The sequence below is a fragment of the Phyllobacterium bourgognense genome (assembly GCF_003337575.1).
Lineage (GTDB): Bacteria > Pseudomonadota > Alphaproteobacteria > Rhizobiales > Rhizobiaceae > Phyllobacterium > Phyllobacterium bourgognense.
In genome coordinates this window covers 1-43,594 of the sequence record NZ_QPJM01000025.1, presented here as the reverse complement: position 1 = coordinate 43,594, position 43,594 = coordinate 1, and the positions used below count along the sequence as shown (strand labels likewise).

Annotated in this window: 42 protein-coding genes and 1 tRNA gene; 25 read left to right on the top strand and 18 right to left on the bottom strand. The window is 55.0% G+C overall.

From position 1 onward, the window contains the following. Positions 1–248: 248 nt before the first annotated feature. Positions 249–1,682: an aldehyde dehydrogenase family protein gene (locus tag C7476_RS25265; RefSeq protein WP_114432693.1), complete on the bottom strand. Its 1,434-nt coding sequence runs from the start codon at positions 1,680–1,682 to the stop codon at positions 249–251. Positions 1,683–1,845: 163 nt separating this feature from the next. Here C7476_RS25265 and C7476_RS25260 point away from each other — a divergent pair, with 163 nt between their 5' ends. Together C7476_RS25260 and C7476_RS25255 are read left to right on the top strand one after the other, a co-directional pair. After that, complete coding sequence (locus C7476_RS25260; protein ID WP_114432692.1) at positions 1,846–2,613, top strand: SDR family oxidoreductase; 768 nt, start codon at positions 1,846–1,848, stop codon at positions 2,611–2,613. Continuing rightward, complete coding sequence (locus C7476_RS25255; protein WP_114432691.1) at positions 2,610–3,110, top strand: gluconokinase; 501 nt, start codon at positions 2,610–2,612, stop codon at positions 3,108–3,110. The genes C7476_RS25260 and C7476_RS25255 overlap by 4 nt, the downstream gene beginning before the upstream one ends. Before the next feature lie 3 nt (positions 3,111–3,113). Here the strand turns inward: C7476_RS25255 and C7476_RS25250 are convergent, their stop codons facing one another. From C7476_RS25250 to C7476_RS25225, 6 genes are all read right to left on the bottom strand, one after another. Further along, positions 3,114–3,878, bottom strand: coding sequence for a class II aldolase/adducin family protein (locus tag C7476_RS25250; protein WP_181872602.1), 765 nt, complete (start codon positions 3,876–3,878; stop codon positions 3,114–3,116). A gap of 34 nt (positions 3,879–3,912) precedes the next feature. After that, complete coding sequence (locus tag C7476_RS25245) at positions 3,913–4,719, bottom strand: ABC transporter permease (protein WP_114432689.1); 807 nt, start codon at positions 4,717–4,719, stop codon at positions 3,913–3,915. Then, the gene (locus C7476_RS25240) at positions 4,716–5,567 is read right to left on the bottom strand and encodes an ABC transporter ATP-binding protein (RefSeq protein WP_114432688.1); all 852 of its coding nucleotides are present in this window, start codon (positions 5,565–5,567) and stop codon (positions 4,716–4,718) included. The genes C7476_RS25245 and C7476_RS25240 overlap by 4 nt, the downstream gene beginning before the upstream one ends. 8 nt (positions 5,568–5,575) lie before the next feature. Next, on the bottom strand, positions 5,576–6,622 hold the full coding sequence (locus tag C7476_RS25235; protein WP_181872601.1) for an ABC transporter substrate-binding protein: 1,047 nt from the start codon (positions 6,620–6,622) through the stop codon (positions 5,576–5,578). A gap of 40 nt (positions 6,623–6,662) precedes the next feature. Further along, positions 6,663–7,706, bottom strand: coding sequence for an ABC transporter substrate-binding protein (locus tag C7476_RS25230; RefSeq protein WP_210207821.1), 1,044 nt, complete (start codon positions 7,704–7,706; stop codon positions 6,663–6,665). A gap of 135 nt (positions 7,707–7,841) precedes the next feature. Next, a complete protein-coding gene (locus C7476_RS25225; protein WP_114432685.1) occupies positions 7,842–8,855 on the bottom strand; it encodes an amidohydrolase family protein in 1,014 nt (337 codons plus the stop codon). Between the two features lie 107 nt (positions 8,856–8,962). On the opposite strand from C7476_RS25225, the gene C7476_RS25220 reads away from it, so the two are divergent. Next, positions 8,963–9,895, top strand: coding sequence for a LysR family transcriptional regulator (locus C7476_RS25220; protein WP_114432684.1), 933 nt, complete (start codon positions 8,963–8,965; stop codon positions 9,893–9,895). A gap of 59 nt (positions 9,896–9,954) precedes the next feature. Here the strand turns inward: C7476_RS25220 and C7476_RS25215 are convergent, their stop codons facing one another. Further along, on the bottom strand, positions 9,955–10,944 hold the full coding sequence (locus C7476_RS25215; RefSeq protein WP_114432683.1) for an ABC transporter substrate-binding protein: 990 nt from the start codon (positions 10,942–10,944) through the stop codon (positions 9,955–9,957). A 262-nt stretch (positions 10,945–11,206) separates the two neighbouring features. Here C7476_RS25215 and C7476_RS25210 point away from each other — a divergent pair, with 262 nt between their 5' ends. Both C7476_RS25210 and C7476_RS25205 read left to right on the top strand, forming a co-directional pair. Next, complete coding sequence (locus tag C7476_RS25210; protein WP_114432682.1) at positions 11,207–12,820, top strand: FAD-dependent monooxygenase; 1,614 nt, start codon at positions 11,207–11,209, stop codon at positions 12,818–12,820. A 96-nt stretch (positions 12,821–12,916) separates the two neighbouring features. Next, positions 12,917–13,666: an IclR family transcriptional regulator gene (locus tag C7476_RS25205; protein WP_147274736.1), complete on the top strand. Its 750-nt coding sequence runs from the start codon at positions 12,917–12,919 to the stop codon at positions 13,664–13,666. Between the two features lie 41 nt (positions 13,667–13,707). On the opposite strand, the gene C7476_RS25200 is transcribed toward C7476_RS25205, so the two are convergent. Genes C7476_RS25200 through C7476_RS25190 form a run of 3 tightly spaced genes read right to left on the bottom strand, consistent with a single transcriptional unit; the run spans position 13,708 to position 17,623 of the window. Further along, positions 13,708–14,805 carry an ABC transporter ATP-binding protein gene (locus C7476_RS25200; protein ID WP_114432680.1) on the bottom strand — a complete coding sequence of 366 codons (1,098 nt, stop codon included), beginning with the start codon at positions 14,803–14,805 and terminating at the stop codon, positions 13,708–13,710. An 18-nt stretch (positions 14,806–14,823) separates the two neighbouring features. Further along, positions 14,824–16,575 (bottom strand): ABC transporter permease, encoded by a 1,752-nt coding sequence (locus C7476_RS25195; RefSeq protein WP_114432679.1) that lies wholly within the window; start codon positions 16,573–16,575, stop codon positions 14,824–14,826. Positions 16,576–16,630: 55 nt separating this feature from the next. Continuing rightward, positions 16,631–17,623 (bottom strand): substrate-binding domain-containing protein, encoded by a 993-nt coding sequence (locus C7476_RS25190; RefSeq protein WP_114432678.1) that lies wholly within the window; start codon positions 17,621–17,623, stop codon positions 16,631–16,633. Between the two features lie 290 nt (positions 17,624–17,913). On the opposite strand from C7476_RS25190, the gene C7476_RS25185 reads away from it, so the two are divergent. Continuing rightward, entirely contained in the window at positions 17,914–18,966 is a 1,053-nt protein-coding gene (locus tag C7476_RS25185; protein ID WP_210207820.1) for an ABC transporter substrate-binding protein, read from the top strand. An 18-nt stretch (positions 18,967–18,984) separates the two neighbouring features. On the opposite strand, the gene C7476_RS25180 is transcribed toward C7476_RS25185, so the two are convergent. The 5 genes from C7476_RS25180 to C7476_RS25165 all read right to left on the bottom strand — a co-directional run bounded on the left by C7476_RS25180 (position 18,985) and on the right by C7476_RS25165 (position 22,507). After that, entirely contained in the window at positions 18,985–19,941 is a 957-nt protein-coding gene (locus C7476_RS25180) for a LysR family transcriptional regulator (protein ID WP_281032746.1), read from the bottom strand. Positions 19,942–19,970: 29 nt separating this feature from the next. Continuing rightward, positions 19,971–20,669, bottom strand: coding sequence for a class II aldolase/adducin family protein (locus C7476_RS25175; RefSeq protein ID WP_114432675.1), 699 nt, complete (start codon positions 20,667–20,669; stop codon positions 19,971–19,973). Positions 20,670–20,754: 85 nt separating this feature from the next. Then, a complete protein-coding gene (locus C7476_RS28575; RefSeq protein ID WP_210207819.1) occupies positions 20,755–21,003 on the bottom strand; it encodes a 2Fe-2S iron-sulfur cluster-binding protein in 249 nt (82 codons plus the stop codon). Further along, positions 20,973–21,701, bottom strand: coding sequence for a ferredoxin reductase (locus tag C7476_RS25170; protein ID WP_210207818.1), 729 nt, complete (start codon positions 21,699–21,701; stop codon positions 20,973–20,975). Before C7476_RS25170 ends, C7476_RS28575 begins: the two co-directional genes overlap by 31 nt. Before the next feature lie 62 nt (positions 21,702–21,763). Further along, a complete protein-coding gene (locus C7476_RS25165; RefSeq protein ID WP_114432674.1) occupies positions 21,764–22,507 on the bottom strand; it encodes an IclR family transcriptional regulator in 744 nt (247 codons plus the stop codon). A 177-nt stretch (positions 22,508–22,684) separates the two neighbouring features. On the opposite strand from C7476_RS25165, the gene C7476_RS25160 reads away from it, so the two are divergent. From C7476_RS25160 to C7476_RS25125, 8 genes are all read left to right on the top strand, one after another. Next, positions 22,685–24,031, top strand: coding sequence for a Rieske 2Fe-2S domain-containing protein (locus C7476_RS25160; RefSeq protein WP_114432694.1), 1,347 nt, complete (start codon positions 22,685–22,687; stop codon positions 24,029–24,031). A 69-nt stretch (positions 24,032–24,100) separates the two neighbouring features. After that, positions 24,101–24,313: a hypothetical protein gene (locus C7476_RS25155; RefSeq protein ID WP_114432673.1), complete on the top strand. Its 213-nt coding sequence runs from the start codon at positions 24,101–24,103 to the stop codon at positions 24,311–24,313. A gap of 72 nt (positions 24,314–24,385) precedes the next feature. Next, positions 24,386–25,393, top strand: coding sequence for an aldo/keto reductase (locus tag C7476_RS25150; protein ID WP_114432672.1), 1,008 nt, complete (start codon positions 24,386–24,388; stop codon positions 25,391–25,393). A gap of 259 nt (positions 25,394–25,652) precedes the next feature. Then, entirely contained in the window at positions 25,653–26,798 is a 1,146-nt protein-coding gene (locus C7476_RS25145; protein WP_114432671.1) for a TRAP transporter substrate-binding protein, read from the top strand. A gap of 47 nt (positions 26,799–26,845) precedes the next feature. Next, entirely contained in the window at positions 26,846–27,556 is a 711-nt protein-coding gene (locus C7476_RS25140) for a TRAP transporter small permease subunit (protein ID WP_181872603.1), read from the top strand. Further along, on the top strand, positions 27,553–29,298 hold the full coding sequence (locus C7476_RS25135) for a TRAP transporter large permease (RefSeq protein WP_114432669.1): 1,746 nt from the start codon (positions 27,553–27,555) through the stop codon (positions 29,296–29,298). Before C7476_RS25140 ends, C7476_RS25135 begins: the two co-directional genes overlap by 4 nt. Positions 29,299–29,467: 169 nt before the next feature. Beyond that, positions 29,468–30,718 carry a PQQ-dependent sugar dehydrogenase gene (locus C7476_RS25130; RefSeq protein ID WP_114432668.1) on the top strand — a complete coding sequence of 417 codons (1,251 nt, stop codon included), beginning with the start codon at positions 29,468–29,470 and terminating at the stop codon, positions 30,716–30,718. A 37-nt stretch (positions 30,719–30,755) separates the two neighbouring features. After that, a complete protein-coding gene (locus C7476_RS25125) occupies positions 30,756–31,070 on the top strand; it encodes a c-type cytochrome (protein WP_342633361.1) in 315 nt (104 codons plus the stop codon). A gap of 152 nt (positions 31,071–31,222) precedes the next feature. Here the strand turns inward: C7476_RS25125 and C7476_RS25120 are convergent, their stop codons facing one another. Beyond that, entirely contained in the window at positions 31,223–33,097 is a 1,875-nt protein-coding gene (locus tag C7476_RS25120; protein WP_114432666.1) for a TPR end-of-group domain-containing protein, read from the bottom strand. Positions 33,098–33,335: 238 nt separating this feature from the next. Between C7476_RS25120 and C7476_RS25115 the strand changes: the two genes are divergently transcribed. From C7476_RS25115 to C7476_RS25075, 11 genes are all read left to right on the top strand, one after another. Next, positions 33,336–33,707: a nuclear transport factor 2 family protein gene (locus C7476_RS25115; protein WP_114432665.1), complete on the top strand. Its 372-nt coding sequence runs from the start codon at positions 33,336–33,338 to the stop codon at positions 33,705–33,707. A gap of 138 nt (positions 33,708–33,845) precedes the next feature. Continuing rightward, entirely contained in the window at positions 33,846–34,049 is a 204-nt protein-coding gene (locus C7476_RS28950; protein ID WP_114432664.1) for a hypothetical protein, read from the top strand. Between the two features lie 55 nt (positions 34,050–34,104). Further along, positions 34,105–34,278, top strand: a complete 174-nt coding sequence (locus C7476_RS28400) for a hypothetical protein (protein WP_181872600.1) — start codon at positions 34,105–34,107, stop codon at positions 34,276–34,278. 112 nt (positions 34,279–34,390) lie between these two features. Further along, positions 34,391–34,666: a hypothetical protein gene (locus C7476_RS27945; protein ID WP_147274735.1), complete on the top strand. Its 276-nt coding sequence runs from the start codon at positions 34,391–34,393 to the stop codon at positions 34,664–34,666. Positions 34,667–34,818: 152 nt separating this feature from the next. Continuing rightward, positions 34,819–35,553 carry a hypothetical protein gene (locus C7476_RS25105; protein ID WP_114432663.1) on the top strand — a complete coding sequence of 245 codons (735 nt, stop codon included), beginning with the start codon at positions 34,819–34,821 and terminating at the stop codon, positions 35,551–35,553. A 412-nt stretch (positions 35,554–35,965) separates the two neighbouring features. After that, positions 35,966–36,697, top strand: a complete 732-nt coding sequence (locus C7476_RS25100) for a FadR/GntR family transcriptional regulator (RefSeq protein ID WP_114432662.1) — start codon at positions 35,966–35,968, stop codon at positions 36,695–36,697. 83 nt (positions 36,698–36,780) lie between these two features. After that, a complete protein-coding gene (gene kdgD / locus C7476_RS25095; RefSeq protein ID WP_114432661.1) occupies positions 36,781–37,686 on the top strand; it encodes a 5-dehydro-4-deoxyglucarate dehydratase in 906 nt (301 codons plus the stop codon). A 76-nt stretch (positions 37,687–37,762) separates the two neighbouring features. Beyond that, on the top strand, positions 37,763–39,274 hold the full coding sequence (locus C7476_RS25090; protein WP_114432660.1) for an ABC transporter substrate-binding protein: 1,512 nt from the start codon (positions 37,763–37,765) through the stop codon (positions 39,272–39,274). Between the two features lie 70 nt (positions 39,275–39,344). After that, positions 39,345–40,259, top strand: coding sequence for an ABC transporter permease (locus tag C7476_RS25085; protein WP_114432659.1), 915 nt, complete (start codon positions 39,345–39,347; stop codon positions 40,257–40,259). A gap of 3 nt (positions 40,260–40,262) precedes the next feature. Further along, positions 40,263–41,186 carry an ABC transporter permease gene (locus C7476_RS25080; protein ID WP_114432658.1) on the top strand — a complete coding sequence of 308 codons (924 nt, stop codon included), beginning with the start codon at positions 40,263–40,265 and terminating at the stop codon, positions 41,184–41,186. Continuing rightward, entirely contained in the window at positions 41,183–42,826 is a 1,644-nt protein-coding gene (locus C7476_RS25075; protein WP_114432657.1) for an ABC transporter ATP-binding protein, read from the top strand. The genes C7476_RS25080 and C7476_RS25075 overlap by 4 nt, the downstream gene beginning before the upstream one ends. Before the next feature lie 336 nt (positions 42,827–43,162). Here the strand turns inward: C7476_RS25075 and C7476_RS25070 are convergent. Continuing rightward, positions 43,163–43,239, bottom strand: a tRNA-Met gene (locus C7476_RS25070). Positions 43,240–43,594: the final 355 nt, after the last annotated feature.

Below are 43,594 nucleotides of genomic sequence, written 5' to 3'. Positions count from 1 at the left end.
CCTAAGGGCAACTTATGGGCGCATTCGGCAACCGCCAGCGGCGCCCCGCCCTCGTTGTGCCGGTATATAGACCCCACCCTATAAAACTGTCAACACACCAAATCACAAAAATTCCAAACTTCACAAATCGAACAACACATCCTGGGGATAAACCTTGAGGATGAGCGATTAGGTTCAAGAAAAATGGGCGCCTGCCCACGCAACGCCCATAAAAATAAAATTGTCGTAAATCGAAATCGAAGGCTTGTTTACGCGAGTGTGTAGGCCGTCTTTACGATCGTATAGAACTCCGCAGCATATTTGCCCTGCTCCCGGGGACCATAGCTTGATCCCTTGCGTCCGCCAAAGGGCACGTGGAAATCAACGCCCGCTGTCGGAAGATTCACCATGACCATTCCAGCTTCGGCATTCCGCTTGAAATGCGTTGCATATTTCAGACTGGTAGTGGCAATACCGGAAGAAAGACCGAATGGCGTGTCATTGGCGGTGTGTAGCGCTTCTTCGTAGTTCTTGACGCGGATCACACTGGCCACAGGCCCGAAAATCTCCTCGCGCGAAATACGCATCTGGTTGGTAGCTTCGGTAAAGAGCGCCGGCTGCAGATAGAAACCGGGATTATCGCGGGTCAACCGCTCGCCGCCAAAGGCGAGCTTCGCACCCTCTTTCTGACCAATGGCGATATAGTCCTCATCCTGCTTGAGCTGGCTTGCATCGACAACGGGGCCAATATGCGTGCCCGCCTTCAAGGCATCATCGACTACGACGCTCTTCAGGCGTTCGGTTATCGCCGCAACGAATCGGTCATGAATGCCCTCGGTAACTATGATGCGTGACGAGGCCGTGCACCGTTGGCCTGTCGAGAAGAAGCCGCTGTTGACCGCCGCTTCCACAGCAACAGTCAAATCGGCATCATCCAGAACTACAAACGGATTCTTGCCACCCATTTCCAGCTGGAACTTGCGCATGTGTTCCACTGACGCCGCAGCAACCCTCTTGCCCGTACCCACCGATCCGGTGAACGTAATGGCGTTGACGTCCGCGCTATCGAGAATCGTCTGACCAACGACCGAACCTTTGCCCATCACGAGGTTGAGAACGCCCTTCGGCAATCCAGCGCGATGGAGGATATCGACGATTGCCCAGGAACAGCCAGGCACGAGTTCAGCCGGCTTGAAAACCACTGTGTTGCCATAGGCGAGTGCCGGAGCGATCTTCCATGCCGGGATCGCAATTGGAAAATTCCATGGGGTGATGATGCCCACCACACCCACCGGCTCGCGTGTTATTTCGACGCCGATGTTCGGGCGGGCGCTCGGAAGAACTTCACCGGCAAGCCGTAGGACCTCCCCCGCGAAGAAATCGAATATCTGGGCCGCGCGGAGCGTCTCGCCGATGCCTTCCGGCAAGGTCTTGCCTTCCTCGCGTGACAGCAGTCTGCCTAGCTCATCCTTGCGGGCTGTGATCTCGTCAGCTGTCTTGCGGAGAATGGCGTGGCGTTCGAGGATGCCGGAGCGCGACCATGCGGGGAAGGCCGCTTTTGCAGCTGCGATTGCGCTCAGAGTATCTTCGGCTGTAGCGCGTGCGTATTGACCCACAACGTCATTGGTGTTCGACGGATTGATATTGGGAATGGCGTCGCCACCGGCCCATTCGCCGTTGATCAGATTCTGGTGCAATGTCATGATTTTTCTCTCGCTCTGTTTGGCCGAACCAATACCATAGGACTAGAGTGATTCAACGCGAAATTCCCGCCTCTCGCTTTTTTGATATCCGCAAACAAGCTCGAACGGATCAAGTTTGCCCATAAAATGATGCCGATCAATCGAACTTCAGGTAAAGAATATAATGTCCTATCCACTATTTAGCCTCGAAGGGCGACTGGCTCTGATCACCGGGTCAAGCCAAGGCATCGGTCTTGCACTCGCCAAAGGATTGGCCGCGCATGGGGCTGCGGTGGTAATAAATGGTCGGGACGGGGCAAAAGTGGACGCGGCGGTCGCCGAGTTAAGAGAGGACGGCTACACCGTACATGGTTCTGACTTCGACGTCACTGATCTGCAAGCGGTCAAGGCGGGTGTCGACAAAATCGAGGCCGAAATCGGTGCGATTGAGATTCTTTTCAATAATGCAGGGATGCAGTTTAGAGCACCGCTTGAAGACTTCCCTGAGGACAAATGGCAGCAATTACTGCAGACCAATATCTCAAGCGTCTTTTATACGGGCCAAAGCGTCGCAAAGCATATGATCAAGCGCGGACGAGGCAAGATCATCAACATTGCTTCGGTGCAAAGCGAACTCGCCCGTCCCTCGATCGCTCCCTATACTGCAACGAAAGGTGCCGTCCGCAACCTCACCCGTGGCATGTGCACCGACTGGGCAAAGTACGGTCTGCAAGTCAATGCGATCGCACCCGGCTATTTCAAGACACCGCTCAATCAGGCGTTGGTCGACAATCCCGACTTTTCATCCTGGCTGGAGAAGCGCACTCCAGCAGGACGTTGGGGCAATGTCGAGGAACTGGTGGGCGCGGCTGTATTCCTCGCCAGTGACGCTTCTACGTTCGTCAATGGCCAAATTATCCACATCGACGGCGGAATTACAGCGTCGCTATGATCCGGCTTGTTGTCATGGGAGTCAGCGGTTCCGGCAAATCCTCCGTCGGACGGTCCATAGCGGCAGGTCTGGAGTTGCCATTCGTTGAGGGTGATACGCTTCATCCTCCAGTCAATGTAGAGAAAATGGCATCGGGCATTCCGCTCACCGACGAAGACCGCTGGCCATGGCTCGACAAGATCGGCGCTGAATTGGCGGAAGCCCAAAAAGGTGTCGTTGTTTCCTGTTCTGCCCTGAAAAAATCCTATCGAGACCGGTTAAGGCAGGAAGCAGGCGGGCCACTCGGCTTCATCTTTCTCGACGGAAGTTTAGAGGTTTTGCGTGATCATATGAGCAAGCGAACGGGGCACTTCATGCCCCTGTCCATGCTTGATAGCCAACTCGCAACGCTCGAACCGCCAACCGGAGAGCCATTTGTGTTGCGACAGAACGTTGAGCATCCAGTCGATGAGATCGTATCAGCGAGCGTCGATTGGGTGGGAACACAACCTTGGTAACAATCAACCACGCGGATCAGTGCGTGAAAAGCCCTCGCCGAACTCCCGGCTGCCCGGGACATAGGGGCGACCCACGCGATTGCACCAGTTCTCCCAACCGCGCTCAAATGTGTAGCCTGCCCTTCCGCGCTTGATTGCTGCAATCTCGCCCACCGAGAGATATTCCACATCGCCCATGGCCATGGCCTTCATCTGCATGTCCGCGTTGAGTTCCATATAAACGGAGGTGAACACGACCTCGCGAAGGGAACGGGCCGCCACGGTGCTGCCGTGCCCTCTCATCAGTGTCACGGTCCGATCGCCGAGACAGGCTGCAAGATCGCGCCCCATTGCGAGGTCGGTCACCAGAAGATTGGTGCAATCGCCGAACCTGGTTCGAATATCCCATGTTGGAATGTCATCGCCGATGGGCGCGCACATATGCATGAGCGGACGAAGCTTTTTGCTTGTCACGGTAAAGGGTATAACGCTGGGACTGTGGTTATGCACAACGGCATTGATCTCCGGCCTGGCTTCATAGATGCCTGCGTGAATAAAGCGCTCGGAATATGGTTTGCCGGGTTCGGTTCCGACGCTCTGGCCTTCAAGCGTGAATTCCATGATGTCCGCAGCTTCGACGATTGCAGGGGCTCGCGCTCGCGACAGGAAAAAGCGTTCGGGATTTTCAGGATTCCGAATGCTCACATGACCAAACGAATCCAATACATTCTCATTTGCAAGGATATGATTGGCCGTGACCAGTTCCTCGATAAGGGCGTGCCGATCCATGATCTTTCCTTCTTCCATGCTGTGGGCGGGCGACTTAGCGCTTCCAGGGGACGAGACGTTTTTCGATCTCGTTAAGCACCAATGTCAAAACGAAACCGATGATCGCGATCACGAAGAGACCGACATACATCTGTTCGACGGAGAACGTTTCCCAGGCTGCCCAGATCATGTAGCCGAGGCCGCTTTTTGCACCCATCATTTCTGCGATTGCAATCAGAACCAAGCCCATGCCAACGCCGAGCTTTATCCCGGTCATGATCACTGGCAGCGCTCCTGGTAGAGCGATTGTCCGGAAGGTGTCCCAACGGCTGGCTTTGAAATTGCGTCCGACATCCAGATAAATCTTGTTGATCTCGCGCACACCGGCCGTTGCATTGATCGCGACGGGGAAGAACACACCTACGGCTACCATGAATATCTTGGAGCCCTCTCCCAGCCCAAAGATCAACAGCGCCAGGGGCAAAATGGAGCTTTTCGGAATTGGATAAGTGGCGGAAATCAACGGGTCGAAGATAGCCCGCACCGGCCGGCTGAGCCCCATGATTATCCCGAGAATGAGCGCGGGGATACCACCCACCAGAAAGCCGATAAACAGCCGTTGCAGGCTGGCAGCAGTGTGTTGCCAGAGCTCGCCGGTACTGCTCAGCGTGACAAGCGTTTCAAAGATGCTCGAGGGCGCTGGAAAGAACCGCGTGTCGATCAAGCCTGTTCGCGCTGCTATCTCCCATACTAGCAGGAGAAGAACTGGCGACGCTACGCTGATGACGCGATCACGGGTGTTTTCGCTGAGTTTCCAGGATCGGGTCGGGCGGACCGTATCTGCTTCGATATGAGCGCTCATTTTCGCACTCCTTTTGCTTCATCGAGTTCGCGTGCCCGTTGAACTTCTTCACGCAGGCTCGACCATATCTGATGCACCAGTTTGCCAAATTCGGGATTCTGTTGAAGTTCCAGAACATCACGCGGACGCGCGAGCGAGACTGGAACCACCGTTTTGACGCGTCCGGGTTGCGCGGTCATAACCATGATGCGGTCGCCAAGCTTCACCGCCTCATCCACATCATGCGTGATGAAAAGAACGGTCTTTTTGTTCTCCTCCCAGATACGCAGCAATTCTTCCTGAAGCAGCAATTTGTTCTGCGCGTCCAAAGCCGAAAATGGCTCGTCCATGAGCAATATCTCAGGATCGTTGGCGAAGGCACGGGCAATCGAGACACGCTGTTTCATCCCGCCTGAAAGTTGATGCGGATAGGCGTCCGCAAATTTCAACAAGCCAGTCCGGTCCAGATAGTGGCCAACCACTTCCTTGATCTGGGCTTGCGGCGCCCGGCGCATCTTCAATCCGTAGGCGGCATTGTCCCACACGGTCATCCACGGAAAGATCGAGTCGCCCTGGAAAACCATCGAGTTGACTGGCCGCTGCGATCCTGCCTCGACACTTACGTCGATGCTGCCGTCGGTTGGTGCTTCCAGACCCGCGAGGATGCGCAACAAAGTTGTCTTTCCGCAGCCCGATGGGCCGACGATCATAAAGAATTCTCCGCGAGCAATATCGATGGTGACATTGTCTACGGCCGTGAAAGACCCGAACCTTTTACTCAGGCCTTTGATCCGGATTGCAGGCCGTTCTTGAGACTCCGTTGCAACATCGTCTCGCACAGTCGCTTTCTTGGCCAATGCTTGAATCATCCTTATTCCTACCCTGGGTTCTTTTGCGCTGATCCGAGTTCCTTGAGTGCCTCTTCGACGAATGAATTGTCGATGATCTTGTCAGGGGTAACGCCCCCTTTGATCAGGCCTTGATCTTTGAAGAACTGCCAATCCTTCTGGATGCTCTCGCTATTGACCCGGCCATCGATGTTCACAGCGGGAAGTTTGATACTCCGCAAGAGCTTTTCATCCTTCGTGCCGGAGTACTTCATGATCAAGGCTACGATCTCATCGGACCCCGGGCCATCGAGGCGCCCCTCAGGACCGAAAGCGCTTCGGAAATCACGAATCGCCCGGATATACGCCTTGGCAAACCGCACACCGACATCCTTGCGCGTGCTGGCAAAGTTTTCGCTGAACATCAGCTCGCCGATTTGGGCATTGGGATAATATGTGTCGGTCGGGGCCAGCAAGACGCCGAGATTCTGGTTCAGCATCGGAGTGAGATAAGGCTCGGTCGCTATCACGGCATCCACCGCCTTGCTTGCCAATGCGGCCGCTTGCTGGGGGAAAGGCAGATACACGACTTCCACGTCCCTATACGCCAGGCCAGCACTCTTCATTGCTTCGTTGAGGATGGACTCAGTGCTGCTGCCGCGGGCGACGATAGCGATTTTCCGTCCCTTCAGATCAGCGATCGACGTGACCTCGGTGCCCGCAAGATCTTTTCGCACGACGATGCCATGGAAGCCGAAACCAGGGGCGACCGATGTACGATCCGCAATGATCCGGATCGCTATGTCACGTTCGATGGCATTGAACAGTCCTGCCGATACCGCCCCGCCGGCGACATCGATCTGCCCGGTGCCGAGCGGAGCGATGGCTTTGGCTGCAGAGTCGAAGAAGGTATAGGCCGGTTCGATGCCCTCCTCTTCGAAATATCCCTTGCCCTGCGCAACATTCAGAATGAATTCGCCGGTCGAGGCAACGGTCCCTACTTTGACGACGTCCGCACCCCAGGCTGCGCCAGCCGACAAGAAAATCATCAGCAATGAGCAAACGAGCAAGCTAGTGCGGTTAACTTTTTCAGTCATTTTGAAACCTCCCATCTCCTAATGTCGCGCGAACTCGATCTCAGTGAGCCGCCTTGTACGGACCAAGTTCGCTGGCAGCCTCATTGACGAAGCTTAGATCGACCACTTGATCGACTTGGACATTGCCGTTGATCTGTTTTTGCTCCTTGAAGAAGGTCCAATCCTTCTTCAGGCTATCGACATTGACAGACCCATTCGGATCGACGGCATGGGCCGTCATTTTCCGGATAACGGCAGGATCTTTGACGGTGGAATACTTCGCCATGATGGCCACAACGTCTTCACCGTTCTTGCCTGCGATTTTACCGTTGGCCAACGCGTCATTGTAGTAGCGAATAGCTTGGACGTAAGCCTTCATGAAGCGCTTGGCGACGTCTGGTTTACCCTCTGCGAAGGCCTGACCGTAAAGAATAACCGCAGTTTGAGCGTTCGGATAAAACGTATCATTGCTCGTCAACTGTACGGCTGTCCCAGCGGCTAGAATTGCCGATACAGTAGGCTCGGTTGTTATGCTCGCATCGATAGCGCCGTTTTGATAAGCGACGAACTGTTGAGGGAACCCCAGATAAACCTTGTCCACGTCGCCATATCCGAGGCCGGCACTTTTCAGTCCTTCGTTCAAAACGGATGCATCACTGCTGGCCTGCGCAACGGTTGCAACTTTGCGACCCTTGAGATCGGCGATCGTTTTGACAGACCCGTCATCAACGAGCGCTTTGCGTACGAGGAACGATTGAAAGCCGAAACCGGGTGCATTGCGTGCCTTGTCCGCGACTATCTTCAGACCGACGCCGCGCTCGATGGCGTTGTAGAGACCCGAGGACGCCGCTCCACCACCGACATCGAGCTGCCCCGCACCCAAAGGTGCGATCATCTTTGCCGCGGAATCGAAAGCCACAAAATTTGGAGTGATATCCTCTTCCTTGAAGAAACCCTTGGCGTCAGCAATAAACAGCGCAATGTCGCTGCTCGCATTCGTAAGGCCGATGGATACGCTGTCGGCTGCAAATGACTGGGAGGAACTGGTCATCAGGCCGCCGGCCAGTGCCAGCGAATAGAAGATACGCATCCGTGATCTCAACACCGGTCTCCTCCTGTCTGCAATTAACCTTCTGCCTCGCTACCAGCGAAGGCGGGTTATGGTTGTGGCCAGCTTAGAGACGCCGGTAGATGGCCACAAATAGAGTTTTTGGTAGGGTCGTATAAGTGAAACTTATATCTAGCCCTTGAGACCAAATAGCGCCTCAGCATTGCGGAAGCAGATTTTCTCCATATCCTCCTTGCTGAGATCCAGCGAATTGAGAATCCGCAGCGTATCGCGGATATAGCCCGGCCCCTTTTCGGGATCGAAGGGCGAATCCGAGGCGAAGAGCACGCGGTCGCTTCCATAAAATTCCAAGCCGCACAGCGTCGCCGCCTTGGAGCCGAAAACGGCGGTATCGGCGTAGAAGTCCTTGAAATAGTCAAGGGGACGTTTCTTCAGACGTTTGAGCACAAGGGTAAGATCCTCATCGCTCGTCCGCTTGCCAAGCTGGTCCCAACCGGGTCCAACGCGGCCTTCAAAAAATGGCACCATCGCTCCCATGTGATGGGCTACGACCTTGAGCTCGGGCAGACGGTCCATGAAGCCGGAAAATACCAGACGAGCCATCGCGGCACTGGTCTCGTAAGGCCAGCCAAATGTCCACCAGATCTCATATTTCGACTTGGTCTCTGTCGCATAGTCGGGCATGGAAGCGTTGCGCGAAGGATGCAGCAATACGGGTTTGCCGTGCTTCGCGCAAACTTCGAAAATCTGGAAGAAACGTTCTTCGTCGAGTGGCGCGCCGTTGACGTTGGAATGTATCTGCACACCGTTCGCGCCGAGTTCCGTAAACGACCGCTCTGCTTCGCGGGCCGCAGCCTCCGGCGTGTCCATCGGCAATGCAGCGACAAAGCCTGCGAAGCGATCAGGGTATTTGCTGACGAGTTCGGCTTGGCCGTCATTGCCAATCCGCGCCAGGTCCAATGCCGTCTGGCCATCGCCCATCGCTTCCAGCGGCGGCATTCCGAGTGAAATGATCTGCGTATAATTTTCGAATTCGTCCATTACCCGGAAACGCGTATCGAGATCATAGATGCATGGGACGCCTTGCATCCGCTTGCCGATGTCCTTGCCAGCGCCCTCAAGGGACTGAATGCGCTCCCAAAGAGCTTTCGGGAAGAAATGATTGAACGCGTCGATGTATTGCATAGGAAACTCCTCGATATGGTGGAGTCACACTAGAAACTCTGTTGGTTAGGGACTAATACCGTTTGCTTAAGCGTGTTATAAGTAACGCTTATAGCGCAGGAAATGGCATGAACCTTCGTCAGCTTCGGTACTTTATTACAGTCGCACGCCTTGGCAGTTTCACTGCGGCGGCCCGAATTCTCAACGTGTCTCAACCTGCACTCGGATATCAGTTAAAGCTCCTGGAGGACGAGCTCGGCGTGATCTTGCTCAAACGGCACTCTCGTGGCGTGCGTACTACGGAAGCAGGGCGCACTCTGATTGAGACGGGGACCAGGGCACTGGAGGCCTTCGCGGAAGCAGAGCGCTCGGTCGCGCATTTTGGCAAGCCCAACAGCAAGCGCATCTCATTGGGTGTTGCACCAACACCCGGCCGTGCGCTGCTGCCCAAACTGTTGCCGCTGGCGACAGGAGCCGGAGATGTTCTGCACATTGTTGTTCAGCAGGGAATGAGCGACGAGCTCATCGATGCCATGACACGGGAGGAACTGGATGCGGCGCTGTGCTACGACCCGCCGGATTTACCGCATATTCGCGTCGTTCCTCTCTATAAGGAATACCTCTATCTTGTCGGCTCGAACGGCGTGGCATCCAACACGGACAACACCGTGCCATTCGACAGGCTGTCGGAGTTTCCCTTGGTGCTTGACGGAAAGGTCCGACCGATCAGACGGCTGATTGATGAGATCGCCACAAGCCGGCAGACCAAGCTGGACCTGATCGAGGTGGAACCTGCCAATGTGAAGCGCGAAATCATCATGCATCACGGCCGCAGCACCATCGTGCCATACGGCCTGTTTCTGGATGAGATCCGTGAACAGCGTGTCACGGCGCGCCGCATCACGGACCCTCAACTGGAGCGGACCGTCGCACTGGTCCTTCATCAATCATTGTCTGCGAACACAGCTCACTTGCTTGAGGCGCTTATCCGCCCGCTTGTTATGCGAATTATTGAGGGCGGCGAACTCGGCTGGCGAAATCCAGACCTACCGCTAATATAAATCGCATATTATGAGAATATTCTGGACCAGGAGCGATGTTTAACGGGGCGTCGACCCTATTAGACCCGATATTTCTCGCCGCGCTTTCGGCCTTGCCCGACATCGAGGAACAATTCCTCCAAGCGGATCTCACGGTCGATCAAACCTTGCTGATGAGCATAGCCAATAACGGTTTCGAGATTGTGCCGGTTGCGCTCGCCGAGGCCATAAGCCCAAGGATCGTCACCAAGAATGTCAATCTGCTCCTCCCAAGCCTCGCGATACCATGCCAGAGGGACAACACGCGGATTTTCCATCCTCTGCATGGCAAGTCGCTTGGCCTCGTTGAAGGCCTGAAACAGGTTGATTGGCACCCAAGGGTGACGCTCGACAATTTCTGGTCGTATTCCCATGACATGCATGATCGGGAAAATACTGGTTCTTTTGTAATACGAGATCTCGTCCTGCTTGTAGTCAGAGAAGAGACGCCCTACCCGCGGATCCTTCTCAACGATGGCGTCTATCAGATCCGGATGCAGCAATGCATCGATTTCACCATCAAGTAGCATTTTTTCGACGGATTTATCATCAGGCAGGCGGGTCAACTTCAAGCCTGCGGGCGGTGTGAAATCAACATCCTCGTCGAGTTCAGCAAACCATTCGATCGATTGGTGAGGCACACCATATTCGCTCTCAAGAATGCCGCGCAGCCACAACGTCGCCGTTACCAGATAATTCTTGACCCCCACACGCCTGCCGATCAGGTCCTTCGGTTCGCGAATGCCGCTCTTGCTGTTGACGAAGATAAAGCCGTGCCTGAAACGACGATGGAGGAAGACCGGAATTGCATTGAACGGCAGATTGCGGCCGCGGGCGGTGATGTAAGATGAAAGGGAAACCTCTGCGACATCGAATTCGCCATTTCGGAGAAAGCGCCAGTGGCGCGTCGTCGAATCCATTTCCGTCAATATCGTCAGTTCTATGCCATCTGGCTTGACCTGACCTTCCCGCAACGCCCTGACGATCTCATAGTCACCACATGCCAGGGTCAACTCGACCTTTTTTGTCACTCTTTATCCTCCGCAACTGCGTTTGTATCACCCGCTCCAAGCAGGTGTCATCCATGAATCAATTCAGTCAAAGGCGGGTCGCACGCTTTGCAACATGAAATTTTATCCCACATTACGAGATTTTTGTAAATTAGCGATTGACGGGAAATTCCACCTGACGATAAAAAGCATGGTGAGCAGCGTGACGATGTCGTTGGCAGCTTACCCGTTCAATTCTCGCCGGCGCTCGCGAACGTTCCGGCGATAACATGAGTGACCTGACATGACAGATACAGATGTCCTTATCGTTGGCGCCGGCCCGGTCGGCCTTACCTTGGCCATCGACCTCGGCCAGCGCGGCGTGAAATGCACGCTTATCGAGCAAAAGGAAGCACCTCAGTTTCTGCCGAAAATGGAACGATGCAACGCGCGGACGATGGAAATTTTTCGCAGGATGGGCCTCTCGCAAAAGATACGAGCAGCGGGTCTGGACGCTGATGTACCCATGGACGTGTTTATCGTTCTCGCGATGGACAAGCCTCCGCTGCTGCAACTGCCTTATCCATCTGTCGCGGAGTCACTTGAGCAGATAGAGAAAAGTCCGGATGCCAGCTTGCCGCTCGAAGCCTATCAGCTCATCTCACAATACACGCTCGAACCTCTGCTGAAATCCGTAGCCGAAACGCTCCCGTCAGTGACTGTGCGCTATGGATGCGAATTCATATCCTGCGAGCAGGACGATGAAGGTGTGACGGCAAAAACTGTCGATTTGAGCGGCAACATCGAGCAGATACGCGCGAAATACCTCGTCGGCTGTGACGGAGGAACCAGCCCGGTGCGCAAGCAGCTTGGAATCAAGCTGCGCGGCGAAGGCAATCTCCTGCACTTGCGCCAGGCACTCTATTATAGCGAAGATCTATATGATCGCATTCCAATCGCCGGCGGTCCGGGGAAAGGCCGTCATTATCACGTCGCCGACGGACAGGCGACCTTCCTTATCATGCAGGATTCCACCAAGCACTGGACGTTGCATGCCGTTGTCGAACGCGATGAAGACATGGCGCAGCAGTTCGAAAAGGCAGTCGGTGTGCCGGTCAACTACGAAATGCTTTACGTCGGCCAGTGGAAACAAAACCTCCTGCTCGCGGATCGCTATGGTGCGGGGAGGATATTCCTCGCTGGCGACTCTGCTCATCTCGTCATTCCTACAGGGGGCCTTGGCATGAACACCGGTGTCGGTGATGCTGTCGATCTAAGTTGGAAACTCGCGGCGACCCTGCAGGGCTGGGGCGGCCCCAACCTGCTCCGTTCTTACGAAATCGAACGCCGGCAGATCGGTGACCGGAACGTCGGCGCATCGCGCTACGCATCGCAAGGACGCCGTAAATGGCGCTCGCAATACCGCCCGGACATTACCGACGATACGCCGGAAGGCCAGCACACACGTGATAGCCTGACCCGCGTCGCCGATGTCGAACAGCGCAAGACCAATGAAATGATCGGGGCTGAACTCGGATACCGCTATGTCGGTTCGCCCGTCATATGGGATGAGCCCGGTGGGCCTGAGCATCTCTTCCGCGAGTACAACCCCACCACGTGGCCGGGAGCCCGCTTGCCGCACATCTGGATCAATGAAGGTGACGCAGTTCAGGATCGCATCGGCCGAGGCTATACACTTCTGCGGCTCGGCGGATCCTCGGCAGAAACAAGCGCCCTGCAGCAGAACTTCAAATCGCTCGGCGCACCGTTTGAAATCCTCGATATAACGGCCGGCAAAGCCCGTGACATCTATGGATATGATCTCATTCTGGTAAGGCCAGACATGCATGTCGTGTGGCGTGGCAATCGCCTACCAGACGATATTGCAGGCTTGGCGGCCTTGGCGACAGGACATTGACATCAATTTGATGGAGTTGTGTTCCCTTTAACCCCGGTCTAAATCTCGGCTGTTGGTGAGCCACAAGGTTGATTCCACTGCATCAAGGAGAAGTCTTTGCAGAGTCACGAGCGTATGCTGGGAATTCTCGATCTCTTCGACAGCGACGAGAATTATGTGGCGCTGACTTTCGATGAAATACACGCTCGCGTCGGCTATACGCGCTCCACGCTCTATCGTTATCTGAAAGCGTTGACCGACGCCGGCCTCCTCTCTTCCCTGCCCGGTCTTGGCTATGTGCTCGGCTCGCGCATCATTGAACTCGACTACAAGATCAGGTCGGGCGATCCGCTGATCCGTGCCGCACGTCCGGTCATGGAAGAGATTGCCAGCCAGTTTTCCGGTATTGCCCTGCTATGCCGGAAGTACCGTGAACATGTCCTGTGTATCCATCAGGAACGCGGCACTGAAACTTTGCAGAGTAACTACGATCGAGGACGCGTCCGCCCGCTGCTTCTCGGCGCCGCCTCAGTTGCGATTCTTGCCTATATTCCAGCGTATCAGCTAAGTAGGCTCTACAATCGAATTCCGGAGGAATTTGATGCGGCGGGCTTTGGCAAATCGCTTGCTGAAGTCAAAGCAAACCTGAAAGTGCATCGCCAGCAGGGTTGGGTTGTCACGACTGGGGAAGTTACACCGGGAGTAGCTGGTATTGCGGCCCCCGTCTTCGATGGTGAGCATGACGTTCTCGGCAGTCTCAGCCTCACGGTGCGCGAGTCCCAGATGACGCCGGACAAGGTGCAGCGGATAGCCGAACAAGTCGTGCTGTGCGCCCGTATAATTTCAAACGCTGTAGCACAAAATTAGAAGGCGGTCGCGCTGTCGCGACGACTGCCTTTGCCATATCCTCAAGCTGCGAGAACCGTACACTTCTCAGGATCTATCGCAATATGTATCTGTTCTCCCACCAGCGTGCGAACCGAAGGGTGGGCCCGCGCCAGAAGCTGTGTTTCGTTCACGTCGATCTTGAAATCCTGGCATTCACCGAGAAACACCTTGGCTCTCACGGTACCGACAAACAGCGAGTTCGACGATGGTGCGGGGGCGGTGTCGGACAGATGTACATCCTCCGGCCGTATCGACAATGATACATTGGCGCCGATCGAAATTCCGGGTTGCGCATTAACGTTAAGCTGGCCAATTCGGGTGTCTACGACCAGCCGGTCGTCCGCACCGCCGCGTACAGTACCCTCGACAAAATTAGTGGTGCCGATGAAATCAGCGACAAAGGTATTTGCCGGGCGCTCGTAAATATCGCGCGGCGATCCAATCTGGACGATCTTGCCTTCATTCATGACGGCAATTTCGTGGGAAAGCGCCAGTGCTTCGCTCTGATCGTGCGTAACGTAGATCGTGGTTAGACCAAGCTCGCGCTGCATCTTCTTCAGCTCGAACCGCATTTTGTCGCGTAGCTTAGCATCGAGATTCGACAGAGGCTCATCGAGTAGCAGCAATCTTGGTTCCATGACGAGTGCGCGTGCCAGTGCAAGCCGCTGTTGCTGGCCACCTGACAATCGTGTGGCCTCGCGCTCCTCGACATGATCGAGAGAGACCGCGGCCAATACTTTCATGACCTTGTCGCGGATATCCTTGCTGGAGAGGCGCTTTTTCTGCACCTGCAACGGAAAAGCCGCATTCTGGAAGACCGTCATATGCGGCCAGATGGCATAGGACTGAAAGACCATGCCGAATTGCCGATGGTTCGGTGCTACGAAGATATTGCCGGCCGAGGAGTAGACCACCGTATCATGGGCCTTGATGACACCCTTTGAAGGACGCTCAAGCCCCGCAATTGACCGCAAGGTCGTGGTCTTGCCGCAACCACTCGGTCCAAGCAGAGTAAAGAGCCGCCCGGTCGGAACAGAGAAATTTATATTGCTGGCGGCAAGTACGGGCTTGGCGCCCGGCGCCTGATAGGTCGTGCTGAGATTTTCAACTGATAACATGGTTTCCTCCCAATTATATCAAACGTCCTTGACGCCGAAGCGCTTCGACAGTGTTTGCACGACCATCAGGAAGCCAAAGAGCGCGGTAATCATCATGACGCCGAAGGCCGACAGCTCGATATACTGGCCGTTCTGCCAGAACTCCCAGATCATAATCGAGATGACTTCATTGCCTGGGCTGTAGAGCAGGATCGAGCTGGACAATTCGCGCACCGATACGACAATGATGTATATCCAGCCCGCCATCAGGCCCGGCTTCAACAGCGGAAGAACGATCCGCCGGAAGATCGTAAACCACGAGGCGCCGCTCATGGCTGCGGATTCTTCCAGTTCCTTGTGAATCTGGATCATTGAGGTGCTGTTATAGCGCATGCCATAAGGCAGGAACTTGATGACGTAAGCCATCAGCATGATCCACAACGTGCCATAGATGCCGATGTCGAAGTTGAGATAAAAGATCATCAGCGAAAGACCGAGGACGATACCGGGAAACACCAGCGGCAATGATGCCAGCATGTCGAGTACCCAGCGACCGGGGATCTTTGTCTTGATGGTGATCCAGCAGATGACCGAGGTCAAAAGCATCACGACCGTAGCACCGCCGATAGCAAGCTTCGCGCTATTCCAGACCACGCCGTAGAAGCCGGGATACGCCAGCACCTCGCCATAGGCGGCAAAGGAAAGGTTGTGCAATGCCGCCCATGATGGCGCCGCATAGTATTTTTGCAGCGAGGCCCACAGAAGCACCAGAAATGGCAGAGCGACCACAAAGATGCAGTAGAGAATGAAAATGCCGGCTGTGGCGTAACGCCAGCGGCCAATATCCGACACACGTGGCCGAAACCCCTTGCCGGTGACGGTGGAAAACCTCGAACCTTGGCTGGACAGTCGCGATTGATAATAGATGCCAAGCGAGGTGATCAGCAACAGCGCCATCGCATACGCGGAAGCAAGACCGATATCGCTTGGATAGCTATGGACTGCGTCATAGATCGCGGACGTATAAACGCGCAGTCCGACAGGTAAACCAAGTAGCGCCGGTACTTCGAACGACTCGATGCCCCTGACAAACAGAATGAGAAACGCCGCAAGGATTGCCGGCCAGGCCAATTTGAGTGTGATCTTGAAAGCCACCTGTATGACGGAAGCACCGCTCATCAAGGCAGACTCTTCAAGCGACGGATCCATCGATCTGAATGCGGCCGTGACCAGAAGAAAAGCGATCGGCGCATAATGCAGGCCATCAACCCATATCATGCCCGTCAGCGAATAGATGTTGAACAGCGGTGTCGCGAGGCCAAACCAGTCTCTGAATATCTGATTGAAGATCCCGATCTGCGGGCTTGCGAGCATAATCCAGGAAACGGTGAACAGAATGCCGGGAATAATCAGAGGAACAATCGACATTGCGAAGAACAGGGATTTGAACGGCGTATTGGTACGCTCATTGACCCAGGCAAAAAATGTTCCGAGTACGAGCGCGAATGCAGCCGTTCCGAATGCGAACTTCAACGAGTTGAACATAAGTCCGAGTGAATCGGTCGTGCCGAATGCCGTGGCATAATTCTCAAGCGTAAAAACGGCAGGAACCTGGGCGGTCGACGTCGACGCGAAACTCTGCCAGATCAAGAAACCAAGTGGAATGAGCGCGAGCCAGGCAACAACGCTAATGCATAATCCGATGACCACCCATTTCATGTCGAATGAACGGCCCCAGCCTTGCACAAGCGAGGTATGAACGGTGCTACCGTCGGGTGTCGTTACTGCCATTGGTTCCTCCCTGTTGTGCGGTCGCTTGGCACGACTCTTCTTTTTACGATTTAGATCAAATCACGAAAGCCTCGAGCGTTTCAGGCGCGAACAATTCCTCGGCCTTTAATTGACGGCGCGAAAGGCCTTGTTCGTATGAATATCTGAGGAAGACGTCCAAGGTCTTCTTGTTCTTATCGAAGCCATTGGGCCAGAAATCTGCACCCATCTCGCTCTCAGTCTCTTCGTAGTGAGCAACGGCCCAAGGTAACATTGTCTTTAGAGCCGCCGTTTCCTGAAGATCGCGATAGGTCTTTTGTTGAGATGCATTGAGCGCTTTGAAGATGGATTGGGCAACCCAGCGGTTCTTTTCATATACCTCACGTCGGATCACAAAGGTGTGCATGATCGGGAAAATTCCGGTACGGGAAAAGTACTCGCGTTCGACACTGACATAATTGTCGAAGAGACGCTTCACGGTTCCGTTTTTCCCCTCAAAGGTTGAGGGCTTCCGAGCCGTATAAAGTGCATCGATCTCACCGTCTCGAAGCATGGCCGCAAGAGTCTGCCCCGGGCCGATCGGTTCGACCTTGATATTATCCGGCAGCGAGAGTTTCAGCTTTTCAGTGCGATTGGGCGATTCCTCGCCGCCCGTCCGATAGGTGACGCTATCCACCGGCACACCGAATTCGTCAGAGAGTATGCCCCGGATCCAGGCTGGCGCCGTCATCTGATATTCCGGGCAGCCTACGCGTTTCCCGATGAGATCCCTCGGTTCGCGAATATTGGAATTGGCGTTGACGTAGATCGACGAGTGCCGAAAAAATCGCGACGGAAAGAAGGGTATGGCAATAAACGGCCGCTCCTCCTTGAACAGCGAAACCACGTAGGAGGAAAGTGACATCTCGGCGACATCAAACTCCTTGTACCGGAGCATACGAAAGAAGGTTTCCTCGACGGGGAGGCTAAGGCAAGTCAGATCGATACCATCGGGACGGATCGACCCGTCCATCACACTGCGTGTACGATCGTAATCCCAACAGCCCATCGTCAAACGCAGATTGCTCATGCCAGTTCCTACCGTGTTTCCTGTTGCTCACGTCGACGTTGCGACCGGTCCGCTTTTTAGCTGGCGTAGATCAACACACTCTCTCTATCCAAGAGTTTTTTCATGGGAGAGCTCGCAGCTTTTTGATGTTCAAGCTGCCGTCTGTCGCGTGTACAGTCAGGAAGACTGGCAGGTAAATATTCGCCTTGAGCGAGACCGCCCTGAAAATTCAGTCATAAAATTCAAGCTGCCGACTATCCAGTGGAGGAGCCGGTTGGTCAGCTTGCGGGGAAAATTTGGAGGAGGAAACCATGAATTTACAACGCCGCCTATTGATGCTCGCGGGCGCTGCAGCCTTCGCGCTTTCGGCATTTGGCGTGCCAGTCTTTGCAGCCGACAATGCCTTGCTCGTTTCCAAGGACGCTGGCCGCGGGGACAAACTCGTCGAAGCCGCAAAAGCAGAAGGTACGCTGACGCTTTATACGTCAATTGCGCAGAACGATCTGCAGCCACTGATCAGCCCTTTCGAGGAGAAATATGGCATCAAGGTCGTTCCTTGGCGTGCGAGCGGCGACACGGTGTTGCAGCGTGTCATCCAGGAGCAGAGGGCCGGCCGCAATACAGTTGATTCAGTCCACATCAGCGTACCCGAAATGGAAGCACTGCACCGTGAGGGTATGTTTCAGCCAGTCGAATCTCCCTATTTTGCCGATCTGCTGCCAGGGACGGTACCTGAGCACAAGGAGTGGGTGAGCACGCTTTTGTCGGTGTTCGTACAAGGCTACAATACCAACCTCGTCAAGAAGGAAGAACTTCCAAAAACTTATGAAGATCTTCTCGACCCGAAGTGGAAGGGGAAGCTCGGCTTCGAAGTGGAAGACATCGACTGGTTCACGACGGTCGTTCAGAATATGGGCGAAGAAAAGGGCTTGAAATATTTTCGCGATCTTGTTGCCGGCAACGGCTTGTCAATTCGCAAGGGTCACTCTCTGTTGAACACACTCGTCGCAGCGGGCGAAGTGCCGATAGGACTTACGCTCTATAACTATATGCCTGAACAGGCAAAGAAAGACGGAGCTCCCATCGACTGGTTTGCACTTGAACCCGCGATCGCACGTGCCAACGGAATCGGAGTCATCAAGACCGCTCCTCACCCCAACGCTGCAGCACTTTTCGAAGAATATATGTTGACGGAAGGTCAGCCGATCCTGAAGCAATTGAACTACGTCCCAACCTCAACGAAAGTCGAATCACCTTTGAAAGGCATTGCGCTCAAGATTGCTGATCCGGTGGAGAAACTCGACAACTCAAAGAAATGGGAACCGCTTTACCAGAAAATCGTCGTCCGCGGAGAGGCAGACTGATGAATTGGCCGCTTTCGACTATTCGAGGGCGGCCGAAGATTGCCCCGCACTGCCGCAACGGCCAATAACCGTGGCGTGTGGCCCTATGCGATCAGCGAGCGTATCGACCAGCATGTCGATAAAATCGCGCAACGTGCCTTCTTGCTGAATCGCCATACGATTTGGTGATTCAGCAAGATAAAGCGTCCGGACCAACTCCGGTCCTTCGATGGTGTGTGCCTCGATCACACCTCTTGCGATTTCTTCGGCAGCGACGCCATATGGAACGATACTCGTCGCGACGCCCCGTTCAACCAGCGTTTTTATCGTCTCGAGCGACTGAATGGTGAAGCGCACATTGACGGGTACCGTTGATACCTTCGCTGCCCTGTGAACGGCTCGCCAAACATTGTCACGGTCGCTCGGAAGCGCCAAGTTCGAGGCCACGGCGTCTCTGAATTGCACTCCTCCTCGTGGGAAAGCGCTGCCGGGCGCAGTGATGAAAAACAGATCTTCCTTCATCAGGGCCGTCCGCATCGAGGTGATGCTTTCGGTGACGTCGTAGGCCAAAGCCAGATCGATCTCGTCCCGAAGCAGGAGATCGACAAGTACGAAGCTCAGTTCCTCGACAAGTCTTACCGATACGCCCGGGAGTTCAGACATGGCGGAGACGAGGAAATCAGCTCCGACAAGCCGCATGATGCTAGGTGTGACGCCAATAGAGATATTTTCGAGGGCGGCCATGCGAAACGCGGACACGTCCCTTTTGGCTTCTTCCACCAGGCGCATGATTGCAACGCCGCGATCGAACAGCAGGCGACCCGCTTCGGTCGTGGTTATCCCACGTGAATGGCGCACAAGAAGTTCAACGCCGAGCATGGTCTCGAGATTGCGGATCTGCAGACCAAGCGCGGTTTGAGAGACATTCAGGCGTTCAGCAGCTTTCGTCATATTGCCGGTTTCAACCGACTTGATGAAATTACTGAGCTGTTTCAGATTGATAGCGTCACCTCATCCAAATTTCTCTAAGCTGCCAAGCCGCGCTTTGCCTTTCGCGCGAGATAGTCGAAATTTACAATATATTGCTCGTGCCGGTCCAGAGTGCGGCACAATCTCTCGACATCGTCTTTGTCGAATTCTACGAGATCTCCTCCCAGAGACTGCAAAATGACCTGATCCTCACATGCGTTCTCAAGCATTATCGTACGAACGACAGCCTCTTCAATAGAATTTCCGGCCACTGCGACGCCATGGCCCCGCATCAGCACCGCCTTGTAGTTCCCCAGGGCCTGGGCGACACCCCGGCCGGCCTCCTGACTTCGTATCAAATTTATCGTGTCTTCATAGTAGCCGACACCGTCAAAGCTCGCACTTGGCTGCGAGCACGCCCGCCATGGTCTGCGCGTCGAGGACAAGGCAACGGCATATTTAGGATGTGCGTGAACGACCGAATTGAGATCGGGCCGGATTTTGAAGATCTCCGAATGGATAAATACTTCGCTATGCCGCTTCCCACCACCGCCGATTTTCTCACCCTCCAGATTGCAAATAACGATGTTTTCCATCGTTATCTCCTCAAACCCCAAGCTATGAGGCTTCATGAAGAATATCGAAGGATCGGACGGATCGCGCACGGAGACATGACCACGTGTGAAATCACCGAGGTTGTGCGCGTCAAGGATGAGGCCTGCCTCAATCAATCGTTGCTTCAGGTGGTCCACCATTTAATATGCTCCGTTCAAGTTGTGTACGAATTCCGGGCCGTTAGCCGGTTGCCAGCGGCAGGTATGTTGTTCAGCTGATGGAAGCCTAGAGGGCGAGGGTCAGCCGCGGTGTCTTGGAGCCGGAGCAACAGATCATCATGCCGCCTTCAGCTTTTTCCTCATCCGAGAGAAACATGTCGCGATGATCGGGCTCGCCCTCGACTACCTGCACTTGGCAAGCACCGCAGATGCCTTGCTCGCACGAAAAATCCACATCCAACCCGGCATCGCGCAGCACCTCAAGGATCGATTTTCCCTCAGGAATCACAAATTCGCGGCCCGATTTCTCGAGCATGACGACAAAGCCCCCCTCGCGCGAGACTTCTTCGACAGGAGCAAACCGCTCCAAATGAACATGGCCGGGATCACGTCTCTTGTATTCGCCTCAAATGCGTCCAGCATAGGCGCCGGGCCACAACAATAGAAATGCGAATTGGCAGGTGCGTGATCGATGAGGGCGCCCAGATCAAGAAAGTTTCCTGCTTCGACATCGATATGGATACGTGCCTCGGACAGTTTTTCGAGTTTCTCCAGAAAAGCAACATCGCGTCGGTCCCGGCACGCATAATGCAATTCAAAACTGCGGCCGAGTTCCTTCAGTCGCTCTGCCATGCACCAGATGGGGGTAATACCGATTCCCCCAGCGATGAGGACAGTATGTTCAGCGGTTTCCACCAATGGAAAATTGTTGCGGGGAACGCCAACCGTTAGAACCGATCCAACTTTTACCGAATCATGAAGGCAAGCTGAGCCACCACGGCCGGCGGCATCCCGTTTGACTCCAATCGTATAGCGATTGTCCGTACCCGAATGTACGAGCGAATAGGGTCGGATCATGCCATTCGGCAGATAAATGTCGATATGCGCTCCGGGTCCGGCCGCAGGGATAGCCTCGCCAGCGATAGGCTCGAACTCATAGAGGTTTGTCTCATGCGCCAGGTACTGAATCCCGGTCAGACGCATTGTGATCGTTTTGGTGGGAACGGCTTCCAATTTCTTCTCCCTTATCCCGACGGTGGTCCTCCCACTCCCGTCGTTGGCGGCCAGTTGCAGCCTCAGCCGTCAGACCGTCGCAGATTGATTTCATCAAGACGCGGCAGGCGCGGTTTAAGCGCCTCTGCAGATTCTTTCAGTAACTTGCGTGCCGAGTTGATCCGCTCGTCGGAGAAGCGGCTTATCAGGCCAGACACGGACAGGGATCCTATCAATTCGCCATGCCGGTTGACGATCGGCACTGCGACTGCGGCGAGATCCTCATCGCGTCCGCCCTTCGATACGATTGAACCGGTTTCCCGCAGTTCAACCGCTGGTTTGGAATCCGCCACAGTGCCGTACCAGGTCAAAAGCACGCCAGCGGCGCCTTGATCGAGTGGATGCCTGGTTCCCTCTTCCAGGTGATGCCGCGTGCTGCGTGGAGAATTCTCCCTGTAGAGACAGACACGTTCATCGCCGTCACGCACGTAAAACGAAGCGGTTTCCTGAGTGATCGTGGTCAGATGACGCAGCACCGGCCTGATAAGCGCTTCAAGCGTGAATTTCGAGCGGCTTAGTTCGCCGAGCCGGCGCAATTCGGGGCCAAGCAAATAACGCCCATCAGCGCCTTTATCCAGGAAACCCGTATGCAGAAGCGAAGCTGCCAACCGCAGAATCGTACTCTTGTACAGACCCGAACGCTGGGAAAGCACCGACAACGTCAGGGCCTCTCCCGGCTCTTCAAAACATTGCAGCAGCGCGATAGCCCGTTCGACTGCTTCAACGCGCGCTCTACCAACGTCCACTTCATCGCTCGATCCATCCATGACAATCACCCTAACATTCCAACGGCATTCTGTCCAGCAGAACATGATCCGCTTGACAGAACATTTATAATGATTACAAACTAGAGGCGAGAGGGTCGAACGTGGGCCGTCGTCCGGCATGCGAATTTCATGGCCCTGATTCGTGCTCTCGGGCTGCCGCAAACTTGGGAGAAGAAAATGCTCACGAAAGAACAGAACGAACGCTTGACCAGCGTTGGTCCCGGAACGCCAGGCGGCGAACTGATGCGGCGCTATTGGCTGCCGATCGCGCCTTTTGCTGAACTCCTGGAAAATCCGGTCAAGAAAGTACGCATTCTTGGCGAAGACCTCACACTGTATAAGGACAAGAGCGGCAATCTGGGTTTGATCGGCGATCGCTGCCTGCATCGCAATGTCGATATGAAGTTCGGCATTCCGGACGAGTGCGGATTGCGCTGTCCCTACCATGGCTGGCTTTACAACGAGACTGGCAACTGCGTCGAACGGCCAATGGAGGGCGCTCCGCAAGCCGAGATCAAACAGAAGCTCAAGGGTTACCCGGTGCGGGAACTTGGTGGCCTGGTCTTCGCTTATATGGGTCCGCTTCCGGCCCCGGACCTGCCCCGATGGGATCTGCTGGTATGGCCTAATGCCATTCGCCAGATTGGCATAAACATTATCGACTGCAACTGGCTACAGTGCCAGGAAAATACCGGCGATCCGACCCATAGCGCCTGGGCGCACGGTCACATGTTCGAATATGTACTTGAAAAGAAAGGGCAACTTGAGGACCGCAGCTCCGACAATATGCATACGCTGCATCAGCGCAAACGTGTGGGCGTCGGGATCAAAGAGATCTATGCCAATCAAACCGAGCATGGCTTCCGCAAAGGCATCCGCTATTCCAAGGCGCTTGGCGCGGATTCCGACAAAGATCAGGAGCACTCCACTGTCATTTTCCCGTTCTACACGCAGACGGGCAAGACCGGGGCGACGCGCAGCGAATATCAGATCCGCGTGCCTATCGATGACACGCACACCTATCACATCTGCTATCAGGCCTATTCAGCTCCGCCCGGAGTCGAGGCTCCCAAACAGGATGTCGTGCCATATTATATTCCGCCGACGCATGACGAGAAGGGTGAACCCATCCTCGACTACGTTCTCGCCCAGGATGCAATCGTCTGGGTTGCGCAAGGCCCTATAGCGGATCGCACCACGGAACTGCTTGGCCGTACCGACATTCCGATTGTGGTATTGCGCCGTCAGCTCGACGAGCAGATCAAACGCGTTGAACAAGGGTTGGAGCCGATGAACTTGTTCTGGAAGAGCCCGGATATGATTCACCCTACCGGCTCGCCACCCGACTATTCCAAGCCCGAGACGCTGATCAAACACGGCTTCCGCAGGTACTACCACAAGGGCTTTGCCAATGACGACGCCGACCGCTACGGTCCGTTGATTGAAACGGTCAAGGATCTGCATCGCAAGATCGAGGAATACGACATCAAGCGTGCCGGGCAAGCGGCGACCGAACACGCCTAGGCTATCGCGCCCGCGCCGCCAGACTTTAAAGATTGGCGGCGCGGCTTTTCGAGCTGGAGCAGGATTGAAATGCCAATTACACGCGAAGCCATCGAGGCTGTCCTCAAGGATCTGATCGATCAGGTACCGACGATGTCCGTCAGGTCGGTCACCTTGACGCCGTCGATGCCAGTCGAGGGACAAAACGTAGTTGCGCGCATCGATGTCTCGAAAAGCCGCCATGTCCTGTGCGAGATTACGCCCGGTGGCAGCCTCCAGTCGGCACGGGTCATAGAGAGCTGAACCTTCCGCAATAAAAGAATCCTAGACGGCTGTCGGGTCCCACCGGCTGTCGATGCATATCTGGAGTAACACATGAAACAGCGCCGCGTCGGATCGACCGATCTGGTCATATCCGAAATCGGTTTTGGTTGTGGCGGCAATGCCGGTCTCATGGTGAGTGGCGAATATGCCGAGCAATTGCGCGTTATTGCGCAAGCCCTGGAATGTGGCATCAACTACTTCGACAATGCGCCTGACTATGGCACTGGTGCGGCCGAAGACAATCTCGGTCGCGTCCTGAGAGAACTCGGTGCTGATCCCGTTATCAATACCAAGGTCGAGATCCGTGCCGAGAACCTTGATGATATAGCTGGACATATCGAAAGGTCCGTCGAAGAAAGTTTGCGGCGGCTCAAACGCGATACAATCGATATCGTGCAGATTCATAATGGACCTGTCGCAGCACGACCCGACATGGAAGGTAAATACTACGCCACGCTTTGGGCTGAAGACTATCATCGGCAAGGCGGCGTACTGGAAGGCGTCGACGCCATTCTCCGGCGGGGCAAGGCGCGTCATGCGGGTTTCGTGTGTCGCGGCAACGATATCGATGAGGTGCGTCAACTCCTTGATACCGGCCTCTTCCACATGATTAATGTACCATACACATTGTTAAACCCTAGCGCCGGCTATCCCCAATCGAGCCACATCGACGTCAAACCCGATTACGGCAACGTTATCAATGTCGCCAAGGCTGCCGGTTGCGGGGTTGCGGTCTTTAGCCCGCTTGCCGGCGGCGTTCTGACCGAGGCAATACTGTGCGGGCAACAAACGCATCCGCTTGCACGCACGAAGAATATCGAAACGCTGGAGGCAAAGGGCGTTTTGCACGAGGCGCGGGAATTTCAGGCGCTAGCTGCACGCGAAAATATCGAACTGGTTGAACTCGCTTACAGGTTCATCCTGAGCAATGCGTCCGTGACGACCCTCTTAGGTGGAATTACCGCAGCAGATCAGCTGGCGGCGGCGGTTACAGCTTCGATCGCGGGACCCTTGCCGCAAAATCTTCTTACAGACATCGAAACCATCTGGCATCGCTGACTCTGCTCTTAGCGTCCGATCATTCGCATCTTGTGGATAGCTAACCCTACCTTCCGGAATCATAATCTTGCGGACACAGACGGACTTTTGACAATGACACGGAATGACGCCGGACAGTCCAGCGATACCAATCCCTAGTATCCATCGCCAACCTTTTGAAATATTGCTTTGTACATCATTGAGTGGACTTTGCTTGTACGGTCATTGAGTAGTAGTGTGTGGCAGAGGTACATAAGCCTCGTGCTTTCGGGAGGAGCAAATGACCAAATCAAGAAATCGAACATGGGATAAAACGTCGCGTCGCAAGTTCCTGAGTGGAGCAGCGGTGGCGGGCGCGGCGATGGTTGCTGCGCCGAGCGTCGTCAAGGCGCAGGGGCCGGTCAACATGCGCTGGCAAAGCACATGGCCCTCCAAGGACATCTTTCACGAGTTTGCAGTCGATTTCGCCAAGAAGATCAATGACATGACAGGCGGAGATCTCAAGATCGAGGTGCTGCCGGCAGGCGCCGTCGTGCCTGCGTTTGGCCTGCTTGATGCGGTGTCACAAGGCACGCTTGACGGTGGCCACGGCGTACTTGTCTACCATTACGGCAAGCAAACAGCGTTGGCACTGTGGGGATCAGGCCCTGGTTTCGCCATGGATGCCAACATGCTGCTCGCGTGGCACAAATATGGCGGCGGGAAGGAGCTTCTCGCAAAGCTCTATGACTCCATAGGCGCCAATGTTGTTTCCTTCCCGTATGGGCCGATGCCGACACAGCCGCTTGGCTGGTTCAAAAATCCGGTCGCGAAGGTCGAAGATATCAATGGCTTGAAGTTCCGTACCGTTGGCATCTCCATTGATGTCTTCACTGGTCTTGGCGCAGCGGTCAACGCGCTCCCGGGCGGCGAAATCGTCTCGGCATTGGACCGCGGATTGCTTGATGCGGCCGAATTCAACAATGCCTCGTCTGACCGTGTACTTGGTTTTCCTGACGTCTCCAAGATCTGCATGCTGCAGAGCTATCACCAGAATGCGGAGCAGTTTGAAATCCTGTTCAACAAGACGAAATATGACGCATTGCCTGAACAAATGAAGGCCATAATCGGCAACGCGACCGAAGCTGCCTCGCAGGACATGCACTGGAAGGCGATCGATCGCTATTCGAAAGATTATCGTGAGATGCAGACGGCAGACAAGGTCAAATTCTACAAGACACCAGACGTGATCCTTAAGAAGCAACTGGAGGTCTATGACGAGGTCGTGAAGAAAAAGGCCGGCGAAAACCCGCTTTTCAAGGAAATCCTCATATCGCAGATCGCTTTTGCCGAGCGGGCAACGCGATGGGAACAGGACACGGTCGTCAGTCGCCGGATGGCATTCGATCACTATTTTGGAGAGAACGCAGCGGCTAAGAAGATCTGACGTACACTCCAAACTGGTAAAGCATCATCGGGCATTTTGATCCGATGATGCTTTCTTTGCCTACATACTCTCTCACATCGGGGGCATGCGTGAACGTTCAGCACTTTCTGAATACGATCGACGCAATCAGCGTATGGGTCGGAAAGGCCGCGGCGTGGCTTATCATCGGGCTGATGGCGCTTGTCTGCATCGAGGTCTTCAAGCGCTACATAATGAACATGCCGACGGCATGGATATTCGACGCCAGCAGCATGTTCTATGGCAGTTTGTTCATGCTCGCGGGAGCATACACTCTGGCACAAAACGCCCATGTGCGTGGCGACTTTCTTTACAGCTCGATGCGGCCACGAACGCAGGCGGCGCTTGATCTGGTATTGTATATCGTCTTCTTTCTGCCGGGCATCGCCGCCCTTGTTTACGCGGGCTACGACTACGCAGCGCTCTCGTGGCGGATTGGCGAGCATTCAACTGTGACGGCCGAAGGTCCGCCGATCTACTACTTCAAATCCGTCATTCCCTTGGCTGGTGGCCTTTTGATGCTTCAGGGAATAGCCGAAATCACGCGCTGTATCGTCTGTCTCAAGACCGGAGAATGGCCTAGCCGGCTCAAGGATGTGGCGGAGATCGACGTGGTCGAGGAGCAGCTCGCGCACAGCGAGCATGTGGATGAGGAAACGCGCAAACTGGCGATAGAGCGCGCGCAGCAAATCGATGAAACCGCGCGCAAACGCGGCTCGGGGGGAGACCTGCAAACGTGAGCGATCCAGTTCTTGGACTAACGATGCTGATGCTCATAGTCGTGGTTATCGTCATGGGTTTCCCGACTGCTTTCACGCTGATGGGCCTCGGCATGTTTTTCGGCTTTTATGCGTTCTACAACCCTGCGGAACACTGGATAGATAATCGTGTCTTCGATTTGATGGTTCAGCGCACCTATGGCGCCATGACCAACGACGTTCTCATCTCCATCCCGCTGTTCGTGCTCATGGGGTACGTGATGGAACGCGGAGCCTTGGTCGACAAGATGTTCTATAGCATCCAGCTTTCCTTCCGGCGCGTGCCTGCATCGCTCGCCATTGCAACGCTCATCGTCTGCACGTTCTGGGGCATCGCCAGCGGCCTCGTTGGCGCAGTAGTAGTCCTGATGGGAGTAATTGCCTTCAACCCGATGCTGCGCGCCGGATATGATGTGAAGCTCGCTTCCGGCGTGATCACTGCGGGCGGTACGCTAGGTATTCTGATCCCGCCGTCGGTCATGATCATTGTCTATGCGGCGGTCGCGGGGCAGTCCGTCGTGAAGCTCTACGCCGCCGCAATGTTTCCCGGCTTTTTCCTCGCCTTCCTTTATCTCGTTTACATTCTCGCCTGGGCGACAATCAATCCGAAGATTGCTCCACCCCTGCCGGAGGAACAAACAAGGGTTCCAGTTCCTGCATGGATGAAAAGCTTTCAGGCAGCCTACTCACGCAACATGTTTGCCGGGCTTTTTTCAGCTTTGTTCGCTCCGTCAAGGGCTATGGCGCTCGCGGCTGAGGATGGACCTCTTACCTACTTGAAGCTGCTCAAAAATTTTTGTGCCGCATTAATACCCTTCGCCCTGACAGCTCTCACCTTCTTACTGGTGTGGTGGTATGTCGTGATCCATCAGCAAGCCTCGGCCGACACCGAAGCACCAGCTGGATTGGAACAGCTCGGCTCACCGGTGGTGGACGCGGCGCCGACGGGACCTGTCGGGCCGTCGACCAGTTTCTACATTTCGTTCGGCGTCATTGCCATTCTCGCTGCGATCGTGCTTGTGCGGTACTACCGGAAGATGGATGCCGAGCGACTGGAGGTCGTGAAGCTTCTGACGTCATCCGTCATGCCGCTTGGTGTTCTCACCATTGTCGTGCTGGCGGTCATCCTGTTCGGAATCACCACGGCTACGGAGTCTGCAGCCGTCGGTGCAGCCGGGGCCTTTCTGCTGGCGTTTCACGCCAGAACACTCAACTGGAAGCGCACCAAGGAAGCGGTATTCCTTACGGCGAAAACCACGGCCATGGTCTGTTGGCTCTTTGTCGGCTCGGCGCTGTTCTCCGCCGTTTTTGCCATTCTCGGCGGTCAGGCGCTGCTTGAGCAATGGGTGCTGTCGCTCAACCTGACGCCAGTACAGTTCATGATCCTGTCGCAAGCGATCATCTTTATTCTCGGCTGGCCGCTCGAGTGGACCGAGATCATCATCATCTTCGTGCCGATCTTTCTACCCATGCTGAAGCACTTCAACATAGACCCGGTTCTCTGGGGTGTTCTCGTCTTCGTGAATTTGCAAGCGGCGTTCTTGTCGCCTCCGGTCGCGATGTCGGCGTTCTATCTTAAAGGCGTTTCTCCACCGCACGTCACACTCAACCAGATATTCGCAGGCATGATGCCTTACATGCTGATCGTGATCGTTTGCATGATCATCATGTATATCTGGCCCGGCATAACGCTCTGGCTACCGAACTACCTTTACGGTGGCTGAGATCGACATTCTTTAGGCAGCCGAAAACCCGGTTTATTGTCAGGAAAATCAATCTGTGCAATACTTTTTGGTGTTGAGTAAAACTTGCGAAGTCTACGCCCGGCGCGGAAGATTCAAATAAAAACGAACTGCCGCAGCGTAGTATCTGGTCCCTTGGGAGGATACCGTGATGAAGAAACTTGCTTTCGTTTTGTCATGCGCAGCCGTCTTTTGTTTAACGTCCGCCTTTGCGCAGGACGCCAATCTCGAGAAACTCGGCGGCTTCAAGACCACCGGCACACCGATGATGGAGCCGATTCCGCAAACTGGGGAGAATGCCGAAGCCCTCAAAGCAATCGCGGCGAAAATCAAAGTTCCCGATGGCTTCAAGGTCGGTCTTTACGCCATTGTTCCTGATGCCCGCCATATGGCCGTGGGGCCGCAAGGTGTGGTGACTTTCGTCGGTACCCGCAAGGAATTGGTCTATTCGATGACCGACCGCGATAAGAACCGCGTCGCCGACGACGTGAAGGTGTTCGCGCCTTCGATCAAAATGGCCGTGCCAAACGGCGTTTGTTTCTCCAGGGATGGCCATCTTTATCTTGCCGAGCAGAACCGGGTGCTGTGGTTCCCCGCGGCCGAATTTTTCTATGAAGGCCCGGATGTCGCGGCTTTCGCCATCGTCAAGGAAGGTGAACTGATCCCCGCGTCTAATGAAAGCTACAATCACACAGCGCGCACCTGCCGTGTCGGGCCTGATGGCCGGATTTATATCACTATTGGCCAGCCCTTCAATGTGCCAGCGCCCGAAGTACTCCCAGAGTTTCAAAAACTGGGTATTGGCGGCATCATAAGCATGAAGCAGGACGGTTCCGATCGCAAGATTTACGCCCGTGGCATGCGCAATCCACTTGGCCTGGATTTCAATCCAAAGGACAAGACAATTTGGGTGAATGACAATCAGGTCGACGGCATGGGCGACACCATCCCGCCGGGTGAAATGAATCATGTTACCGGGCCGGATCAGAATTTTGGCTTCCCATGGTATGGCGGCGGCAAGACCCGCACCACTGAGTACAAGGATGCCACAGTGCCCGAAGGCGTGATTTTCCCGGCGGTCGAGCAAGACGCTCACGCGGCCGACCTCGGCCTGTCGTTCTACACGGGCAAACAGTTCCCCGAGAAGTACCGGGGCGGCATTTTTTCGACCCAGCACGGTTCCTGGAACCGCGTCGACCCCGTGGGTGCTCGGGTGCTGTTCACCTCGCTCAAGGCGGACGGCTCGGCGGACAAGACGGAGGTGTTCGCAGAAGGCTGGCTGAGCGAGGATGGCGAGTATCTCGGCCGTCCGGTCGATGTTCAGGTACTCAACGACGGTTCACTACTGGTATCCGACGATCTAGCCGGTGCAGTCTGGCGGATTTCCTATGGTACCAAGTGACGTTCGCCCATCGTCATAGGAGGTCGATATTCGTGGTTTGATAATAAGTCTGGCCGCTCTTGTTGCCTGTTCAAATGTTGCTCAGGCCGCAGGCGATGCCGCTTCAGGCAAAAAGGTCATGTCGAAGTGCCAAGTTTGCCATGGAAAAGATGGCCTAGCCAAGCTGCCAGACGCGCCGAATATAGCCGGCCAAAAGGAGGCTTATCTCGTGAAGGCGTTGATTGCCTTCAAGGCCGGCGAGCGGAAGAATGAGCAGATGACGGTGGTGGTCAAAGGTTTGAGCGATGAAGACATAGCGAATGTCGCCGCTTATTATTCATCGATCAAGATCAGCGTTCAAGTTCCGCCATGAGTTGGTAGGGCGCAACGAAGCCTTCCATTTCAAAGGCCAGATGTGCGGAGTAACGCTTGTGCACGACGGGGAATAGCTTCGAGATCGGTCCCGTCATCCTGAATCCGATCAACAGCCGAGTCTTTGAGACGCCGTGATCCACCCAATAAGTATTACACGCTAAGCCGTTTCTCCTCCTCTATAAGATCAAACATTTTCAAGAATCGAACATCGCCGCGAATAGGGTTTAAATCGGAATCATTTTTGAACCACATAGTCTGATAGTGCGAACTTTTGGGTAGGACGCTTTGCAGCAATTGGATAGCTTTTTCGATCTCACCTATGATTGAGTACACGCAGGCGACGTTATATTGCGCGACGACATCGTCTGGATCGATTGCCAATGCCCGGTCAGCCCACTCTCGGGCGCGTTGATGGTCACCGAGATGCGCCCAGGCCAATGCACCGCGATGGGCTGGCCCGGAGTTTTCCGGATTTTGGGCCAGAGCCTGCTCCGCCCGCCATGCTCCAACGCGCGCCCAGCTCTCGGTTTCCGCTCCTTTACCGAGAGAGCTATATGCACTCATCAAATGGATGGGCGAGAGATAATCATCGGGCTTCAATTCGGCAGCTCGTTTAAAATAGTGCACCGCAGACTCGAAGTTGCCGCGCATGTAAAAGAAGCGCGCATAGTGGAAATTGGCTTCATGAAGTCCCTGATCGATCGCGAGTGCACGCTCGAAGGAGGCTGCGGCATCTTCATCATGGCCAGCCTGATGAAGAGCCAATCCCCGGGATGCATGCGCTTCGGCTAAATCTGGATCCAGCTCGAGCGCTTTAGCGGCCATGGCTGAAATTCTTTCCAGCGGGAAGTCATCCGGTTGCCAGTCGCGCAATGCCGCCTCGCAGTCAGCAATGCCTGCATAAGCCCGGGCATAATCGCGATCCAATTCCACTGCCTTGCAGAACATGCGCCGCGCCAGATGAAGGTAAGATTTGGTCCAGGCATGCGAAAACTGACGTCCCCGCAAATAATAGGTATAAGCTTCGACATTACCGGTTGGCTCGGTCTCGATTGCTTTCTTCTCTTCTGGCAAAAGCTTGATTTTCAACTGGCTGACGATTGCGTGCGTTATTTCATCCTGTATGGCAAAAATGTCGGTCAGGTCCCTATCATATCGTTCCGCCCACATGTGGCCGCCGTGCAGCGCGTCTATAAGCTGCCCGGTTATCCGGACACGCTCTCCGACCTTGCGCACACTGCCTTCCAAAACATAACGGACGCCAAGGTCCTGCGCCACCTGTTTAATCTTTACTGACCTGCCCTTGTAAGTGAACACCGTATTGCGTGCCACGACGTGAAGGCTGGAAATCTTGGACAAATCCGTAATGATGTCCTCGGTGATACCATCGGAAAAATACTCTTGGTCGGGATCGCGGCTCATGTTGGTAAATGGTAAAACGGCTATGAATTTTTGCGCCTGATCAAGCGGGCCAACTATCGTTTGCGTGTTAATTTCGGTGCTGGATGCGCCCTCAAAACCAATCGTATAGACACGAATATTTTGCTTGATGTTCTTAAGTGAGTGCTCGCCTTTATCTACGAACTTCAAATTCAACCGGGAGCCCACTTGATCGCGTACTGATGCTGCTACCGCAATGCATCCAGCATCGGCAATGCTTTCCAGACGGGCTGCAACGTTGACACCATCTCCAAAAATGTCGCCGTCCTCCACGATTATATCACCGAGATTAATTCCTATTCGCAGATCGATGCGGTGATCCTTGGCAACGCCTTGGTTGCGTTCTGCCATTCCTCGCTGGATGTCGGCAGCGCAAGCAACGGCATTGATCACACTGGCGAACTCAACCAGCATTCCGTCCCCGGTCAGCTTAAAGGTCCGACCTTTATGGTCATTGATCAAAGGGTCGATCAGTTCACTGCGATGGCACTTGAACCTGTTGAGCGTCCCCGCTTCATCAATGCCCATGAGATGACTGTAGCCCACGATGTCAGCAGCAAATATAGCGCTCAGCCGGCGTTCCAAATGACCTCCAGATTATGACTAAATGCAAGAAGATCGGACTGTAACCGCTTCATCGCTTGAAGTCGCGTCCATCTTTCGATTGACGACAAGGAGTGACAATATCGATTTTGGCTTCCATCTGCCCGAAACGTCCGCAGACGACAACGACCGAAGCTTCCATCGAGAGCATGAGCGAGTGGAGTCCTTTAACCCACTGTGGTTCTATCGCCAGCGACCCTGAATGAATGGAGATACGGTGATGGACATTCGATCGACACTGCAGGAGCTATGTGAGGCCTTCAACGCGCACGATCTTGATCGTATCATGGCGTTCTTTTCTGATGATTGTGTATTGGAGATGCCGCGGGGAAACAATCCTTGGGGCTCTCGTTTCGAGGGCAAACGGAACGTACGCAATGCGCTGGCAACGCGCTTTGAGGGCCTGCCTGATGTTCATTACGGCAATGAGCAGCATTTTGTAGATTCGGGCACCGAAACTGGAATCTCAAAATGGACCCTTACGGGCACCAACCTCGACGGGACGAGAAAGGAAGTCAGGGGTTGTGACTTCTACACTTTTCGCGACGGCAAGGTAGTCCGCAAAGACTCATACTGGAAAATCGTGGAGTGAAATTCTCCACACGATCCCGGCTGAACGATCCTGGTTCTTGGTGGCATGGTGCGAGACGTGAACATGGCGCTACTCTCCCCTTGCTTTCCGCTTGACGAAACTGTTGGATCATCTTTTTTGCACTTTGGGAGAACAGCGATGATTGCTGCTTACATCGACGAGTTCATTATGTTTTGCGCCGGATTGTGGATGACAGCTGTGGGCTTCCGTTACCTATCGTTTCCACCTCCCAATCAAGGTGTTCAGAACGCTTGGCTAGCAATCCTTGTTAACCATTTCAGATGGATGGGGCCGCTATTGCTGATAATCGCTATCGTTCTGGCTATTGCCTCACCGGCTTAATCAGCTAGTCCTTGCCCACTCGACCAATTCGAGAGCCGGACCTCGGGAAAGAAGAATGACGTTCGACGAGCCACCACTCAATACCGTCGGCATTGAACCAAAAGATAGAAAATGGTTCGTGACAGTGCGCGAAAGCGGACAAGTCAAGCAGCGCGCATTTGGTACGGAGGAAGCCGCGAAGGAGTTCGCCAAACAGGAAGAAAGACGCCTGGGCATTGTCAGGAGATAGCCTCCTACGAGACTCTTGATTTCGACGCACACGGCTTGGCAAACGGTCCATTGGATTGCCGCCGCTAAGGGGCCATCAATTTGTGATTCGGTGTTACAATTGGGGCCCCAACGTGCTGCTGTTTGACGGCGTGCAGAAGGCATATACCGCGATCCAGAATCCGCAGCAGGTTGTCCTCAAACAACCGGAGGTGCTCATCGACACCTCCCGCTGGCCGCGATGTTCGCACTCAGAGGGCTCCAGCGTTCCGACAACTCCCCAAGCGCGGCTGGTTGCGAGCAAAGCCGGTATCATGTGCAGGTTAGCGTCCAAGTACCACGCCCTGTCAGCCTCTCGGCAGCGCAATCTCGATGTCCAGGGCCACGACGAGAACGGCAAGTATCATTAGGGTCGCCAGCACGGCTACGCCGACCGCCAAATTTAAATGTCCTCCAACGGGAGCCATTTACTGCCTCCATGCGTTGACAATGAACTAAGGAATAAGCGACAAATTTGTGATGGTTTTGTGACATGTCAAGTACATGTAAAATCTGGTGATCTATGAGTGTCCGGCTCACCGATGTAGCCACTGAAGACCTTTCGCTAAGGGCGCGCACGGTCGGGACGCCGGGCCGCGTGTTTATATTGGCTTGTGCGGTTTCGGCACTGCTGCTCGGTGCAGGTTTTATGCAGGATCTGATACTCTATTCCGGCTCCAAGCCGGACCTTTCCAATAAGATATGGCTGCTCGACGTCGACTCGGAGGAGAGCGCGTTTACCTGGCTTTCCGTGGTGGTAGCGTTTTCCGCAGCAGGGTTGCTTTTTCTGGCAAGCAGGGACGCAGCAATGCGGGGCAACCGGTTCAGATACCACTGGTATGCTCTCACGGTACTTTTTTTGTTACTTTCGTTCGACGAATTCGCGGGCATTCATGAAAAGATTTCTGCCGCTTTATCGGGAAGGATGGAGCACACCGGCCTGATGTATTTTGCCTGGGCAGCGCCAGCCGGTATCCTCAGCCTGATAGGGCTCGTTGCGTTTATTCCCTTCATCAGGTCGTTTCCCTTGACGCTCGCGGGGCTCCTTGTGCTTTCAGCTCTGATCTTCCTTGGCGGCGCCGTCGGGTTCGAGATGATCGGCGGCAGCGTTGCAGAAGTTGAAGGGATTGAATCATTTCGTTACCGGGTATTGACGAACGTCGAGGAAGGTCTCGAAATGGCAGGTATACTGATCTTCATCTATGTGTTGCTGTGCCATCTGGAGCGTTCGGGAGCAACACTCCACCCGAGCGCGTGATCTCTTATACCGCTTTGGGCGGGAGACGTTGGCGAGGAGGTTCGAACACAAGTGGGTGTCCAAGCGTGGATGGGCTATTGCGTCTGCCCTGCGTCAATGAGTGCATTGCAAACCACAAAGGTTGGTCCTACATGCGATTCAGTCAACGCGGTTCCTCCTCCCATTTTCCGCGTTGGCTGTTCCCCTCTGGAGGTTTTTGACCTTCACAATTAGGCCGGGCTTTTTTTAGTCCGGCTCTTTTTTGTCTGTGAGGCGGGATGGCCGTTGCCGCGGCCTTTGCGTTTCACGCGTAAACCAAGCCATTGACAGCAGATTGCTTCGCGATGAGATATGATGTCTCGCACGTGGTCATACTTTTTTGTTCCCCGGCCACTTGAGATGATGTACCGTCGCCCAAAGCAATGGAGTTCGGATGGATATGGCAGATAGCATGGGTGTCAAGAGGACACTTGCCTGGAAAGTTGCCGATGAGTTGCGTCGGCAGATCGAGGGAGGTGACTACGCACCGGGAGATAAATTGCCGATTGAACCGGTGCTTGTCGAAAAGTTCGGCTTCAGCCGCACCGTCATTCGTGAAGCCATAGCGGCGCTGCGAGCGGACGGGCTTTTGGAGTCGCGTCACGGGGTTGGTGTGTTCGTACTCGGGCCAAAACAAACGTCCGAGACGCTCGCTCTGTTTACCGACGCGACAGACAAGATTTCCGATATCATCGAAGAACTGGAGTTGCGCATCGGCATAGAGGTAGAAGCCGCAGGACTTGCAGCCCTTCGCAGTTCGCCAGCGCAGGAGGCTGAAATACAGGCGCAACTCGATATTTTTGCGCAACTTGTTGCAAAAGGAGAGTCCACCGATGATGCGGATTTCCAATTTCATATGGCTATCGCGACCGCAACCAACAACGTCAGGTTCAAGACGTTTCTGGAACATATAGGACGGCGGATTATCCCTCGGGTTAAATTCCGCAAAGCGATGGGTGGTATCGATCCCCTACCCAATCGCGACCGCATCCTGCTTGCCGAACATACGGAGGTCGTGGACGCTATTCTCGCCCGCGACCCCGACCAGGCGCGGGACGCCATGCGGCGGCATCTGCTCGGCGGCATCAAACGGTACCGTGGACTGGCGAGCCGGAAACCCATCTGACGGAAAAGCAAAACCTGTTGACAGATCCTCTCTTGTCATAATATGACTCGGTATGAGACATCGTACTAATAACGGGAGTTGAAATGTCGCCAGAAGAAATCAAATCGCGGCTGTCCTCAGGCTTGCTGTCATTTCCGGTCACGCATTTCGATAGTGATCTTCGGCTGAACCTCGCCAGCTACCGCGAGCACGTCTCCTGGCTGTCTAGCTTCGACGCGGCAGCCCTTTTTGCGGCTGGCGGCACCGGTGAGTTCTTTTCCCTTTCGCCGGAAGAAGTGGGTGAGATTACAAAGGCCGCCAAAGACGTATCTGGTAGTGTACCGATCATCTCAGGCTGCGGATATGGTATCGAACTTGCAAAGGACGTTGCACGTCGAGCCGAAAAAGCCGGCGCGGATGGGTTGCTTCTTCTGCCACATTATCTAATCGGCGCGCCTCAGGAAGGTATCTATCAGCACGTGAAAGCCGTCTGCGAAGCGACCGGTCTCGGTGTCATCATATACAATCGCGCGAATTCCGTCGCGAACGCCGATACGGTAGCGCGGCTCGCCGATGCATGCCCCAATCTGATCGGCTTCAAGGACGGAACCGGCAAGGTCGATCTCGTCCGCAACGTCACGGCGAAGCTCGGAGATCGTCTGTGCTACATAGGCGGCATGCCGACACACGAGCTTTTTGCGGAGGCATTCAACGCCGTGGGTGTCACCACCTATTCGTCGGCTGTCTTCAATTTCGTTCCAGCCCTCGCACAGCGGTTCTACAAGGCGATGCGCTCCGAAGACCACACGACAATGGCAGCCATCCTCGACGGTTTCTTTTTCGAATTCGCTAAAATCCGTGATCGTGAAGTGGGTTATCCGGTCTCCATCATCAAGGCGGGTGTTGAACTCATCGGCAGAACACCAGGACCTGTCCGGCCACCCCTGACCAATCTCAAGCCTGATGAAAAGGATATGCTGGCGCGGCTCATAGAAAGTGCAGGGGGTTAACTGCAGGAAGGGAGCTTGCGGTTCTCCAGCTCAGTCGAGCCATCGAAAAGTTTGAATATCAATGGGAGGAGACAATATGAAAACGAGACACAGCATCGCTGTCATTGCCATGGCGCTCATGGCGTCAACGTCCGGAATCGCGCATGGCCAGGAGGCTTCGAAGGAGATCAAGATCGTTCTGCCGGAGCAGCCTGCCAATTTGGAGCCCTGCGGTACCATCATTACCAATGTCGGGCAGATTCTGAGCCAGAACGTCACCGAAGCCTTGACCGTCATCGATGCCAAGACGGGCCTGCCGCAGCCAAAGCTGGCGACGGAGTGGGCTCGCATCGACGATATGACCTGGCGTATCAAGCTCAGGCCCGGCGTCAAGTTTCAGGATGGAACGGGTATGGATGCGAAAGCTGTCGCGTTTTCCATCAAACGCATGACGGGCGGTGCGCTGACATGCAACAACATGGCGAAGTTCGGTGACCGGACGCTCGAAGCAACGCCGGTCGACGATCTGACGCTGGATATCAAATCCGACCGGCCCGAACCGATCTTGCCGACGCTGCTCAGCGTGGTGATGGTCATCTCCCCCAACACGCCAGCGGACAAACCCGTTAATGATCCTGTCGGGACCGGCCCGTTCAAATTGACCTCCTTCGACACACAAACGGTCACTATGAACCGGTTTGACGGATACTGGGGTGAAAAGCCCGAAATCGAAAAGGCGACCTACGTCTGGAGATCCGAATCGTCTATCCGTGCCGCGATGGTCGAAACCGGTGAAGCTGACCTAACGCCATCGATCGCCATTCAGGACGCCACCAATCCCGAAACCGATTTCTCCTATCTGAATTCGGAAACGACTGCGATGCGCGTTGATATGTCCAAGCCGCCGCTCAACGATTTGCGCATCCGCAAGGCGCTCAATCTGGCAATCGATTGGGAGGGCCTGAAGGCATTGTTCGGGCCTGACGTAAAGCGCGCATCACAGATGGTCGTTCCGGGCATCAATGGCCATGACGATAGCTTGCAGCCTTGGGAGTACGATCCGGCGAAGGCGGTTGAACTCGTCGCGGAAGCGAAAGCTGCCGGCGTTCCAGTCGACACGGAAATCGTTCTGATTGGCCGCAATGGGATTTATCCCAACGGCGGTGAGGCCATGGAAGCGATGGCGGCGATGTGGCAGACGGCAGGGCTCAACGTGAAGCTCACCATGCTCGACGTTGCAGACTGGATCCGCTATCTGCAGAAGCCCTATCCTGAGGAGCGTGGCGCCACCTTGCTGCAGATGATGCACGACAACAACAAGGGTGACTCAGCATTCACCATTCCGATCTTCTACCGCTCGACCGGTCAGTATTCGACCGTGTCCGATCCGGCGTTCGATGCGGAAATCGATACGGCACTTGCCGCAAGCGGCGAAGAGCGCACAAAGGATTTCAAGGCGATCTTCACCAAGGCGCGCACCGATGTCGTATCCGACATTCCGATGTTCCACATGATAGGGTATACGCGCGTGGGCAAGCGCCTTGATTGGAAGCCGGATATTACGACCAACAGCGAAATTCCGCTCGCACACATCCATATGAGGGACTGATATCCCACAGGAGCGCGGTTGACCTGAGCTGCGCTCCTGATTGTTCCAGTTACAGCCGAAAGGCAAATTCATGTTAAGTTTTATCGGCAGGCGCGCATCGCACAGCATCATTTCGGTCATGGGCCTGCTTGCGCTGGTCTTCTTCCTTACTCGGCTGACCGGCGACCCCTCATCGCTCTTTCTGCCCCTCGATTCGACGGCCGAGGCCCGAGCCGCGTTCGCCAAGCTGCACGGTTTCGATCAACCTGTTTATTGGCAGTTTCTGCAGTATCTGCGCGATCTGCTCAGTCTCGATTTTGGCGAATCTGTCCGCCAGAACCGCTCGGCGATGGCGGTCGCGCTGGAGGCTTTTCCACAAACGCTGAAGCTTGCTGTTGTTGCGATGTTGCTCTCTACCGCTCTCGCACTCGTTGTCGGCTCACTTGCTGCTTCCAGGCCGGGTAGTTTGTTCGACCGTGTCGTGACGCTCGTTTCCCTGTCGGGTGCCAGCGCGCCGGATTTTTGGGTCGCGATCGTCGGAATTCTCATATTTGCCGTCAGCTTCGAACTTCTACCGACATCGGGCACGGGCAGCTATCTGCATTGGATATTGCCAATTTTTGTTTTGATGCTCCGTCCCTTCGGATTGCTGGTGCAAGTTGTTCGTGGCGCCATGCTCGGGGCGCTCGCCTCACCCTACATCAAGACCGCGAGGGCCAAGGGCTTGCGGCGGCAACAGATCATCTTCGGACACGCGCTTAGAAACTCGCTTCTCCCCGTCATCACCGTCGCTGGCGACCTGACGTCAGGTCTCATCAACGGTGCGGTCATCGTTGAAACCGTCTTCGGCTGGCCAGGCATCGGCAAGCTGATGATCGACGCCATCATTCAGCGCGATTTCGCCGTCGTGCAATCAACCATTCTGGTCACCGCGACCGCGATCTTCATTCTGAATATCTGCATAGATCTTCTCTACGCGGTGCTCGATCCAAGAATTCGGTATTAGCCCATGACCGCAATCCTCAGCGAAACCTCCGTCTCTGCTTCCCCTGGAAATGCCCGGGTGGTCTTCAACTGCCTGAAGCGCGACAAGCTTGCTTTCGCCGCAGCCATTTTTCTTTTGATATTGACCATAGCGACGCTCGCCGGACCGCCGCTTATTGGCGATACGGCAGCGAAATTGGGCCTGCGCCAGCGCAACCTGCCACCGTTTTCTTTCGATCACGGGTGGCTCTTTTTTCTGGGCGCCGACACACTTGGGCGTCCTATCCTGGCGCGCCTGATTGTCGGTGCACAGAACACGCTGGGCATCGCGCTTGCCGCGGTCGTCTTTTCCATGCTGACTGGAGGCGTACTCGGACTGATCGCCGGCTATAGCGAACGCTGGTACAGCCAGGTGATCCAGCGTGTCGCCGATATCATCATGAGCTTTCCGTCACTGCTGCTCGCCCTTATCGTGCTCTATACGCTTGGCCCGAGCATCTCCAACCTGATTATCGTTCTTGCCCTGACGCGCATACCGATCTATCTGCGCACCACGCGCGCGGAGGTGCTGGAGTTGCGCGAGCGGATGTTTGTGAGCGCGGCTAAATCCATGGGCGCCAAGCCGCTCCGTATCGTTGTCCGGCATATCGCTCCTATGGTATTACCAACGCTACTGACCATCGCTGCTATCGATTTCGCAACGGTCATTCTGGCGGAATCCTCATTGAGCTTCCTTGGTCTCGGCATCCAGCCTCCGGAGTTTACCTGGGGCGCCATGGTCGCCAACGGCCGTGGTTATCTGGCCAATGCCTGGTGGATCTCGTTCTGGCCCGGCTTGGCGATCCTTTTGACAACTCTCTCCCTGAACTTGCTTTCCAGTTGGGCCAGAACTATGGCGGATCCGCAGCAGCGTTGGCGTCTCCAGAGCCTGAGAAAGGCATCCAGATGAGCCAGTCAGCAACCCCCATTCTTTCCGTTGATGATCTGACGGTGGATTTCCTCTCCGACGGTGCGCCTGTGCGAGCTGTCGATTGCGTTTCGTTCGAGGTCAATCGCGGCGAAACGCTGGTAATTCTCGGTGAGAGTGGTTCAGGCAAGAGCGTAAGTACCAGCGCGGTGATGGATCTGATCGATCAACCGCCCGGTGATATCGTCCGTGGACGGATTTCGTTCGAGGGAGCTCCGATCGGCAGCCTGCAGGGAGAGGCGCGCCGGTCCATTAACGGCCGCAGGATCGCTATGATCTTTCAAGACCCTCTCGCATATCTAAATCCGGTTTACACGGTTGGTCGGCAAATCTGCGAAGTATTCGAATGCCATGGCATCGCCAGGGGCAGACCAGCCCGCCAACGCGCTGTCGATATGCTGCGACGCGTCGGCATTCCAGATCCGGAAGCAAGGATTGACCATTATCCGCATCAGTTTTCGGGGGGCCAGCGGCAACGCGTGATGATCGCGATGGCAATCGCGTTGAAACCTGATCTGCTGATCGCCGACGAACCCACGACGGCGCTTGATGTCAGCGTTCAGGCACAAATTCTTGATCTATTGCGCGATCTGCAGAACGAAACGGGCATGGCACTGATCCTTATCACACACGATCTGGAGGTTGCCGCATCGATGGCCGATTGGATCATCGTCATGAACCGCGGCAAAATCGTCGAGGCGGGCGTGGCGAGAGACGTCTTCACTAAACCACAACACGCCTATACGAAAAAGCTGATCTCGGCGCTTCCGCATGGCCACGCGTCGGAAACCTCCAATCGGCGCTCCACGGATCTTTCCGGCGAAACCGTTCTGCGGGTCGAAAACCTGACGAAGGAATACGCCTTGTCCTCAGGGCTCTTCGGCAAGACGAAAAAAACGTTCCTCGCCGTCAGGGACGTGAGTTTTGAAGTTAGAAAAGGCGAAACGCTCGGCATCGTCGGCGAATCCGGTTCGGGCAAGTCCAGTGTGGCGCGCATGCTGCTGAGGCTGAGCGAGCCAACCGCCGGCGAGGCAATCTTCAACGGCCAGGATGTCTTCGCCATGGGTGAGCACCGTCTGCTCGCCTATCGCCGCAAGGTTCAAATGGTGTTTCAGGATCCCTATGGCTCGATGAATCCGCGTATGAACGTGCGCGCGATCATCTCCGAACCCTGGTCCATTCACGCCGATATCCTGCCGAAGGCCAAGTGGAAAGACCGCGTCGTAGAGCTCCTTGAGCTCGTTGACCTGAAACCCGAGCACGCGGATCGCTATCCGCACCAGTTTTCAGGGGGTCAGAGGCAAAGGATTGCAATTGCCCGCGCGCTTGCAAGCGAACCCGAACTCGTCATCTGCGACGAAGCGGTGTCTGCGCTTGATGTTTCCATCCAGGCTCAGGTAATCGACTTGCTCGCCGACCTTCGGACCCGGCTTGGACTCTCCTACATTTTCATCACGCATGATCTGCCAATCGTGCGTCACTTCGCAGACCGGATTCTCGTCATGAAACAAGGCGAAATTGTCGAGGAAGGACCAACCTCGGCCATCTTCGGTAGTCCCAGCCACGGCTATACGCGCAGTCTACTGGACGCAACACCCATTCCCAAATGGCTTGAAACATAAAACGTTGCGGTGCGGAATCGTAAACGTGCGAGGAATGCGTTACTAATCTGGAAACTGCTCTCCGCCGCGTCGGCGACGCTTTGCGGCCCCTGATACCGCTTCAAATCAGCCGGCCACCAAGCCAAAAACAAGAGCCGGACAAGCCGGGCCTTTGTTTTCTGGTTGCGGGGACAGGGATTTGCGAAGCAAGACGCCCCTCACCTTGAGGTTGAGCTCTTGCTACGATGAATTGAGGCGGGCAAACGATCTCTCCAGTGAATCGATTGTCCGTCGAAAGTTGGCTTGGCTTGGCGAAGCCGAGATGCCGGACAATCGTCGGAAGGATGGTTTTGATTTTGGTTGCGGGGACAGGATTTGAACCTGTGACCTTCAGGTTATGAGCCTGACGAGCTACCGGGCTGCTCCACCCCGCGCCACCAAGATACGGCAAAGTTGCCGTCTGTCGTTGTCCATCCTCGGGCTCTGCCCTGCGGGTGGACGGGTTGCAGCCCGGATTTTTCCGTTTGTCCGGCCTCAAAAGCGAAGGTTGCTTTTGTCAAGCCGGACGGGGTGCTGCTCCACCTCGCGCCACCATATCGGCACTTGTGCGCCTCGCGTGCTTTTGCTTGTAAGTATGCGCTTACGCATTGTTTTTTGCAAAAGCAAAAGGCCGCATGCGCGGCCTTTTTGAATGTCTGTGTGTTGTTGTGAGATTTGTTTATGAACGTTGCGTTTGGCAGACCTGGCAGCGACCTACTCTCCCGCGTCTTGAGACGAAGTACCATTGGC

Coding starts and splice junctions, on each gene's coding strand:
- C7476_RS25265 (WP_114432693.1), bottom strand. CDS start 1,682: ATGACATTGCACCAGAATCTGATCAACGGCGAATGGGCCGGTGGCGAC.
- C7476_RS25260 (WP_114432692.1), top strand. CDS start 1,846: ATGTCCTATCCACTATTTAGCCTCGAAGGGCGACTGGCTCTGATCACC.
- C7476_RS25255 (WP_114432691.1), top strand. CDS start 2,610: ATGATCCGGCTTGTTGTCATGGGAGTCAGCGGTTCCGGCAAATCCTCC.
- C7476_RS25250 (WP_181872602.1), bottom strand. CDS start 3,878: ATGGATCGGCACGCCCTTATCGAGGAACTGGTCACGGCCAATCATATC.
- C7476_RS25245 (WP_114432689.1), bottom strand. CDS start 4,719: ATGAGCGCTCATATCGAAGCAGATACGGTCCGCCCGACCCGATCCTGG.
- C7476_RS25240 (WP_114432688.1), bottom strand. CDS start 5,567: ATGATTCAAGCATTGGCCAAGAAAGCGACTGTGCGAGACGATGTTGCA.
- C7476_RS25235 (WP_181872601.1), bottom strand. CDS start 6,622: ATGACTGAAAAAGTTAACCGCACTAGCTTGCTCGTTTGCTCATTGCTG.
- C7476_RS25225 (WP_114432685.1), bottom strand. CDS start 8,855: ATGCAATACATCGACGCGTTCAATCATTTCTTCCCGAAAGCTCTTTGG.
- C7476_RS25220 (WP_114432684.1), top strand. CDS start 8,963: ATGAACCTTCGTCAGCTTCGGTACTTTATTACAGTCGCACGCCTTGGC.
- C7476_RS25210 (WP_114432682.1), top strand. CDS start 11,207: ATGACAGATACAGATGTCCTTATCGTTGGCGCCGGCCCGGTCGGCCTT.
- C7476_RS25200 (WP_114432680.1), bottom strand. CDS start 14,805: ATGTTATCAGTTGAAAATCTCAGCACGACCTATCAGGCGCCGGGCGCC.
- C7476_RS25195 (WP_114432679.1), bottom strand. CDS start 16,575: ATGGCAGTAACGACACCCGACGGTAGCACCGTTCATACCTCGCTTGTG.
- C7476_RS25190 (WP_114432678.1), bottom strand. CDS start 17,623: ATGAGCAATCTGCGTTTGACGATGGGCTGTTGGGATTACGATCGTACA.
- C7476_RS25185 (WP_210207820.1), top strand. CDS start 17,914: ATGAATTTACAACGCCGCCTATTGATGCTCGCGGGCGCTGCAGCCTTC.
- C7476_RS25175 (WP_114432675.1), bottom strand. CDS start 20,669: ATGGTGGACCACCTGAAGCAACGATTGATTGAGGCAGGCCTCATCCTT.
- C7476_RS28575 (WP_210207819.1), bottom strand. CDS start 21,003: ATGCTCGAGAAATCGGGCCGCGAATTTGTGATTCCTGAGGGAAAATCG.
- C7476_RS25165 (WP_114432674.1), bottom strand. CDS start 22,507: ATGGATGGATCGAGCGATGAAGTGGACGTTGGTAGAGCGCGCGTTGAA.
- C7476_RS25160 (WP_114432694.1), top strand. CDS start 22,685: ATGCTCACGAAAGAACAGAACGAACGCTTGACCAGCGTTGGTCCCGGA.
- C7476_RS25155 (WP_114432673.1), top strand. CDS start 24,101: ATGCCAATTACACGCGAAGCCATCGAGGCTGTCCTCAAGGATCTGATC.
- C7476_RS25150 (WP_114432672.1), top strand. CDS start 24,386: ATGAAACAGCGCCGCGTCGGATCGACCGATCTGGTCATATCCGAAATC.
- C7476_RS25145 (WP_114432671.1), top strand. CDS start 25,653: ATGACCAAATCAAGAAATCGAACATGGGATAAAACGTCGCGTCGCAAG.
- C7476_RS25140 (WP_181872603.1), top strand. CDS start 26,846: ATGCTTTCTTTGCCTACATACTCTCTCACATCGGGGGCATGCGTGAAC.
- C7476_RS25130 (WP_114432668.1), top strand. CDS start 29,468: ATGAAGAAACTTGCTTTCGTTTTGTCATGCGCAGCCGTCTTTTGTTTA.
- C7476_RS25115 (WP_114432665.1), top strand. CDS start 33,336: ATGGACATTCGATCGACACTGCAGGAGCTATGTGAGGCCTTCAACGCG.
- C7476_RS28950 (WP_114432664.1), top strand. CDS start 33,846: ATGATTGCTGCTTACATCGACGAGTTCATTATGTTTTGCGCCGGATTG.
- C7476_RS28400 (WP_181872600.1), top strand. CDS start 34,105: ATGACGTTCGACGAGCCACCACTCAATACCGTCGGCATTGAACCAAAA.
- C7476_RS25105 (WP_114432663.1), top strand. CDS start 34,819: ATGAGTGTCCGGCTCACCGATGTAGCCACTGAAGACCTTTCGCTAAGG.
- C7476_RS25100 (WP_114432662.1), top strand. CDS start 35,966: ATGGATATGGCAGATAGCATGGGTGTCAAGAGGACACTTGCCTGGAAA.
- kdgD (WP_114432661.1), top strand. CDS start 36,781: ATGTCGCCAGAAGAAATCAAATCGCGGCTGTCCTCAGGCTTGCTGTCA.
- C7476_RS25090 (WP_114432660.1), top strand. CDS start 37,763: ATGAAAACGAGACACAGCATCGCTGTCATTGCCATGGCGCTCATGGCG.
- C7476_RS25085 (WP_114432659.1), top strand. CDS start 39,345: ATGTTAAGTTTTATCGGCAGGCGCGCATCGCACAGCATCATTTCGGTC.
- C7476_RS25080 (WP_114432658.1), top strand. CDS start 40,263: ATGACCGCAATCCTCAGCGAAACCTCCGTCTCTGCTTCCCCTGGAAAT.
- C7476_RS25075 (WP_114432657.1), top strand. CDS start 41,183: ATGAGCCAGTCAGCAACCCCCATTCTTTCCGTTGATGATCTGACGGTG.